Annotated in this window: 48 protein-coding genes and 1 pseudogene (2 of these 49 only partly in view); 30 read left to right on the top strand and 19 right to left on the bottom strand. The window is 68.9% G+C overall.

Going from position 1 to position 57,671, the window contains the following annotated elements:
• On the bottom strand, positions 1 to 2,517 hold the 5' portion of the coding sequence (locus B9Y95_RS16560) for a glutamate synthase-related protein (protein WP_234994146.1). Its footprint begins 3,072 nt before the window's first position; the window shows 2,517 of its 5,589 coding nt (coding positions 1–2,517); it begins with the start codon at positions 2,515 to 2,517; its stop codon lies beyond the left edge, outside the window.
• Between the two features lie 390 nt (positions 2,518 to 2,907).
• Between B9Y95_RS16560 and mvk the strand changes: the two genes are divergently transcribed.
• Genes mvk through B9Y95_RS16535 form a run of 5 tightly spaced genes read left to right on the top strand, consistent with a single transcriptional unit; the run spans position 2,908 to position 8,432 of the window.
• Positions 2,908 to 3,846: a mevalonate kinase gene (gene mvk / locus B9Y95_RS16555; protein WP_085513469.1), complete on the top strand. Its 939-nt coding sequence runs from the start codon at positions 2,908 to 2,910 to the stop codon at positions 3,844 to 3,846.
• Positions 3,843 to 4,901, top strand: a complete 1,059-nt coding sequence (gene mvaD / locus B9Y95_RS16550) for a diphosphomevalonate decarboxylase (protein WP_234994145.1) — start codon at positions 3,843 to 3,845, stop codon at positions 4,899 to 4,901. Before mvk ends, mvaD begins: the two co-directional genes overlap by 4 nt.
• Entirely contained in the window at positions 4,898 to 6,115 is a 1,218-nt protein-coding gene (locus B9Y95_RS16545; RefSeq protein ID WP_071262515.1) for a phosphomevalonate kinase, read from the top strand. The genes mvaD and B9Y95_RS16545 overlap by 4 nt, the downstream gene beginning before the upstream one ends.
• The gene (locus B9Y95_RS16540) at positions 6,112 to 7,179 is read left to right on the top strand and encodes a hydroxymethylglutaryl-CoA reductase (protein WP_079002857.1); all 1,068 of its coding nucleotides are present in this window, start codon (positions 6,112 to 6,114) and stop codon (positions 7,177 to 7,179) included. Before B9Y95_RS16545 ends, B9Y95_RS16540 begins: the two co-directional genes overlap by 4 nt.
• 59 nt (positions 7,180 to 7,238) lie before the next feature.
• The gene (locus tag B9Y95_RS16535; protein WP_085513465.1) at positions 7,239 to 8,432 is read left to right on the top strand and encodes a hydroxymethylglutaryl-CoA synthase; all 1,194 of its coding nucleotides are present in this window, start codon (positions 7,239 to 7,241) and stop codon (positions 8,430 to 8,432) included.
• A 221-nt stretch (positions 8,433 to 8,653) separates the two neighbouring features.
• Here B9Y95_RS16535 and B9Y95_RS16530 read toward each other — a convergent pair whose 3' ends face one another.
• Together B9Y95_RS16530 and B9Y95_RS16525 are read right to left on the bottom strand one after the other, a co-directional pair.
• Positions 8,654 to 10,747: an acyltransferase family protein gene (locus tag B9Y95_RS16530; RefSeq protein WP_085513463.1), complete on the bottom strand. Its 2,094-nt coding sequence runs from the start codon at positions 10,745 to 10,747 to the stop codon at positions 8,654 to 8,656.
• Between the two features lie 131 nt (positions 10,748 to 10,878).
• Positions 10,879 to 11,982, bottom strand: a complete 1,104-nt coding sequence (locus B9Y95_RS16525; protein ID WP_085513461.1) for a VIT1/CCC1 transporter family protein — start codon at positions 11,980 to 11,982, stop codon at positions 10,879 to 10,881.
• A gap of 145 nt (positions 11,983 to 12,127) precedes the next feature.
• Here B9Y95_RS16525 and purE point away from each other — a divergent pair, with 145 nt between their 5' ends.
• Positions 12,128 to 12,649, top strand: coding sequence for a 5-(carboxyamino)imidazole ribonucleotide mutase (purE, locus tag B9Y95_RS16520; protein WP_085513536.1), 522 nt, complete (start codon positions 12,128 to 12,130; stop codon positions 12,647 to 12,649).
• Entirely contained in the window at positions 12,646 to 14,025 is a 1,380-nt protein-coding gene (locus tag B9Y95_RS16515) for an LCP family protein (RefSeq protein WP_234994144.1), read from the top strand. Before purE ends, B9Y95_RS16515 begins: the two co-directional genes overlap by 4 nt.
• 11 nt (positions 14,026 to 14,036) lie before the next feature.
• On the opposite strand, the gene B9Y95_RS16510 is transcribed toward B9Y95_RS16515, so the two are convergent.
• The 3 genes from B9Y95_RS16510 to B9Y95_RS16500 all read right to left on the bottom strand — a co-directional run bounded on the left by B9Y95_RS16510 (position 14,037) and on the right by B9Y95_RS16500 (position 16,702).
• Positions 14,037 to 15,173: a glycosyltransferase family 4 protein gene (locus B9Y95_RS16510; RefSeq protein WP_085513459.1), complete on the bottom strand. Its 1,137-nt coding sequence runs from the start codon at positions 15,171 to 15,173 to the stop codon at positions 14,037 to 14,039.
• Positions 15,170 to 16,021, bottom strand: a complete 852-nt coding sequence (rfbD, locus tag B9Y95_RS16505; RefSeq protein ID WP_123539734.1) for a dTDP-4-dehydrorhamnose reductase — start codon at positions 16,019 to 16,021, stop codon at positions 15,170 to 15,172. The genes B9Y95_RS16510 and rfbD overlap by 4 nt, the downstream gene beginning before the upstream one ends.
• Positions 16,022 to 16,129: 108 nt before the next feature.
• Positions 16,130 to 16,702: a GtrA family protein gene (locus B9Y95_RS16500; protein WP_064295185.1), complete on the bottom strand. Its 573-nt coding sequence runs from the start codon at positions 16,700 to 16,702 to the stop codon at positions 16,130 to 16,132.
• 114 nt (positions 16,703 to 16,816) lie between these two features.
• Here B9Y95_RS16500 and B9Y95_RS16495 point away from each other — a divergent pair, with 114 nt between their 5' ends.
• The 3 genes from B9Y95_RS16495 (at position 16,817) to rfbA (ending at position 19,332) form a co-directional block, all read left to right on the top strand.
• Positions 16,817 to 17,422 carry a dTDP-4-dehydrorhamnose 3,5-epimerase family protein gene (locus B9Y95_RS16495; RefSeq protein ID WP_064295186.1) on the top strand — a complete coding sequence of 202 codons (606 nt, stop codon included), beginning with the start codon at positions 16,817 to 16,819 and terminating at the stop codon, positions 17,420 to 17,422.
• A gap of 4 nt (positions 17,423 to 17,426) precedes the next feature.
• On the top strand, positions 17,427 to 18,395 hold the full coding sequence (locus tag B9Y95_RS16490; RefSeq protein ID WP_064295187.1) for a class I SAM-dependent methyltransferase: 969 nt from the start codon (positions 17,427 to 17,429) through the stop codon (positions 18,393 to 18,395).
• A 70-nt stretch (positions 18,396 to 18,465) separates the two neighbouring features.
• Complete coding sequence (gene rfbA / locus B9Y95_RS16485) at positions 18,466 to 19,332, top strand: glucose-1-phosphate thymidylyltransferase RfbA (RefSeq protein ID WP_064295188.1); 867 nt, start codon at positions 18,466 to 18,468, stop codon at positions 19,330 to 19,332.
• A gap of 32 nt (positions 19,333 to 19,364) precedes the next feature.
• On the opposite strand, the gene B9Y95_RS16480 is transcribed toward rfbA, so the two are convergent.
• Entirely contained in the window at positions 19,365 to 20,318 is a 954-nt protein-coding gene (locus tag B9Y95_RS16480) for a lysylphosphatidylglycerol synthase domain-containing protein (protein WP_064295189.1), read from the bottom strand.
• 93 nt (positions 20,319 to 20,411) lie between these two features.
• Here B9Y95_RS16480 and B9Y95_RS16475 point away from each other — a divergent pair, with 93 nt between their 5' ends.
• A complete protein-coding gene (locus B9Y95_RS16475) occupies positions 20,412 to 21,626 on the top strand; it encodes a glycosyltransferase (RefSeq protein WP_158596608.1) in 1,215 nt (404 codons plus the stop codon).
• Positions 21,627 to 21,630: 4 nt separating this feature from the next.
• Here the strand turns inward: B9Y95_RS16475 and B9Y95_RS16470 are convergent, their stop codons facing one another.
• Both B9Y95_RS16470 and B9Y95_RS16465 read right to left on the bottom strand, forming a co-directional pair.
• Positions 21,631 to 22,548 carry an NAD-dependent epimerase/dehydratase family protein gene (locus B9Y95_RS16470; RefSeq protein WP_085513453.1) on the bottom strand — a complete coding sequence of 306 codons (918 nt, stop codon included), beginning with the start codon at positions 22,546 to 22,548 and terminating at the stop codon, positions 21,631 to 21,633.
• A 3-nt stretch (positions 22,549 to 22,551) separates the two neighbouring features.
• A complete protein-coding gene (locus B9Y95_RS16465) occupies positions 22,552 to 23,493 on the bottom strand; it encodes a glycosyltransferase family 2 protein (RefSeq protein ID WP_064295192.1) in 942 nt (313 codons plus the stop codon).
• A gap of 172 nt (positions 23,494 to 23,665) precedes the next feature.
• Between B9Y95_RS16465 and B9Y95_RS16460 the strand changes: the two genes are divergently transcribed.
• The 8 genes from B9Y95_RS16460 to B9Y95_RS16425 all read left to right on the top strand — a co-directional run bounded on the left by B9Y95_RS16460 (position 23,666) and on the right by B9Y95_RS16425 (position 35,622).
• The gene (locus B9Y95_RS16460; RefSeq protein WP_143736530.1) at positions 23,666 to 26,536 is read left to right on the top strand and encodes a YfhO family protein; all 2,871 of its coding nucleotides are present in this window, start codon (positions 23,666 to 23,668) and stop codon (positions 26,534 to 26,536) included.
• Between the two features lie 39 nt (positions 26,537 to 26,575).
• Positions 26,576 to 27,412, top strand: a complete 837-nt coding sequence (locus B9Y95_RS16455) for an ABC transporter permease (RefSeq protein ID WP_064295194.1) — start codon at positions 26,576 to 26,578, stop codon at positions 27,410 to 27,412.
• The gene (locus tag B9Y95_RS16450) at positions 27,409 to 28,152 is read left to right on the top strand and encodes an ABC transporter ATP-binding protein (RefSeq protein ID WP_229939008.1); all 744 of its coding nucleotides are present in this window, start codon (positions 27,409 to 27,411) and stop codon (positions 28,150 to 28,152) included. The genes B9Y95_RS16455 and B9Y95_RS16450 overlap by 4 nt, the downstream gene beginning before the upstream one ends.
• Before the next feature lie 90 nt (positions 28,153 to 28,242).
• The gene (locus B9Y95_RS16445; RefSeq protein ID WP_085513449.1) at positions 28,243 to 30,762 is read left to right on the top strand and encodes a glycosyltransferase; all 2,520 of its coding nucleotides are present in this window, start codon (positions 28,243 to 28,245) and stop codon (positions 30,760 to 30,762) included.
• A gap of 43 nt (positions 30,763 to 30,805) precedes the next feature.
• Positions 30,806 to 31,234, top strand: a complete 429-nt coding sequence (locus tag B9Y95_RS16440; RefSeq protein ID WP_085513447.1) for a hypothetical protein — start codon at positions 30,806 to 30,808, stop codon at positions 31,232 to 31,234.
• Positions 31,231 to 32,856 (top strand): glycosyltransferase family 2 protein, encoded by a 1,626-nt coding sequence (locus B9Y95_RS16435; RefSeq protein WP_234994143.1) that lies wholly within the window; start codon positions 31,231 to 31,233, stop codon positions 32,854 to 32,856. Before B9Y95_RS16440 ends, B9Y95_RS16435 begins: the two co-directional genes overlap by 4 nt.
• 91 nt (positions 32,857 to 32,947) lie before the next feature.
• Positions 32,948 to 33,424 (top strand): hypothetical protein, encoded by a 477-nt coding sequence (locus tag B9Y95_RS16430; RefSeq protein WP_143736528.1) that lies wholly within the window; start codon positions 32,948 to 32,950, stop codon positions 33,422 to 33,424.
• The gene (locus tag B9Y95_RS16425; RefSeq protein WP_064295199.1) at positions 33,421 to 35,622 is read left to right on the top strand and encodes a hypothetical protein; all 2,202 of its coding nucleotides are present in this window, start codon (positions 33,421 to 33,423) and stop codon (positions 35,620 to 35,622) included. The genes B9Y95_RS16430 and B9Y95_RS16425 overlap by 4 nt, the downstream gene beginning before the upstream one ends.
• 78 nt (positions 35,623 to 35,700) lie before the next feature.
• Here B9Y95_RS16425 and B9Y95_RS16420 read toward each other — a convergent pair whose 3' ends face one another.
• Complete coding sequence (locus B9Y95_RS16420) at positions 35,701 to 37,281, bottom strand: DUF2142 domain-containing protein (RefSeq protein WP_085513443.1); 1,581 nt, start codon at positions 37,279 to 37,281, stop codon at positions 35,701 to 35,703.
• A 184-nt stretch (positions 37,282 to 37,465) separates the two neighbouring features.
• Between B9Y95_RS16420 and B9Y95_RS16415 the strand changes: the two genes are divergently transcribed.
• Positions 37,466 to 38,731, top strand: coding sequence for a hypothetical protein (locus B9Y95_RS16415; RefSeq protein ID WP_085513441.1), 1,266 nt, complete (start codon positions 37,466 to 37,468; stop codon positions 38,729 to 38,731).
• Between the two features lie 23 nt (positions 38,732 to 38,754).
• Here the strand turns inward: B9Y95_RS16415 and B9Y95_RS16410 are convergent, their stop codons facing one another.
• From B9Y95_RS16410 to B9Y95_RS16400, 3 genes are read right to left on the bottom strand one after another with little or no spacing between them, the layout of a single operon-like run.
• On the bottom strand, positions 38,755 to 39,147 hold the full coding sequence (locus tag B9Y95_RS16410; protein ID WP_234994142.1) for a DUF2304 domain-containing protein: 393 nt from the start codon (positions 39,145 to 39,147) through the stop codon (positions 38,755 to 38,757).
• Positions 39,144 to 39,881: a glycosyltransferase family 2 protein gene (locus B9Y95_RS16405; RefSeq protein WP_085513436.1), complete on the bottom strand. Its 738-nt coding sequence runs from the start codon at positions 39,879 to 39,881 to the stop codon at positions 39,144 to 39,146. Before B9Y95_RS16405 ends, B9Y95_RS16410 begins: the two co-directional genes overlap by 4 nt.
• A 49-nt stretch (positions 39,882 to 39,930) precedes the next feature.
• Positions 39,931 to 40,812, bottom strand: a complete 882-nt coding sequence (locus B9Y95_RS16400) for a glycosyltransferase family 2 protein (RefSeq protein ID WP_085513434.1) — start codon at positions 40,810 to 40,812, stop codon at positions 39,931 to 39,933.
• A gap of 74 nt (positions 40,813 to 40,886) precedes the next feature.
• On the opposite strand from B9Y95_RS16400, the gene gmd reads away from it, so the two are divergent.
• The 5 genes from gmd to B9Y95_RS16375 all read left to right on the top strand — a co-directional run bounded on the left by gmd (position 40,887) and on the right by B9Y95_RS16375 (position 47,544).
• Complete coding sequence (gene gmd / locus B9Y95_RS16395; protein ID WP_085513432.1) at positions 40,887 to 41,951, top strand: GDP-mannose 4,6-dehydratase; 1,065 nt, start codon at positions 40,887 to 40,889, stop codon at positions 41,949 to 41,951.
• Between the two features lie 5 nt (positions 41,952 to 41,956).
• On the top strand, positions 41,957 to 42,892 hold the full coding sequence (locus B9Y95_RS16390) for an NAD-dependent epimerase/dehydratase family protein (RefSeq protein WP_079707283.1): 936 nt from the start codon (positions 41,957 to 41,959) through the stop codon (positions 42,890 to 42,892).
• On the top strand, positions 42,889 to 44,076 hold the full coding sequence (locus B9Y95_RS16385) for a DegT/DnrJ/EryC1/StrS family aminotransferase (RefSeq protein WP_085513430.1): 1,188 nt from the start codon (positions 42,889 to 42,891) through the stop codon (positions 44,074 to 44,076). Before B9Y95_RS16390 ends, B9Y95_RS16385 begins: the two co-directional genes overlap by 4 nt.
• 124 nt (positions 44,077 to 44,200) lie before the next feature.
• On the top strand, positions 44,201 to 45,028 hold the full coding sequence (locus B9Y95_RS16380) for an HAD family hydrolase (RefSeq protein WP_085513532.1): 828 nt from the start codon (positions 44,201 to 44,203) through the stop codon (positions 45,026 to 45,028).
• Positions 45,025 to 47,544 (top strand): glycoside hydrolase family 65 protein, encoded by a 2,520-nt coding sequence (locus B9Y95_RS16375; RefSeq protein WP_085513428.1) that lies wholly within the window; start codon positions 45,025 to 45,027, stop codon positions 47,542 to 47,544. Before B9Y95_RS16380 ends, B9Y95_RS16375 begins: the two co-directional genes overlap by 4 nt.
• 47 nt (positions 47,545 to 47,591) lie before the next feature.
• On the opposite strand, the gene B9Y95_RS16370 is transcribed toward B9Y95_RS16375, so the two are convergent.
• Complete coding sequence (locus tag B9Y95_RS16370; RefSeq protein ID WP_159453438.1) at positions 47,592 to 48,680, bottom strand: glycosyltransferase family 4 protein; 1,089 nt, start codon at positions 48,678 to 48,680, stop codon at positions 47,592 to 47,594.
• A gap of 73 nt (positions 48,681 to 48,753) precedes the next feature.
• Here B9Y95_RS16370 and B9Y95_RS16365 point away from each other — a divergent pair, with 73 nt between their 5' ends.
• Positions 48,754 to 49,746: a glycosyltransferase family 2 protein gene (locus tag B9Y95_RS16365; RefSeq protein WP_085513423.1), complete on the top strand. Its 993-nt coding sequence runs from the start codon at positions 48,754 to 48,756 to the stop codon at positions 49,744 to 49,746.
• Here B9Y95_RS16365 and B9Y95_RS16360 read toward each other — a convergent pair.
• Both B9Y95_RS16360 and B9Y95_RS20750 read right to left on the bottom strand, forming a co-directional pair.
• On the bottom strand, positions 49,743 to 51,023 hold the full coding sequence (locus B9Y95_RS16360) for a lipopolysaccharide biosynthesis protein (protein ID WP_085513421.1): 1,281 nt from the start codon (positions 51,021 to 51,023) through the stop codon (positions 49,743 to 49,745). The genes B9Y95_RS16365 and B9Y95_RS16360 overlap by 4 nt on opposite strands.
• A 52-nt stretch (positions 51,024 to 51,075) precedes the next feature.
• Entirely contained in the window at positions 51,076 to 51,354 is a 279-nt protein-coding gene (locus B9Y95_RS20750; protein WP_159453437.1) for a hypothetical protein, read from the bottom strand.
• Between B9Y95_RS20750 and B9Y95_RS21200 the strand changes: the two are divergent.
• A pseudogene (locus B9Y95_RS21200) lies at positions 51,289 to 51,528 on the top strand (acyltransferase); the annotation flags it as partial. The gene B9Y95_RS20750 and the pseudogene B9Y95_RS21200 overlap by 66 nt on opposite strands.
• A 166-nt stretch (positions 51,529 to 51,694) precedes the next feature.
• On the opposite strand, the gene B9Y95_RS16350 reads toward B9Y95_RS21200, so the two are convergent.
• A complete protein-coding gene (locus B9Y95_RS16350; protein ID WP_085513419.1) occupies positions 51,695 to 52,540 on the bottom strand; it encodes a glycosyltransferase in 846 nt (281 codons plus the stop codon).
• A gap of 63 nt (positions 52,541 to 52,603) precedes the next feature.
• Between B9Y95_RS16350 and B9Y95_RS16345 the strand changes: the two genes are divergently transcribed.
• Together B9Y95_RS16345 and B9Y95_RS16340 are read left to right on the top strand one after the other, a co-directional pair.
• Positions 52,604 to 53,725 carry a glycosyltransferase family 4 protein gene (locus B9Y95_RS16345; protein WP_085513416.1) on the top strand — a complete coding sequence of 374 codons (1,122 nt, stop codon included), beginning with the start codon at positions 52,604 to 52,606 and terminating at the stop codon, positions 53,723 to 53,725.
• A complete protein-coding gene (locus B9Y95_RS16340; RefSeq protein ID WP_085513414.1) occupies positions 53,725 to 54,837 on the top strand; it encodes a glycosyltransferase family 4 protein in 1,113 nt (370 codons plus the stop codon). The genes B9Y95_RS16345 and B9Y95_RS16340 overlap by 1 nt, the downstream gene beginning before the upstream one ends.
• On the opposite strand, the gene B9Y95_RS20450 is transcribed toward B9Y95_RS16340, so the two are convergent.
• On the bottom strand, positions 54,723 to 56,063 hold the full coding sequence (locus tag B9Y95_RS20450; protein ID WP_123539733.1) for a hypothetical protein: 1,341 nt from the start codon (positions 56,061 to 56,063) through the stop codon (positions 54,723 to 54,725). The genes B9Y95_RS16340 and B9Y95_RS20450 overlap by 115 nt on opposite strands.
• Positions 56,060 to 56,980, bottom strand: a complete 921-nt coding sequence (locus B9Y95_RS16335; protein ID WP_085513411.1) for a polysaccharide pyruvyl transferase family protein — start codon at positions 56,978 to 56,980, stop codon at positions 56,060 to 56,062. The genes B9Y95_RS20450 and B9Y95_RS16335 overlap by 4 nt, the downstream gene beginning before the upstream one ends.
• A gap of 184 nt (positions 56,981 to 57,164) precedes the next feature.
• Between B9Y95_RS16335 and B9Y95_RS16330 the strand changes: the two genes are divergently transcribed.
• Positions 57,165 to 57,671, top strand: partial view of a sugar transferase gene (locus tag B9Y95_RS16330; protein WP_159453435.1) — the start only. Its footprint extends 939 nt past the window's final position; the window shows 507 of its 1,446 coding nt (coding positions 1–507); it begins with the start codon at positions 57,165 to 57,167; the stop codon falls past the right edge of the window.

The following is a 57,671-nucleotide window of genomic DNA, read 5'->3' as shown; positions in this document are numbered from 1 at the left end:
CGTCGTGTCCGCTCGCGGCAGCTGGACGGGCTCCTCGGTGAGGTCGACGAAGCCGCGGACCGCGGTCGTCCCGTAGGAGTGGCCCGCGCCCTCGGCCCGTTCCTTGAACAGGCCGAGGAGCGGGACGTCCGCATCGCTCGACGTCGTCAGGGCGCGCTGGTGCCAGGCGCTCGCCGTCCGGGCGATCCCGGCGAAGCCGACGCCGCCGACGGGGGCGCGGAGGTGTGGGAAGGCGCGCGCGAGCACGGGGTCGCTCGTGTCGAGGTAGTTCGGCTCGAAGAACTCGCCGCCGATGTAGCTCTCGACGGTGCAGAGGCCGACCCGGCCCATGGTCTTCAGGAGCGACTTCTCGGCGGCGTAGGCGAACCGGCGGAACGCTGCTTCCACCTCGTCGGGGTGCTGCTGCTCGGCGCGGAGGCGGACCGCGAGCGGGTGGACGGCCGACGCACCGAAGCCGAGGGCGGAGGCGACGTGGTGCGAGGACGGCAGCTGGCCGCTGTCGACCACGAGCGACACGCGGAGCCGGAGGCCGTCGTCGATGAGTCGCTGGTTGACTGCCGCCACGACGAGGATGAGCGGCAGGGCGGCACCCTCCGCGTGGACGCCGCGGTCACTGAGGATCGCGATGCCGCCGTTCTCTGCGGCGAACCCGGCGACCTCCACGGCAACGCGCTCGACGGCGGCCTCGAGCGCGTCGGCGTTCGCCTGCGCGTCCACCTCGGGCCGGTAGAGGATGTCGAACCACGCGGCCGGCGACTCGTGCTGAGCGCTGAGGCGGCGCAGTTCGTCCTCGCTGATGATGGGGGATCGGAGGACGAGCTGCTTCGTGCCGACCGTGCCGCTGCCGGGCTTCGGGCCGAGTGCGACCCGGAGGGTCATGCCGTCAGCCTCGCGGATGCTGTCGAGCGGCGGGTTGGTCACCTGGGCGAAGCGCTGGGAGAAGTACTTCGCCAGGCCGCCCTCCTGGTCGGACAGGGCGTTGATGGCGTTGCCGTAGCCCATCGCCGAGATCCGCTCCTTGCCCGAGGCGAGCATCGGGTCCGTCATGAACCGGAAGCTCTCCTGGTTGAGGGAGTACGCGACGTAGCGCTGCACCTGGCTCAGCCCACCGCGGTAGGCGAACGCGTCGTCCGCCGAGGCCGTCGGTGCCGACACCGGGACGCCCCGGTCCTCGAGCGCATCGAGGTCGGTGGCCGATGCGGCGAGCATCGCCGGGTAGTCCTTGCGCGCAGCGAGGAGCTCGAGCGCCTCACCCGTGCGGAGGCGAGTGCCCGTGCGGTGGTCGTAGGCGAGCATGCCGCCGGCCTCGATGCGACCGCGGTGGACCACCTCGTCGTCCGGGAACGGCAGCTGCCCTGCCTCGGAGGTGACGGAGAGGTAGTCGGCCGTCTCGACGCTGCGCAGCGGGCGCAGGCCGAGCCGGTCGAGCCGGGCGCCGACGGTCGTGCCGTCGTTGAAGATGAGCGCGGCCGGGCCGTCGTTCTTCTCCTCGACGAGCGAGAAGTACTCGAGCATCGCCCGAACCTCGCGGCTCAGGGTGCGATCGTTCTCCCAGGCCGGGGGCATGACGGACACGACCGCCTCGAGCAGTTCGAGTCCGTCCTCGACCACGCGGCTGTGCAGCGTCTGGTCGAGGCGCGAGCTGTCCGACTGGCCCCTGGCCCGGATGATCTTCCGGCCTCGCGATGCAGCCAGCGCCGTCTCGGACAGACGGTTCTTGCGGTCGGTGTTGAGCTCGCCGTTGTGCGCCATGAGGCGGAAGGGCTGCGCCATCGACGGGTGGGGAGCGGTGTTCGTCGAGAACCTGGTGTGGAAGGCCAGGGTCCTGACCCGGTGCAGGGGGTCGGCCAGGTCGGCGAAGTAGGGGATGACCTCGCCGGAGTTGAGGCGTCCCTTGAGGACCTGGGTGCGCGTGCTGAGCGACAGCGGGTACAGGCCGTCGAGGGTGAGGTCCGTGTAGGCGGTCGCCTCGATCGCGAGCAGGGCCGCGTGCGCGCGCTGGTCGAGGTCCTCCGTGGAGGCGTCGTCCGAGGGCTCGAAGATCCACTGCCGGATCGGCAGTTGGTACTGCACGGCCTTCGGGCGCAGGACGGCGTCGACCGTCGGCACGGCACGGGCGAGCAGCACGGTGAAGCCGGCCTCGCCGAGCGAACGTTCGATGAGCGCCTCGGCGTCGCTGATCCGACCGTGGTCGACCGGGAGGAAGACGTTCGCCAGGCCGAACCGTCCGGCGACGAGCGGCTTGCCGACGAGGGAGCTGAAGAAGTCGACCGAGAGGTCGATCTGCACGCCCGCTCCGTCGCCGACGCCCTCGGAGGACATGCCGCCGCGGTGGGGGATGGCGCACAGGGCGGTGTCGCCGAGTGCGATGACGTCGTGGCTCTGCACGCCGTCCTTGCGGGTGATGAAGCCGACGCCGCAGTCGCTCTTGTCGGTCTGGCGATCGACGAGGTCGGGCAGGGGCGATGGTGCGGCGGTGCGCGGGCGCGGGCGCGGTGGAACGGAAGACGAGATCACGACGGGGTACCCCTCGGAATGCGGGCGCTGGACGGCCCGGAGACGGTGAGATGACGGGACCGGATCTACGTCGCTGGAGGGTGGGTCCGTGTCGACGCGGGCGCTGGGTGCGGCGGCCGTCGTCTGCATGAATGGAGGTGTTCCGATCCTAACCGGGCCGTCCCGCCCACTCAACCGTAACGAGCCGAACCGGGCCGTTCGGCGTAGGCTGGGTGTTTCCGGTACGCATGGGACACGCCGTGAGCGCTCCGGCGGCTCCCGTCGACGGCCCATCGTGCAGCGCCCGGATGCGCTGCGGGACGACTCACGGGCCGGCCCCGTGGTGGATCGGATCGCGACCGGACGACCGATGTGCAGCCAGCTGCATGTTTTTCGGACCAGAATGGTGAGATGACGACAGAGCACACGGCTGCGACCGGTCGCGGCTTCGCGCACGCCAAGGCGATCCTGCTGGGCGAGCACGCCGTCGTCTACGGGTCTCCAGCCGTCGCCCTGCCCATCCCGTCGCTCCGGGTCGAGGCGACCGCCCGACGCATCGACGGGGCCTCGGTCCTCGACACCGAGATCTCGCTCGGCCCGCTCGACGCCTCCGATCCGCTCGGGACCACCGTCCTCGAGACCCTCGCGCACGTCGGTGCGGCACCGGCCGGCGTCGAGGTCGTCGTCCGCGGGACCCTGCCGATCGGCAGAGGCCTCGGTTCGAGTGCCGCGGCCGCCAACGCGATCGTCGACGCCGTCGCCGACCTGCACGGCGTGGCGCTCGACGACGCCGACCGGTTCGAGCTCGTGCAGCGCGGCGAACGCGTCGCCCACGGGACGCCCAGTGGTCTCGACGCCCGGGCCACGAGCTCCTCGACACCCATCCTCTTCACCGCCGGCCGGGTCGAGCATCCGCCGATCCGCTTCGGCGGTAGCTTCGTCGTGGCCGACACCGGTGCGCGCGGGTCGACCCGGAAGGCGGTCGCCGACGTCCGCGCCTTCGTCGAGGTGCACCCCGAGCGTGGTCGCGCGCTCCTGGCCGAGCTCGAACGCCTGACCGTGGCGGGCGTCGCCGACCTCGCCGCGGACCGCCGCGACGACCTCGGGACCCGCATGAACGCGGCGCAGGTCGTCCTCGACGAACTCGGCGCCGGCCACCCGGCCATCACCGCGCTCATCGCGGTCGCCGCGGCGAACGGCGCCCTCGGCGCGAAGCTCACGGGCGGCGGGCAGGGCGGATGCATCATCACCCTCGCCGCAGACCCCGCGTCAGCCCGACGCATCTCGCAAGCCCTCCTCGAGGCCGGAGCACTCGGCACCTGGACGATCGACGCGGAGGACTACGCGTGACCCTGACCCCGCAACAGCTCGCGACGACCGCCTCGGAGGAGGGCAGCGCGACCGCGCTGGCCAACCCCAACATCGCCCTCGTCAAGTACTGGGGCAAGCGGGACGAGGCGCTCATCCTCCCGTGGACCGGAAGCCTCTCACTGACCCTCGACGCAGCGCCCACGACGACGACGGTGCGGCTGACGGACACACCCGACGACGTCGTGCTCCTCGGCGGACGCCCCCTGGAGGGCACCGCCCGCTCCCGCGTCACGCGCTTCATCGACCTCGTGCGCGCGCTCGCCGACCGAGACGAGCGCGTCAGCGTCGACTCCCACAACGAGATCCCCACGGGGGCCGGACTCGCCTCCTCCGCCTCGGGCTTCGCAGCGCTGGCGCTCGCCGCATCGACCGCGTTCGGACTCGACCTCGATCGGCGTGCCCTCTCCCGGCTGGCTCGCCGTGGCTCGGGGTCGGCCTCCCGCTCGATCTTCGACGGGATCGCCGTCTGGCACGCCGGGCACGACGACGAGAGCTCCTTCGCCGAGGCGGTGCCCGCGCCCGGACTCGAGCTCGGCATGGTCCTCACCGTCCTCGACGCCCGGGCCAAGTCGGTCTCCAGTCGCGACGGCATGCGGCGCACGGTCGACACCTCCCCGTACTACCCCGCCTGGGTCGAACGCACCCCCGTCGAACTCGAGGAGATGCTCGCCGCGATCACCCGCGCCGACTTCACCGCGGTGGGCACGATCGCCGAGCGGAACGCGATGCGGATGCACGCCACGATGCTCGGCGCCGAGCCGCCGGTCCGGTACTGGGGACCGGCGAGCGTGGAACTACTCGACCTCGTCGCAAACCTCAGAGGCGACGGCCTCGAATGCTATGCGACGATGGACGCCGGCCCGAACGTGAAGATCCTGTGTCGAGCCGACGCGGTCGACGAGCTCGCGGCTCGGATCCTCGAGGCGCAGCCCCACATCGGCGTCATCCCCGCCAGAGCCGGACGGGGCGCGAGGCTCATCACCTCGGAGCCCGGCGGATCGGCGGGCGAGCAGACAACGGAAGGAGCGCGATGATCGAGATCAAGGCGCCCGGCAAACTCTTCGTGGCCGGCGAGTACGCCGTCGTCGAACCAGGGCATCCCTCCATCCTCGTCGCGGTCGACCGGTGCGTCACCGTCCGACTCGAGGCGAGCGAGCACGAGGGCCGCATCTTCTCCGACCAGTACGGCCGAGCGCCCATCATCTGGCGTCGCAACCGCAACGGGGTCGTCGTCGAGCACGAGGAACGCCCGCTCGACCACGTCCTCTCCGCCGTGAGCACGATGGAGACCCTCGTCGCCGAGCTCGGCGTGGCGCAGCGGTTCTCCGCCCTGTCCATCACGAGCGAGCTCGACGACGCGAGCGGCCGGAAGTTCGGCCTCGGTTCGAGTGCCGCCGTGACGACCGCCACCATTCGCGCCCTCGACGAGTTCTACCAGCTCGACCTCACCCGGACGCAGATGCTCAAGCTCGCGATCCTCGCCACCATCGACGTCGCACCGGCAGCCTCCGGGGGCGACCTCGCGGCGAGCATGTTCGGCGGCTGGCTCCGCTACACCTCGCCCGACCGGGCCCGGCTGCGTGAGGTGCGCCACCGTGAAGGGGTGCTCGCAGCCCTCCGCGACCCCTGGGCCGAGCTGGGGCTCGAGCGCCTGTCGCCGCCGACCTCGCTCCGGCTCCTCGTCGGCTGGACCGGCGAGCCCGCCTCGACCACGCGTCTCGTCGACGAACTGCAGTCCCGGAAGTGGGCGGAGACGGCCCACTACACCTCCTTCCTCGCAGCCAGCCGCGCCGCCGTCGACGCTCTCACGATCGGGCTGAACGACGAGGACCCGGCCCTCGTGCTCGGTGCCGTCCGCTCCGCGCGCGCGACGCTCGCCGGTCTCGGCCGCGACGCCGGTGTCGACATCGAGACCGCCGCGCTCGCGCAGCTCTGCGACGCCGCCGAGCGCCTCGGCGGGGCGGCCAAGTCCTCCGGTGCAGGTGGTGGCGACTGCGGCATCGCGTTCATCGGCCAGTCCGTCTCCACCGCCGCCCTCGAAGACGACTGGTCGGCGCACGGCATCGAGCGGCTCCCGCTCACGGTGCACCCACCGACCGGACTCATCGACGCCGCCCACAGCCCGTGGGGGCCGTCGGAGATCAGCCGGACCGACGACGACGCGGTCGAATCCATCAGATCCACCTACGCTCGTGCCTTCGCCGAGCAGCACGACGTCCTCCGGGGCGGAACGGAACCCCACGCATGAGCAACGAACCCGACGGCGTCGCACCGGTCCCCCTCAAGTGGATCGGCCCGCTCCACTTGAGCGGCAACGTCATGGAGGGCGAGCAGGAGGTCCCGCTCGCCACGTACGAGAGCCCGCTCTGGCCGTCGGTGCGCCGGGGCGCCCGCATCTCCTCCATGGTCCCCGGCGGCATTCGCGCGACGCTCGTCGACGAGCGGATGAGCCGCTCCGTCCTGTTCGAGGTCGACTCCGCCGGCGACGCCCTGCAGGCGCTCCGCGAGATCGAGCGCAGCCTGCCCGAGCTGCAGGCCGTCGTCGCCCAGTCGAGCCACTTCGCCGAACTCATCGAGATCAACTCGCAGATCGCCGGCAACCTGCTCTTCCTGCGCCTCGAGTTCCGCACCGGTGACGCGTCCGGGCACAACATGGTCACGCTCGCGGCGGACCGTCTCATGCCGTACATCATGGAGCGTTGGCCGATGCTCCGGTACGGCTCGATCTCCGGCAACTTCTGCTCCGACAAGAAGGCGACCGCGGTCAACGGCATCCTGGGTCGCGGCAAGAACGTCGTCACCGAGATGACGATCCCGCGGGCGATCGTCGAGCGGTTCCTGCACACGACGCCCGAGCAGATCGTGCAGCTGAACGTGCGCAAGAACCTCGTCGGGACGATCCTCGCCGGTGGCCTGCGCAGCGCGAACGCCCACTACGCCAACATGCTGCTCGCGTTCTACCTGGCGACCGGCCAGGACGCGGCGAACATCGTCGAGGGCTCGCAGGGCGTCACGCACGCCGAGGTGCACGACGGCGACCTCTACTTCTCCTGCACCCTGCCGAACCTCATCGTCGGCACGGTCGGCAACGGCAAGGGGCTCGGCTTCGTCGAGGAGAACCTCACCCGCCTCGGGTGCCGCGAGGACCGTGAACCCGGTGCGAACGCCCGGCGACTCGCCGTCCTGTGTGCTGCCGCCGTCTGGTGTGGCGAACTGTCACTCCTCGCCGCGCAGACCAACCCCGGTGAGCTCATGGCCGCCCACCTGAAGCTCGAACGCAGCGCGCAGACCGCAGCCGGCGCGCCCGCCTGACCCTCCCACCGCACCGGGGGACCGGTGCATCGTCGACGCTCGAACGGAGCACCCCGCACGTGAACACCTACCAGACCAGCAGCCCCGCCGTCGGCATCGACGACATCGCCTTCGCGACCGGGGCGAACCGTATCGACCTCGCCGAGCTCGCCGGGCGCTTCGGTGTCGAACCCGCCAAGTACTACGTCGGTCTCGGCCAGAGCGAGATGAGCGTCCCGGCCGCCGACGAGGACATCGTGACGATGGCCGCCGCCGCTGCCGCGCCCATCATCGAACGGCACGGCAGTGGCCGCCTGCGGACCGTCCTGTTCGCCACCGAGTCCGGGATCGACCAGTCGAAGTCCGCGGGCGTCTACGTGCACCGGCTGCTCGGCCTGCCGCAGGCGGTCCGCGTGGTCGAGCTCAAGCAGGCCTGCTACTCGGCCACCGCGGCGCTGCAGTTCGCTGCTGCGCTCGTGGCGCGGAACCCCGAGGAGACCGTCCTCGTGATCGCGAGCGACGTCGCGCGGTACGAACTGCACTCCAATGCCGAGCCGACGCAGGGTGCCGGGGCCGTCGCCATGCTCGTGGCCGCCGATCCCGCCATCCTCGAGCTCGAGACCGCGACCGGCGTCTACACGCAGGACGTCATGGACTTCTGGCGTCCGAACCACAGCGCGACGGCGATCGTCGACGGCAAGCTGTCCATCTCCGCCTACCAGGACGCGATCGAGGGTGCCTGGGCGGACTACCGGTCACGCGGCGGAGCGGACTTCTCCGAGGTCGACCACTTCTGCTACCACCAGCCGTTCACGAAGATGGCGATCAAGGCGCACCGGCACCTGGCCAAGTCGCTCGGCTCCGAGCGCACCCAGGAGGAGTTGGACGCACAGATCGAGCCGACGACCGGGTACAACCGCCGGATCGGGAACAGCTACACGGCCTCCGTGTACCTCGCGCTGCTCGCGCTGCTCGACGGCGACGAGGACCTCACCGGTCGGCGCATCGCGTTCCTCAGCTACGGCTCGGGTGCGGTCGCGGAGTGCTTCAGCGGCATCGTGCGTCCGGGCTACCGCTCGGCTCTGCGGAGCGACGCGAACCGTGCGCAGCTCGATGCGCGGACGGTCGTCGACGACGCCCGCTACCTGCAGCTCCTCGAGGACGCGGCGTCGGCCGACGTCCACGACTCCGACCGCCCTCGCGAGACCGGCGCGCCGTTCCGTTTCGCGGGCGTCGTCGGCGACCGTCGGCAGTACGAGCCCACCTCCGCCTGACCGCGCCCACGCCCGAGCTCTCCTGGGTTGTCGCCAGCGCGGTGCGCTGACGTCACCGCGGGTCGGGGACGTGAGCGCGGGTCTCTGGAGGGGCGCGCTCACGCGTGTGCCACGCGGTCGAGCCGGTTCCGCCGCGCTCGCGTCAGCGCAACGCGCCGACGCCGGGTTCGACACCCTCGCGTCGGCGCACCGCGCTGGCACTCCACCCGATCGGGGACTGGTCATCCTCGGGAGGTGGCGGCTCGGATCCGGTCGACGAGGAACGGTCCCAGGGTCCGCGACCAGGTGGCCGTGATGTGGTGCAGATCGCGATAGACGAGCACGTTCCCGACGGCGAGCGGACAGGTCCCGGCCGCGCAGTACAGCTCGCCGAGATCCACGACCGGCACGGCGCCGTCGGTCATCGCCGCGGTCGCGGTGTTCAGGTCGAACGTCGGGTACGCCTCGGCCACGGGGAAGGCGCACGCCCCAGCGATGAGCTCGGCGGCGCTCGTGCGGTCGACGCACGCCGCCGCTTCGGTCGGCACGCGGGGATTGTCCCGCAGCACCACGATCGACGTCCCCTGCTCGAGCACCGGTCTCCACGCCGCGAGCGTCGCGCCTCGGATCGCGGCCCGTTCGGCCACCGAGGTCTCGTCCGGACTCTTCGAGGTCACCAGGATGATGTCGTACGGCCGCTCACCGGTGAACGCCTGCTGCATGAGCGTCCGCCGGGCGGCGCAGGCCACCGAGTCGTCCGGTCCCGGGGTCCGCCACTCGCAGCCCTTGCCGACGTACACGTCGAGTCGCCAGTTGCGTGCCTCGAGTTGGTCGACGAGGCCGGGGATGAGCATCGTGGCGTGCGAGTTCCCGGTGAGCGCGACCCGCGTGGCGTCCGGGCGCTCGGAGCCGAAGGTGCAGCCGGGGAAGTCCGGCGCATCGGCCGCCGCGGAACACCGGAAGGTGTCGCCCGTGTCCTCGGTCCGCACCGAAAGCGGCGGCAGGAGTTCGTCCGCCAACGCCGGATTGGTGCAGCCCGACACGGCCGCATCGGCACCGAAACACGGCTCGCCGTCCGCGAGGTAGGTGTCCACGGTGCTCGCGAGGGTGCGTTCCTCGGCGGCGACGGTCAGCAACCCCGCCGTCGGGATGCAGAGCACGAGGGCGGTCGCCGCGCCCGCCAGCAGGACGGTCCGCGCGGAGCGTGCGTGCGTGAGGATGGGAGCTCGTCGGACGGGGTCCTCGACGAACCGTTTCGTCAGCGCGGCGAGGATCACGGCGAGGACCAGGAGTGCGGCGGCGATCGCCGGGCCGAGCGGGTCGCCGAGCGGGACGGGCACGCCGAGCACCCACGGCGCGACCACGATGAGCGGCCAGTGCCACAGGTACAGCGAATAGGAGAGATCGCCGAGCAGGAGCGACGCCCGGGTGCGCGCAATGGTCGTCACGGACCACCGGTGGGTCGACGACCCGCCGACGATCACGAGGAGCGTCCCGAGGACCGGGAAGGCGGCTGCGATCCCGGGGAACGGCGTCCGCTCGGTGAACGCGACCAGCGCGACCGCCAGGAGGACGACGCCGAGGACGCCGGAGGCCGTCCGCCACCGAGTGCGGTGCACGACCACGACCGGCCCGAGGAGTGCGAGCAGACCGCCGGCCGCGAACTCCCAGGCACGGGTCGGCGTGGCGAAGTACGCCGGCGCCGGATCCGCCGCCGTGTACAGGATCGAGCACAGGAGTGAGGCGGCACCGATGATCCCGAGCGCCACACCGAGGGTGCGGCGGAGGTCCGACGCTCGCCGCCGGGTGAGCCACACGCACAACACGACGACGAGTGGCCAGGCGAGGTAGAACTGCTCTTCGACGGACAGCGACCAGAAGTGCTGGACCGGCGACGCGGCGCTTCCCTGCGCGAGGTAGTCGACGGAGCTCCCGGCCAGGAACCAGTTCTCCCAGGAGGTCCCGGCCGCCACGGTCTCGGTGAAGAACTGCGTCCAGGCGCTCGGCGGAGCGAACCGCCAGACGAGGATCGCGGTGACGGCGAGGACGAGCAGCGCGGCCGGCAGGAGTCGCCGGATGCGGCGGGCCCAGAACGCCGGGAGGTCGATGCGGCCCGTCTCGGTGGCCTGGCGTGCGAGGTGGCTCGTGATCAGATAGCCGCTGACGACGAAGAACACGTCGACGCCGACGTACCCACCGGGCAGGAGGCTCGACGACAGGTGGAAGACCACGACGGACAGGACGGCGATCGCGCGGAGCAGCTGGATGTCGGGTTGTGTGCGCGGAATCGCTCCGAGGAGGGGAGACGCGCCGGTCCGCTCCTGCACCTGCCTCACGCGGTCTCCTCCGCCGTCCGGGTCGACGGACGGCGGGCTCAGCGTAGGGAACGCCGGTGACGCACTCGTGGACGGCAGATGACCGGTTCGCTTCGGCTTCGGGTGTCGACGGCGGACGGCCGACGATCGGGTCAGCCGACGTTCGCGCCGAAGAGCAGGCCGAGCACGTAGGTCGCCGCGGCCGCCCCGTATCCGATCGCGAGTTGTCGCAGTGCCCGGCGGAGCGGTGGACCGCCGGAGAGGAGCCCGACGACGGCGCCGGTTCCGAGCAGGGCCACCCCGACCAGGAGTGCGGCGACGAGCAGTGCGGCGACACCCTGCAGCCCGAACAGGTAGGGCAGGACCGGGATGACGGCGCCCGATGCGAAGAAGCAGAAGCTCGAGAGCGCGGCTCCGAGCCCGGTCCCGATGGCCTCGTGCTCCATCGCCGCACGGGCCTCGCGCTCGTAGGTCCCCGCACCGACGCGGGCCAGGACGTCCGCAGCGTGTGCCTCGGCCTCGCCGACCTCCATGCCACGGGCCCGGTAGACGAGCGCGAGTTCGTTCGCGTCGACGTCGAGGTGGGGGAGGGCGTCGTCGGCCGCCGGGTTAGGGCTGGACGCCTCGAGCAGCTCGCGCTGCGACCGGACCGAGACGTACTCACCGGCACCCATCGACAGCGCACCCGCCAGGAGGCCCGCGAGCCCGGCGGCGAGGACGACGCCGTTGCCGACCCCGGTGGCGCTCATGCCGATGACGAGAGCGAGGTTCGAGACGAGTCCGTCGTTCGCTCCGAACACGGCCGCCCGGAAGGTTCCGGACAGGCGGTTGCGTCCACGGGCGGCCAGGCCCCGGACGACCTCCTCGTGGATCTGCTCGTCGGCGGCCATCCGCTCGGTGGCCGCCCGTTCGGTCGCATAGGGCGAGCGCGACTCGGCTCGCTGGACGAGCGCCAGGACGAAGACGGATCCGAACCGCCTCGCGAGCCAGCCGAGCAGTCGGGTCCGCAGGTCACCGTGTTGCGGCTTGCCGGCGTCGTCGCCGAGCAGGGCGATCCAGTGCGACTCGTGGCGTTTCTCGGCCTCGGCGAGCGCGAGCAGGATGTCGCGCTCCTCACCGCTCCGCCGGCCAGCGAGATCCCGGTAGACGGCGGCCTCGGCGCGTTCGTCGGCGAGGTACCCGCGCCAGCGCCGCAGCTCGCGCTGGCTGGGTGGTTCCTGGCGGGACGCGGATCCGTTCGTGGTCGACTCGCTCATCCGCCGATTGTCCCAGACGCCCGTCGACCGGTGCGCCGCGCGCCGCGGAGACGTCCCCGGACTGGGGTCGCCGGGCGAGGGCTTGTCCAGCAGCTGCGGTGCGTCCTGAGCCGATCTTCAGACACTGCGATCTACGATGGTGCTCATGCCCGAGAACTCCGCCCCGTCCCCTGACGCCCCGCCGCTCGTCGGCGTCGTGATGGGCTCGGACTCCGACTGGAACGTCATGAGCGATGCGGCGCAGGTGCTCCGCGACTTCGGCGTGCCGTTCGAGGTCGAGGTGCTGTCGGCCCACCGCACGCCCGAGAAGATGATCGCCTACGGCAAGGCCGCCCACGGTCGCGGGGTGAAGGTGGTCATCGCCGGTGCCGGTGGTGCAGCCCACCTGCCCGGGATGCTCGCCTCCGTCACCACCCTCCCGGTGGTCGGTGTCCCGGTCCCGCTCTCCCGCCTCGACGGCCTCGATTCGCTCCTGTCGATCGTGCAGATGCCCGCGGGCGTGCCGGTCGCGACCGTGTCGATCGGCGGCGCGAAGAACGCCGCGCTGATCGCCGTCAAGATCCTCGCCACGGCCGACGACGCCCTGCACCAGGCGCTCGTCGCCTACGCTGAGGCCCTCGCCGACTCGGTCGAGGAGAAGAACCGGAACCTCAAAGCGCAGCTATGACGAGTGCAGCCACCGCCGCAAAGCCGATGCGGTATCCCGACACCCGTTCACGCGAGGTGATGACCAAGCGTGCCTGGTGGCTCGTCGTCCTCAACCTCCTGATCCCCGGCTCCGCGCAGGTGCTCGCCGGCAACCGGAAGTTCGGGCGGTTCGGACTCTTCTGCACCCTGTCGCTCTGGGTGGTGGCGATCGTGGCCGTCGTCGCCTACCTGCTCTGGCCCGCCCCGGTCATCACCATCGCGACGAACTGGTTCACCCTGACCGCCGTGCAGGTGCTCCTCGCTCTCTACGCCGTCCTGTGGGTCGTCCTCACCCTCGACACGCTGCGCCTCGTCCGCCTCGTGCGGGCCTCTCCGAACGCGCGGCTCGGCGTCGCGCTCTTCGCCACGTTGGCACTCGTCGCGGTCGCCGGGACAGCGGGCTATGGTGCGGTCGTGGCGGGCTCCGCACGTGGCACGATCGGCTCGATCTTCGCCCAGACCGCACCGGTCGAACCGGTCGACGGGTACTACACCTTCCTCCTCCTCGGGGGTGACGCCGGCGCCGACCGCGAGGGACTGCGACCCGACAGCACCTCGGTCGTCGCCGTCAACGCCGAAACGGGCAAAGCGACCGCATTCGGGCTCCCGCGCGACCTCGACCCCGTCCCGTTCCCGGAGGGCTCCGAGATGGCCTCGCTGTATCCGAACGGCTACGGCTACGAGGACGACTGCGACGTCGACGTCTGCCAGCTGAACTCCATCTATACCGAGATCCAGCTCAAGAACCCCGAGCTGTTCCCGAAGGCCGAGGCCGCAGGAAGTGAGCCGGGCATCGAGGCCATGAAGCAGGCGGCCGAGGGCGCGACCGGTCTGAAGATCCAGTACTACGTGCTCGTGGACATGCAGGGCTTCGCGACGCTCATCGACGCGCTCGGCGGCATCACCATGACGCCGACGCAGCGGCTCCCGATGGACGGCGATGAGGACCTCAACGACGTCACCGAGTGGATCGAGCCCGGTAAGCAGGTCATGGACGGTCGGACCGCACTCATGTACGCGCGCTCCAGGCACTCGACGAGCGACTATGACCGGATCGCCCGCCAGCGCGAACTCCAGGACGCGATGCTCAAGCAGTTCAACCCGACGAACGTCTTGTTGCGCTTCCAGGAGATCGCCGCGGCGAGCCCGGACGTCGTGAAGACGGATGTCCCGCAGTCGATGCTCGGGTACTTCGTGAACCTCGCCGGGAAGACGAAGGCCGCCGGCCTCGCGAGCGTGGAGTTCGTGCCGCCGCTGATCGACCCCACCGAGCCCGACTACGGGCTCATCAAGCAGACCGTCCAGGACACGCTCTGGCCGCCAACGCCGACCGCTGACCCGACCGACGCGGGTTGAGCCGGGACCGGTCAGATCTCGGCGTGCAGCTGCCAGACGCGCTCTGCGGAGTCGCGCCAGCTGAACGCCTGCTCGCGGTCCATGCCGAGGATCCGCAGTCGAGCGAGTCGTTCGCTGTCCCCGATGACGTCGTTGATGGTGGCGATCAGACGGTCGGCGTAGCCCTTCGCGCCGGACTCGACGACGACACCGGCTCCGCCGCCGACCTCGACGAGCGCGGGCACGTCGGAGTGGATGACGGGCGTGCCGAAGCGGAAGGCCTCGACGAGCGGTAGGCCGAAACCCTCGGCCAGACTCGGGTACACGAGTGCGGTGGCGCGGTCGAGGACGACGGCCAGATCGGCGTCGTCGAGGAATCCGAGTGCTCGTACGCGGCCCTCCGGAAGACCCGCTTCGTCGGCGACCTGCGCGAGCGTGACGTCTCCCCAACTGTCGGTGCCGACGATGAGGAGTGGCAGGTCGGGCGCTCCCGGACGACCGAGCCCGGTGATGAGCTCGGTGATGCCGCGACGCGGATCGAGCGAGCCGACCGAGACGAGGTACTCGGAGGGGAGGTCGAGCGTCCGTGCTCGGCCGTCGGCATCCGTGGGGAGGGCGAGGGTGGATGCGGCGGCGCCTCCGATGACGCGGACCCGGTCGCCGAGGTCGATGATCTGACGCAGTTCGTCTGCCACGGCGTGGGTCGGGACGACGATGGCGTCGGCGTGTTTTCGGGCGCGTTTCACCATGGCCTTCTGCCAGCTGACCGACAACGGTGTCAGCGAGGACGGGTGCGACCAGGCGAGTGTGTCGTGAACGGTGACGACGATCTGATTGCCGTCGTTGATGCGATCGTGCCTGCTGAGTGGAGCGAGGAGACCCGGCGCGTGCACCATGCCGGTGCCGGCGCCGGGCGTGACGATACCGAGCTGCCAGGCGGCGCTGAGTTCACGCCGAGGCAGCGTCGTGCGGTGCAGGGCTGCGAGGCCCGGCAGCTTCGACTCGAGGAGGTCGACCTTCTCCTTCGACACCGCGGAGACGATGCCTTCGACGTCGCAGCCGGGAGGGGCGCTCGCGATGATCTCGCGGGTGAGCTCCTCGGAGTACCGGCCGACACCGCCGGCCACCGGAGCGACGATCTGGTCGACGACGACCCGGAGCGTCGTCACGGTGCCGTCACGACGCCGTGCTGCGTCGCTGCGTCGAAGGCCTCACGCCAGTCGCGCATCGGCGCCAGACCTGCGACGGCCCAGGCGTCGTGGCCCAGCACCGAGTAGGCGGGGCGCGGCGCAGGACGGACGAAGGCGGAGCTGTCGGTGGGGGAGACGCGGGCAGGGTCCGCGCCGACCGCCGCGAAGACGGCCTGTGCGAACTCGTACCAGGAGGCCTGCCCGCCGTTCGTGCCGTGGTACACCCCAGCCGGCGCGTCAGCATCGAGCAGCGCGACGATCTGCGCAGCCAGGTCCGCCGTCCAGGTCGGCTGTCCCAGCTGGTCGGTCACGACGCCCGGATCGACGCCGTTCGCCGCCAGCTTCGCCATCGTCGCGGCGAAGTTCGGTCCGTTCTTCCCGTACAGCCAGGCCGTACGGACGATGTACGACCCGTCCGGGTGTTCCGCGAGGACGGCACGCTCACCGTCGGCCTTCGTCCGGCCGTAAGCGCTGATCGGCGCGAGCGGGTGGTCCTCCTGGTATGGCGAGGTGGCGGAACCGTCGAAGACGTAGTCGGTGGACACCTGGACCAGCTTCGCCCCGGCCTCACGCGCGGCCACCGCGAGATTGCGGGCTCCGATGGCGTTCACCGCGGCCGCGTCGGCCTCGTTCGTTTCGGCGTCGTCGACCTTCGTGTAGGCGGCGGCGTTGATGACCGCCGAGTGGCCTGCGACAGCGGCGCGGACGGCCTCGAGATCCGTCACGTCGAGCTCGGCGCGGCCGAGGGCGGTGACCGGACGGCCCACGAGGGCCTCCTGCAGGTCATGGCCGAGCATGCCGGAGGCTCCGGTGATGAGATAAGACAAGGTGTGGTTCCTCTCCGATGGGGCGAAGTCATCGTAACGTGTGGGGCTTCGGGAGGTCTGGACGGTCGGGACCGGACACCCCGAGCCGCCGCGGAACCGGTGTCCGCCTCAGCCGAGGGAAGGGCGGTCTGTCGGCTCCCTGACCGTGCCGGTCCGCGATGGGGGTTCTTCGAAGATCGTCCGCTGTGCTTCCTCGACGCGGGCTGCCGATGCGAGACCGTCCTTACGATGGTGCCCGTAGACCCAGTAGCGGTACAAGGCGAACCGGAACAGCGTGCCGAGGCCCAGCCCGATGACGTTGCTCGCGATGTTGTCGGCGAGGAGCGTGTCGTACCCGAGAACGTAGTGGCTGATGTAGAGGCAGAGGAGCGCGATCCCCATGCCGCCGAGCGACACGACCACGTACTCGACGAGCTCGAGGACGAAGTTCTTGCGACGGTGCTCACGGAACGTCCAGTAGCGATTGCCGATCCAGTTGAAGACGATGGCGACCGAGACGCTGACGGCCTTCGCCCCGATGGGCGACTGCAGGGCGTGATCGTGTCCGAACACGCCGAGCCGCAGCAGGTTGAACAGGGCGATGTCGATGCCGAACCCGATGAGCCCGACGACGCCGAACTTGAGCGCGTACTGCGCGATGCCGAACCAGACGCGCTCTGCGAGCCTCTTGAGGCGCTCCATGTTGCTCCCAAACGACGAAACCGATCGTTCGAGTATCACAGGGGACGCCGCTCCGTGCGCTGTGAGCGTTGTCACAGAGTGCCGCGGCAGTCGACGGATTGGTAGGATCGCCGGGTGCAGATCCGAGAACTGAACGTCCCAGACAGCTACGAGATCACGCCGAAGCAGTTCGGCGACGACCGAGGTGTCTTCCTGGAGTGGTACCGCTTCGACAAGCTCGAGGAGGCGAGCGGTCGCTCGATCAAGCTCGCCCAGTCGAACACGTCCGTGTCCAAGCGCGGCTCCGTCCGTGGCATCCACTTCGCCGACATCCCGATCGGGCAGGCGAAGTACGTCACGGCGACGCGTGGCGCGGTCCTCGACTACGTCATCGACATCCGCGTCGGTTCGCCGACGTTCGGCCAGGTCGACTCGGTGCTGCTCGACGACACCGACCGCAAGGCGATCTTCATCTCCGAGGGGCTCGGGCACTGCTTCGTGGCGCTGACCGACGATGCGACCGTCAGCTACCTCGTCACCGACGTGTACCGTCCTGACCGCGAGCATGGCATCAACCCGCTCGACCCGGAGATCGGACTCGTCATCCCGGACGCGGCAGGAACACCGCTCCTGTCGCCGAAGGACACCGAGGCTCCCGGCCTGTCGGAGGCGGCAGCGGCCGGCCTGCTGCCGACGTGGGACGACGCCCGCGCGTTCTACGCGTCGCTCCGGTCGAGCTGATCGCATGAGCGAGCCCGCCAACCGGTCGCTCGTCGGCTCGGCACCCGTGGTGATCGAGCCCGACTGGCTCGGTCCCACGGCCTTCTGGCAGCCGAGGTTCTTCCCGCTCTCGGCGTGGGTCGAGCACGCGCCATTCGCCTTCTGGATCGCCGATGCCGTCCGACCACGTGTCTTCGCCGAACTCGGCACGCACTACGGTTACTCCTACTTCACCTTCTGCGAGGCGTTCCGTCGCCTCGGCTTGGAGACGAAATCCTTCGCGCTCGACACCTGGCAGGGCGACGACCACGCGGGTGCTTACGGTGAAGAGGTCTACGAGTACGTCACGGGCGTGAACGACCGGGAGTTCGGATCCTCATCGACCCTGCTGCGAGGGTACTTCGACGACTCCGTCGACCAGTTCGCCGACGGCACCATCGACCTCCTCCACATCGACGGGCGTCACGGCTACGAGGACGTCCTGCACGACTACGAGTCCTGGCGGCCCAAGCTCTCCGAGCGCGCCGTGGTCCTCTTCCACGACATCGCGGAGCACCAGGAGGGGTTCGGCGTCTGGCGGTTCTGGGACGAGATCAAGACCCGCCACCCCTCGTTCACCTTCGAGCACAATCACGGCCTCGGTGTCCTGGGCGTCGGTTCCGAGCTGCCCGAGACGATGGTCCGGTTCTTCGAGGTCGCGGCTCGGGAACCTGAACGCGTCCGCGACGCCTACGCGCGGCTCGGTGCGGACTTGTCCGCCATCGTCGCGGGGCGGGACGACGATGCCGCTGTGCGGGTGGCTCTCGAGGAACGAGGGGCTGCCCTCGAGGAACGAGGGGCCGAACTCGAGCATGCCGAACAGCTCGTCGCGGCCGCTGAAGCCGAAAACCTCGGCCTCCGCCAGCAGCTCGAAGCGGTGCGAGCAAGTACCAGCTGGAAGCTCACGGCTCCCGTGCGAAAGGTCAGCGGAGTGGTGAGGCGTCGCGCGGACTGAATCGCGCCGACCACGACCGTCTCGGCGGCGTCGGATCGCCGTGGCGAACTCCGACTAGACTGCATGAGTTATGCGAGGAATCATTCTGGCCGGAGGATCCGGCACGCGACTGTGGCCGATCACCAAGGGCATCTCGAAGCAGTTGATGCCCATCTACGACAAACCGATGATCTACTACCCCCTGTCGACGCTGATGATGGCCGGGATCGACGAGATCCTCATCATCACCACGCCGGAGTACAACGAGCAGTTCCGCGCGCTCCTCGGGACCGGGGCCGAGCTCGGCATCCGCATCGAGTACGCGGTCCAGCCCTCGCCCGACGGCCTCGCCCAGGCGTTCATCATCGGTGAGGAGTTCATCGGCGACGAGAGCGTCGCGCTCGTCCTCGGCGACAACATCTTCCACGGCACGGGACTCGGCTCCGCCCTCCGCAATCACAACAGCATCGACGGTGCGCTGATCTTCGCCTATCAGGTCGCCGACCCGACCGCCTACGGCGTCGTCGAGTTCGACGACGACTTCACCGCGATCTCGATCGAGGAGAAGCCGGCGAAGCCGAAGAGCAACTACGCCGTCCCCGGTCTGTACTTCTACGACAACTCGGTCGTCGAGATCGCGAAGACGATCGAGCCATCCGCTCGCGGCGAGCTCGAGATCTCGACCGTCAACGAGCGCTACCTCGAGCAGGGATCGCTGCAGGTCCAGGTCCTCGATCGTGGCACCGCCTGGCTCGACACCGGCACCTTCGAGTCGATGATGCAGGCATCCGAGTACGTCCGGGTCATCGAGGACCGTCAGGGGTTCAAGGTCGGGTGCATCGAGGAGATCGCATGGCGCGCCGGGTGGATCGACGACAAGCAGCTGGCCGTCCTCGCCGCTCCTCTGGTCAAGAGCGGATACGGACGTTACCTGCAGACCCTGCTCGCGCAGGCATGACGCTCGTCACCTCGCGCTGAGCGCACTGATCGTCACTCCGGGCCCGGTGCCGCAGTAGGTCGTCCGACCGCTGGGGTGCCGGGCCTGATCCGTGCGACGGCGAGCGCGTACAGGCACACGGCGACGTCGATGACGATGAGTCCGAACCGGCTCACGAGCACGATACCGAGGACCGAGCCGACCGGGACGACACTGGTGAGCACGAGGGCGAGGATCGCCTCCCGGACGCCAGCGCCGGCGGGCGCGATGATCGCGAGGAACCCCGCGACCCAGGCCAGGGCGTAGCCCGAGGTCGCGAGCGGCAGCAGACCCGGATCGAATGTGCCCAGCGACGTGACGATGGTCCAGAGATGGACGCCGAAGCACACCCAGCTGATGAGCGACCATCCGATGGCTGCGGTCAACGGGAGGGCCCGGATGGGCGGTAGAGGGTCCTTCCGGCGGAGGAGTCGGAAGGCGAACCCGATGATCCTCGTGAGGACCGGTGGCAGGAGGGCGATGACGCCGACGGCGATCGCGAGGACGACGAGCCAGCCGTAGGAAGCGGCCAGTGCCGGAAACGCCAGGAACGTGCCGGCGGCGACGGTTGAGCCGGCGATGAGGCTCACCAACAGCTGGGCTGTGAGGGTGATCGCCGTGACCCCCGTCGGGATGCCCGCGCGCGCGCCGAGCTGGCTGCCGGCGACGATGGGCCAGACACCTCCCGGCAGGTACTTGCCGATCTGGGACACGAACACGACGTGCGAGGCGTCCCGCACCGAGATGCGGTAGCCGAAGGCGATGACGACGGCCCGCCAGGCGAGCATCGAGAAGAAGACGCCGAGGAAGCCGGCCACGAGAGAACCGAGCAGCCAGACCGGTTGCATCGTGAGCACGCTCGAGACGAAGTCGTCCCAGCTGCGGATGACGGTCCACGTGATGAAGCCGATGACGACCACCGCGAAGGCGATCTGGAGGGGCCGTTTGACCTGGGTAAGCTTGTTCATGGCAGATGCCCATTATCTCCCACGGCGTCCACAGCCGGTGCGTGCGGCGATCGCCGCACGTCGATGGGAGCACCCGCCCGATCCGGAGGTCCCGTGCCACGTCCCCGTCTCCTCGTCCTCGCCTCCACGTTCCCCGCCCGTGCGGGCGACGGCGTGCCGGCGTTCGTGAGGGACCTGGCTCTGCAGGAATCCCTCGACTTCGACACCAGGGTCCTCGTACCACGGGTGCCAGGGGCCGCATCGGATGAGCAGGACGGTGACCTGCACATCACGCGATACCCGTATTTTCCGAAGCATTGGGAGGACCTCGCAGACGGCGCCATCATCGAGAACCTGCGTGCGAAGCCGATTCGCTGGCTGCAGGTTCCAGGGCTGTTCCTGGCCCAACTGATTGCGCTCCGACGTGTTCTCCGTGAGTTCCGTCCCGACGTCCTCCATGTGCATTGGATCATCCCCCAGGGGGTCGTGGCCCTGCTCGGCGGCCGACGCGTCCCGCAGCTCGTGACGACCCTCGGCGGCGACCTGTACGCGCTGAACGCCGCTCCGCTGCGTGCGCTGAAGGCGCGGATCGTGCGTCGGGCGGGCGCGGTGACCGTCATGAACGCCGACATGCGTGACCGTGTGATCGCGTTGGGCGCAGCGCCTGCAAGCGTCCAGGTCATCCCGATGGGTGCCGATCTGCCCCCGGTCCCTGCGTCGGAGCCGGCAGGGGTGGACGAGGCCGTACCGGCTCCAGGCGTGGTGCCCGCCCGCTTGATGTTCGTCGGGCGACTCGTCGAGAAGAAGGGTCTGTCCTACCTCATCGAGGCCGTCCGCCGGGCCCCGGCCGGGTCGCTGGAGCTCGAGATCGTGGGCGACGGACCGCTGCGGACCGCCCTCGAGACGGAGGCATCCGGCCTACCCGTGGTCTTCATCGGTCAGCAGGGGCGCACCGAGCTGTTCGCTGCGTACCGCCGTGCCGACGTGGTCGTCTTCCCCTCGGTCGCGTCCACCTCCGGCGATCAGGACGGTCTTCCGGTCGCTCTGCTCGAGGCGATGCGTGCCGGCCGGGCCATCATCGCGACGGATCTGCCGGGGTTGAACGAGGTCGTGCTCGACGACGCGACCGGCTTGGTCGTACCCGATCGGGATACTGCTGCCCTGCTCCGAGCGATCCAGCGGCTCGCTGACGATCCAGACCTCCGGGAACGACTCGGCGCGGCAGCCGCGACGCACGCCGAGCAGTTCTCGATCGAGGCGATCGGCTCCCGATACCGCACGCTGCTGCACGACGTGCTGGGTGCCGTCGGTCGTCGTTCGTCCGACTGATCGGTCAGCGTCGTCCGAGCTGTTCCCAGGTCGAGGCGATGCCGCGCTCCAGGGGGGTCGTCGGAGGGGCGCCGAACTCGGAGCGGTAGCGTGCGGTCTCGAGCACGACGGTCTCGACGAACGTGCTCGGGACAGGTCGCGGAGCGACGTCCAGCGGTCGGCCGACGACCCGTGCGATGGCGTCCAGGACCTCCGAGACCGTGTGTCCGACGCCACTCCCGATGTTGTAGACCGAGTGTGCCGGGTCACCGGCGACGATCCGGGCGATCATCTCGATCGCGTCGTCGATGTAGAGGTAGTCGCGCACCATGCTGCCGTCGCCGTAGCGGACGATGGCGTCGCCCGCGGCGATGTTCGCGAGCGCGATGGGGATGAGCCCCTGGCGGCGGCCGGGGTGCTGACCGGGCCCGTACGGATTCGAGATGCGGAGTGACACCGCGTCGAGCCCACGCTTGACACGGAAGTACCGGAGGTAGTGCTCGATCGTGAGCTTCCCGATGGCGTACGGGGAGCGGGGGAGGGCCGGGTCGGTCTCCCGGTATCGTTCGAGACCCTGATCGCCGTAGATCGCGCCACCGGTGGAGGCGAAGTAGAACCGTTCGATCTCGGCGTCGGCACACAGACCCAGGAGCTCGACGGTCTGTCCCACGTTGGTGCGGAGATCGAGCGAAGGGTCGTTCTCAGAGGTCGCCGGCGCGGTCGTGGAGAGGAAGTGGAACACGAGGTCCTGACCGCGGACCGCGGCTGCGAGGTCGCTGCGGTCGAAGAAGTCTCCGGCCAGGATCGTCGCGTCGCGCGTGTCGAAGTTCCGCGGGGATCGGAACCGGTCGAACACCGTCACGTCATGACCGCGTCCGACGAGGGCGTCCACGAGTGGTCCGCCGAGGAACCCGTTGCCGCCGATGACGAGGCTGCGCACCATGGCTCAGCCGCCGTACCGCTGCAGCTTGAGGTAGTCGAGCATCTCCTCGTTGAGCGTGCGGTTGATTCTGGTGAGGTCGGCGACCACACCGATGGCGAAGGACAGGAGCGCGCCCATCAGCAGCGTCGCCCCGACGAGCAGGCTCTGGAGGTGGTTCCCCTCGTCCTGGACGATCGTGAGGATGAGGTACCTGACGAACGGGGTGAGCCCCGCGATCAGCAGCAGGAGTCCGAGCCCGGCGAACACGACATATGGCCGGTACATCAGGAAGGCCCGCACGATCGCGACGCCCGACTGGTACATGTGCTCGCCGATGGATCGGAACAGTCGTGACTCGCGCGTCTTCGGGTTCGTCGTGACCGGGATGCTCGTGATCGCCAGGCGTTTGTTGCCCGCCTGGATGATCGTCTCCATGCAGTAGCTGAACTTCGTGACCACGTTGAGCCGGATGAGGGAGTACTTCGAGTACGCGCGGAACCCGCTGGCCGCATCCGGGAGCGTCGTCTTCGCCGCCTTGTTGACGATGAAGCTCCCGAAGCGCTGCATCGCCTTCTTGAACGGGGAGAAGTGCTCGATGAGTGCCGTCTGCCGGTCCGCCACGACGATCTCGGCCTCACCCGCGAGGATGGGCTGGACCAGGTCGCCGATGCGCTCCTGCGGGTACTGGTTGTCGCCGTCCGTGTTCACCACGATGTCGGCGCCGTGGAGCAGGGCGTAGTCGACGCCGTCGCGGAACGACCGGGCCAGTCCCATGTTCGTCGAGTGCTTCACGAAGTGCTTCACGCCGTAGGACTTGGCGACCTCGATCGTGCGGTCGGTCGACCCGTCGTCGATGATGAGGATCTCGATCTCGTCGATGCCCGGGATCGAGGTCGGAATCGACTCGAGGACGAGCGGGAGGGTCTCCTCTTCGTTCAGGCACGGGATCTGGACAAAGAGCTTCATAGGCGACTTCCGGAACTGTAGGCGATACGACCGGTCCCAGAGTACCGTCGGATCCGTCGGGTCGCTGCTCGGAGCCGACCCGAGCAGGTCCGTCGGGCCATGCGGTCACCGGTTGCAGCACGAGGGTTGAGGCATACTGGGGGCTTTGACCCTGACGAGCCCGAGGAGTGCCGTGCAACGATCGCGACCTCGCGACGGCGTGTCCGCGCCTCGGAATCCCTCGATGCTCGGCCCGAGTCACGGGTCGTCGGCGGTGTCCGTGATCGCGTGGGCTGCACTGGTGGCCTTCGTCGTGTGCACGATCGGGCCCGCGCTCGTCGGTGTCACGAGTTTCCTCGGCACCGACCTGCTGGTCTCCTTCGCCCCGTGGCAGTCGTCGATCGGGTTGCCGCAGGATCCGACGAACCGCTTCATCGGCGACACCATCGACACCGTGGTACCGCAGACCGCCTTGATCGTCGAGGCCGCACGGGAGGGCTCGTTCGCGGCGTGGAATCCGTACGCGGCGGGTGGTGCCGAGCTTGCCGGCCTGCCGAACTCGGGCGTGTACTCCCCGCTGTCGCTGCCGTGGTGGTTCCTCCCGGTGAGCGCCGCACCCGGCTACGTGAAGCTCCTCGAGATCATCGTCATCACCCTCGGCATGTCCTTGCTCCTGCGGCGCTGGAGGCTGCCGAACGCGAGCTGGGCGGTCGCGAGCCTCATCTTCGCGTCGTCCGGATTCATGATCTCCTGGACGAACTGGCCGCAGACCCGTGTGGCGGCCCTGCTGCCGTTGTTGTTCTGGGCGCTCGACCGCGTTGCGATCCGTCCCCGACCGGTCGACGTGGCCATCCTCGGGCTCGTGGTCGCCTCGCTCCTCCTCGGTGGCTTCCCGGCGGTCGCCGGCTACGCGCTCTATGCGGGAGGCGCCTACCTGCTCGTGAGGTCGATCGTCGTCCGGCGGCGATGGCAGGGGGTGCTGTCAGCAGTCGGCACCGGTGCCGCCGGTGTCGTGCTCGGTGTCGGGCTCTCCGCTTGGCAGCTCGTCCCGTTCGCGGTGAACGCGTCGAGTGTCCTCGATCTGTCTGCCCGCGCGGCAACATCCGGCGCGTCACTGCACTGGGGCGACCTCGCGTCGCTCCTCGTACCGGAGGTTGTCGGAGATGTCGACGCCGGGCTCACCTGGGGAGCCGGGAATCCGATCGAGCGCTTGTCCTACATCGGCGTCGGAGCACTGGCCCTGGTCGCCGCCGCCGGTCTCATCGTCCCCCGGAGCCGGCGACTCCGCCCGAGTTTGACCTTCGTCGTCGTCGCGCTCGCGCTCAGTGTCGTCCTCACCTTCGTGGGCGGTCCGATCCTCGCGGCGTTCCAGGAGCTTCCGGTCTTCTCCAACAACCCGATCGCGCGGCTGCGGGTCCTCGTCGGGTTCTTCCTGGCGCTGCTCGCGGCGGCCGGCTTCGCCGCGGTGATCGATCCGACCTCGCTGCGAGCGGAGGTGCGTCTCCTGCGGCGCGCTCGGACGAGACGTCATCTCTGGTGGCGGATCCTGGCGCTCGTCGTCGTGATCGCCATCGGGTGCGTCGCGGCGTTCACCGTTCGCGACACGCTCTGGACGCTGCCCGCCGACGTCATCCCCGCGATGCGCGAGCACATCGGCGTGGTCGGAGCCTTCGCGGCCTTCGCCGTCCTCATCGTCGTCGCCGCCTGGGTCGGTGGTCGACGTGTCGGCATTCTGGCGGGCTGCATCCTCCCGGTCATGCTCGTCGTGCCGGCGATCGTGGTCGCGAACGAGTGGTGGCCGCAGTCGCCCCCGGAGACGGTCTACCCGACCACGGCGACACATCGGTTCCTGGAGCGCGGACTCGGGGAGAGCCGGTACGCGTCCGTAGACCAGACGATGCTCCCGGGGACGAACACGATCGACCGGCTCCGCTCCGTCGGCGGGCACGCGTTCCACACGAGCGAGTGGCAGGATCTCCTGGAGGCGGTCGAGCCGGACGCGTTCTTCAGCCGGACGTACTCCGCTCTGCGTTCCGGGGATCTCGCGACCTCGATCCGCTCACCGATCCTGGACCGGCTCGCCGTCAAATACGTCGTCGACAATCCGGAGGCCACGGTACTCGGCCAACCGGAAGGCACGATCGACCGCACCGGCCGGGTGCAGGTCGCCGACGGGGACCGAGTCCGTTCCGCGGTGCAGTCCGGCCCGGTGCGAGGCGTCGTGTTCGCGTTGCCGGACAGCGTCGTGGGGCAGGACGACCCCGACGGAGTGACCGTCACCCTCGACATCCGCGACGCGGTGACCGATGAACGGATCGCGACGACGTCGACCTGGTTTCCCGCGCTGACCGCCGACCAGTCGGTCGCGGTGGAAGGCGAGGACATTCCAGCCGACCGAGCCTGGGTGGCAGAGCTGCGGTTCGACGGCATCGGCATTCCGGCTCCGGTCGCAGCCGATCCCTCCGGTCGATTGGGGATCTCGCTCGTCCGTCCCGCCGACGACGGGCTCCGCGTCGCGCACACGGGCGACGCCACCGTCTATGAACGGACGACGGCACTCGATCGGATCAGATGGGCGTCGACCGCGGTGACGGAGACTGACCCTGCCGAGCAGGTGGCGACGATGGCGGACGGCTCCCTTCCGAGCACGGCCGTCCTGCTGGAGCGTCCGGAGGATGCTCGGGAGGTCGCGAGCGACCGAGCGGCCTCGACCGCCGCGGTCACGGTCCTTCCCAGCGACACCAGTCGCATGGAGGTCGAGGTGGTCGCAGATGGAGCAGGCTGGGTCGTGGTCGCGGACTCGCTTCGCCGACCGGGCTGGGCGGCGACGGTCGACGGGAAGCCCGTCGAGCTGCTGCCGGCCGAGCATGCCGGCGCGGCCATCGCGGTCCCGACCGGCGAGCACCGTGTCGTCCTGCAGTACACGGTCCCCGGGCAGCAAGTCGGTCTGGGGGTGACCGCGGCGTCGTCGCTCGTCGTCGTGGTCCTCGTCGTCGTGGACGCGTTCCTCGTCCGCCGCCGCCGGCGATCGCTCCTGAGTGGTGACCCAGGACTTCTAGGTTAGATTGGTCAGCATGTCTTCACGCCCGACCCCCGGGGTGCGATGAGCTACGTCAAGGAGATCCTCGGATCCCGCGAGCTCCTCGCGAACCTCACCCTCCGCGACATCCGCGGCCAGTACAAGCGAACCATCTTCGGCCAGCTGTGGTCCTTGGCGAACCCGCTGGCGCAGATGCTCATCTACACCTTCGTGTTCTCGTTCATCTTCCAGGTTCCGCTGCAGACGGGCGACCCGAGTGGGCTGCACATCTTCGCGCTCTGGCTCCTCTGCGGGCTCCTGCCCTGGATGTTCTTCTCGAACGTGGTGAACACCGGCATGGGCTCGCTCATCGCGAACACCGGACTGATCCAGAAGGTGTACTTCTCGCGCATCGTGCTCCCGATCTCCGCGGTCGGTGCCATCGGCTTCAACTGGTTGTTCGAGATGGCCGTGCTCTGCATCGCGCTGAGCCTGCTCGGTGCGTTCGTCCTGCCGTGGCTGCCGCTCGTCGTGCTCACCATGGTCCTCCTGGCGATCTTCGCCGCGGGCCTCGCACTGATGCTGTCCATCGCCAACGTCTACTTCCGCGACACGCAGTACTTCATGGGCATCATCATGCAGATCTGGATGTACGCGACGCCGATCATCTACCCGATCTCGCTCGTGCAAGCGCAGTCCGACAAGTACGGCCCGCTGTTCGGGACGCCGATCACGATCATCGACATCTACCGCATCAACCCGCTCGAGCACTTCGTGGCCGTGTTCCGGAACCTCCTTTACGACAACCGGTTCCCCGACCCCGCCGACCTGCTCACCATCGCCGCCTGGGCGCTCGTGTCCTTCACCGTGGGCCTGCTCGTCTTCCGCCGGCACGAGAAGAGATTGGCGGAGGCCCTGTGAGCACCGCAGCAGTCGTCGTGGACGACGTCAGCAAGAAGTTCCGGCTCTACCACGAGCGCAACCAGAGCATCAAGTCGGCCATCATGCGCCGACGTCGTTCCGTCCACGAGGACTTCTGGGCCCTCAAGAACGTCGGGTTCGAGGTGCCTGAAGGATCGACCTTCGGTCTCATCGGGTCGAACGGCTCGGGCAAGTCGACGCTGCTCAAGTGCCTCGCCAAGATCTACTATCCCGAGCAGGGGTCGATCACCGCGCGCGGCAAGCTCGCCGCGCTGCTCGAGGTCGGCTCGGGATTCCACCCGGAACTCTCCGGGCGGGACAACATCTTCCTGAACGGGTCGATCCTCGGGATGTCGCGGAAGGAGATCGAGCGCAAACTCGACACGATCATCGACTTCTCCGGCGTCGAGCAGTTCATCGACCAGCCGGTGAAGAACTACTCGTCCGGCATGTACGTGCGTCTGGGCTTCTCCGTCGCGATCAACGTCGACCCCGACGTCCTCGTCGTCGACGAGGTCCTCGCGGTCGGTGACGCGGAGTTCCAAGAGAAGTGCCGTCAGAAGTTCGTCGAGTACAAGCAGCAGGGCAAGACGGTGATCCTGGTGAGCCACTCGATGGACACGGTGCAGCAGATGTGCGATCACGCGGCCTGGTTGCGGCACGGCGAACTCGTGGAGAGCGGTGAGGCCGCTCCGACGATCGCCGCCTACCTCAACAGCCTCGGTGAGAACGCCGGCTGAGTGGAGCGAGCGGCGGTTCGAACCGCCGCTCAGGTGCGGAACGATACACTCGGCAGGTCTGTCGAGGACAGGATATGTCGAGGAGCAAGAGTGAAGAACACACGTAAGAGACGTCCGGGCGTCGTATCCGTCATCCTGGTGAACTACCGCGGATCCGCGGACACGATTCAGTGCGTGCGGACGCTCCGCGAAATCGACTTCCCGCAGGACCGCCTCGAGATCATCGTGGTCGAGAACGGCTCCGGCGACGACAGCCTCGAGCAGCTCGCCACCCTGGGGGACCTCGCGACGATCGTGCCCTCCAAGGTCAACGGCGGCTTCACCGGTGGTTGCAACCTCGGCGTCTCGAAGTCGAGCGGTGAATTCGTCGCCTTCCTCAACAACGATGCACGCCCCGACGACCAGTGGATCAACGCGGCGATGGACACCTTCGCCGAGAGCAAGGACATCGGCGCCGTCGCGAGCAAGGTGCTCGACTGGGAAGGTGAACGCGTCGACTATGTCGGCTCGGCGCTCACGTGGTACGGCATGGGGTACAAACCGCACGCCGGTGAACACGACCGACCCGAATGGAGCGTCGAGAAGGACGTCCTGTTCGGCACCGGCGCGGCGATGTTCGTCCGGGCCGAGCTCTTCGAACAACTCGGAGGGTTCGACGACCGCTACTTCATGTTCTACGAGGACGTCGACCTCGGCTGGCGATTGAACCTCCTCGGCTACCGGTTCCGGTTCCAGCCGAAATCGCTGGCGTTCCACAAACACCACGCGTCGATGGAGAAGTTCGGCAACTACTTCGAGACCTACCTGCTCGAGCGCAACGCCCTCTACACGCTCTACAAGAACCTCGACGACGAGGCCCTCAGCCGCTCGTTCGCGGCAGCCCTACTGCTCGCGACGCGTCGCGCCACCGGTCGAGCGAAGATGGACACGACGGCCCTGGATCTGCGCAAGTCGAAGGACGACGACGGCAGCCCGGCCTCGATGCTCTCCAAGCAGCTCCTCGCCGGTGTCAACGCCATCGACCAGGTCGTGGAGAACCTGCCGGAGCTCGCGAAGGACCGCGCGCTGGTGCAGGCGACCCGTACCCGTTCCGACCGCCAGTTGCGGCTCCTGCTCGGCAACATCGACGAGCCCGCGTACCCGATCGAGAGCTACCTCGAGGGGTACGACAAGATCGTCTCCTCGCTGAACGTCCTCGACGAGCCGCTTCGACGCCGCGTGCTCATCATCACCGGCGACCCGATCGGTGCCAAGATGGCCGGTCCGGCGATCCGCGCCTGGAACATGGCCGACACACTCGCCGACGAGCACGACGTCCGTCTCGTTAGCATGACCGGTGTCTCCGTCGAGAGCGAGCGCTTCGAACTCGACGTGGTTTCGCACCACCGCCCGGCGAGCATGAAGCCGCACGAGAAGTGGGCCGACGTCATCATCCTGCAGGGGCACGCACTCGCACTGTTCCCGGCGCTCGAGACCACCTCCAAGGTGCTCGTCATCGATGTGTACGACCCGCTCCACCTCGAGCAGCTGGAGCAGGGGAAGAGCGACAACCTCGTCACCTGGGGCGACCAGGTCTCCGACGCCACGGACGTCCTCAACCATCAGCTGGCCCGCGGCGACTTCTTCCTCTGCGCGAGCGAGCGTCAGCGGCACTTCTGGCTGGGACAGATGGCGGCGCTCGGGCGTATCAACCCGTACACGTACACCCGCGACGAGGATCTCGAGACCCTCATCGCGGTCGCTCCGTTCGGCATTCCGGCCGGCCGTCCCGAGCACACCCGTCCCGCGTTGCGCGGTGTCGTCCCGGGCATCGGTGTCGACGACAAGGTCATCATCTGGGGCGGCGGCATTTACGACTGGTTCGACCCGGGAATCGTGATCCGTGCGGTCGGCGAGCTCGCCAAGCAGCACCCGGACCTGCGGTTGTTCTTCATGGGTACGAAGCACCCGAACCCCTCCGTCCCCGAGATGCCCGCGGTGGTCGCGGCCCGTGCGTTGAGCGACGAACTGGGCCTGACCGGCACCCACGTGTTCTTCAACGACTCGTGGGTCGCATACGACGACCGCCACAACTACCTCCTCGAAGCCGACCTCGGGATCTCGACCCACTTCCAGCACGTCGAGACCACGTTCTCCTTCCGTACCCGCATCCTCGACTACCTGTGGGCCGGACTGCCGATCGTGACGACCGAGGGTGACTCGTTCGGTGATCTCGTCCGCGAGCAGACGCTCGGGGTGGCGGTGCCCGAGCGTGACCAGGGAGCGCTCATGGCCGCGATCGAGCACGTGCTCTTCGACGACGCGTCCCGCGAGGCTGCGAGGGCGAACGTGCAGCTCGTCCGCGAGCGGTTCGTCTGGTCGAGCGCGCTCGCCCCGCTCGTCGAGTTCGTCCGGAACCCCCGGCTCGCTGCAGACAAGGCCCCCGCCGAGCCCGGCGCGAAGCCGGTCGTCCTGTCGTCCTCCCGTCAGCAGCAGACGCCACCGCGGCGCACCGGCGTGCGGCGTGACGTCGATCGAGTGGCGTACTACCTCAAGAACGGCGGCCCGAAGGTCGTCGTCGAGCGGTTCGCCGCGCGTCAGCAGCGCAAGCGCGACGCCGACAACGTTTAGACATCCGGCGCTGTGAGGGCGCCCGTCAGGAAGGTGCACGGACATGATTGACGAGCAGGCAGCACACGAGGGGACGACACCCGACGACGGGGCGATGTGGGTGCAGCCGTCGGGACGGAGCGTCGACGACCTCGTGGCCCAGGTCAAGGCACTGCAGCATCGAGTGCTGCTCGATGCCGATCGGATCATCGGTCTCGCGGCCGAGCGCGACACGCTCCGAGCGGAGGTGGAGCGCATGGCCGACACCGAGCTCGCTGTCGCCTTCGCGCGGGTCGACCAGCTCGAGGATGAGCGCGAAGGGCTCGTGCACGAGGTGCACAAACTCTTGCGCGACCACCGCCTCGCGCTCGAACTGCGCGATGCTCGAACGCGCACCGAGGTCGATCAGATCCTCGCTTCGACCACCTGGAAGCTCGGCTCAGCCGTCATTAAGCCCATCAGTGGGATCCGCTCGGTGGTGCGTCGCTCGTGACAACTCCACTGTTCAGCGTCGTCACTCCGGTCTACAACCCCCCGATCGACATGCTGCGGCAGATGGTCGACTCGGTTCGGAGGCAGGCGTTCCGCGACTGGGAACTCATCCTCGTCGACGACGTGTCCCCCGATCCCGCGGTGCTCGTCACCCTGCGCGAGCTGGCGGCCGAGGACGATCGGATCATCGTCGTCGCCCGTGAGATGAACGGCGGCATCTCGGCGGCCTCGAACGACGGCATCGCAGCGGCCACGGGCCGGTTCCTCGTGCTCGTCGACCACGACGACCTGCTCGGCCACGGCGCGCTCGCCCAGGTCGCGCAGGCGATCGCCGCGGACGACCGCATCGACTACGTCTACACCGATGAGGACAAGGTCGACCTCGAGGGCTACCACTACGACGTCTTCAAGAAGCCCGACTGGTCTCCAGAGCGTCTCCGTTCCCACATGTATCTCGGACACCTGTCGGTCATGCGTCTGGACATCGTGCGGGCGGTGGGCGGTTTCGACAGCGCCAACGACGGTTCGCAAGACCATGACCTCGCCCTGAAGGTCACGGAACGCGCCCGCGTCGTGCACCACATCCCCGAAGTCCTGTACCACTGGCGTGCGCTTCCGGAGTCGACGGCGTCCTCGAGCGGAGCGAAGCCGTACACCTGGGACGCCGGCGTCCGAGCGGTCGGCGCGCACCTCGAGCGGGTCGGCATCGACGCCACCGCCGAACGGGGTGACTGGCCGAACACGTATCGCGTCCGTCGCGCGCTCGACCCGGCCACGTCGGTCAGCGTAATCATCCCCACGCGGGGAAGCTCGGGTGTCATCCACGGCGTCGAGCGGGTCTTCGTCGTCGGCGCCGTCCGTTCGGTGATCGAACACGCCGGTGATGTCGACCTGGAGATCGTCGTGGTCTACGACCTGACGACACCCGAGACGGTCCTCGACCTCCTGCGGAAGATCGCCGGCGATCGGCTCACCCTGGTCCCGTTCGACCGCCCGTTCAACTACGGGGAGAAGTGCAACGTCGGTTTCGTCGAGAGCCGGGGCGACATGATCGTCCTGCTCAACGACGACGTCGAGGTCATCTCGGACGGGTTCCTCGTCGAGCTCGTCGCTCCGCTCCGTCAGCAGGATGTCGGGATGACCGGCGCGCAGCTCGTGTACGAGGACGGCCTCATCCAGCACGCCGGCCACCGCTACGCCAACCGTGGGTTCTCCCACCCCATGGCCGGGTACCGGTTCGGCGAGCCCGGGCCGTCGGCGGCGCTCAAAGTCGACCGCGAGGTTTCCGGGGTCACCGCCGCCTGTGCGGCACTCCGTCGGGACACCTATGCCAGCATCGGTGGGGTCACCGAGGCGTTGCCGCTGAACTTCAACGACGTCGACCTCTCGCTCAAGGTGAGCAACGCCGGATTGCGCATCCTCTACCTCGCTCGAGTGCAGCTCTTCCACTACGAGTCGAAGACCCGTCTCGCCGTCGTGCACGAGTGGGAGCTCAACACCGTCCGAGCTCGCTGGGGTGTCATCTACCGTGACCCCTTCCTTCCGGAGCACCCAGACGACGCGTACCATCCGTACGCCTCCATGCGCACTCGATCCTCATCCAGTACACCCGATTGGGTCTGATCTCGGTCGACGCGCCGTCGATCAGGTCATCGACAGCCGATTCGGACCCGGTACCCTGAAAGGGGCACATCCGGCGTGCCGAGGAGGACTGATGACCGAGTGGCGTATACGCCCAACGGCCTGCGTGGTGACGGCTCTGCTCGTCGGCGTCGGTCTGACCGGCTGCTTCGGCGGTGATCCGGCGCAGTCGAGCGCAAGTCCGACGACGAGCCCGACCCTCCTTCCAGGCGTCGAACCCACCTTCAAGACGGAGGATCCGGAACCGATCCCGCTCGACGCCGTCATGGTCTTCGCCGGGGTCGACCCCGACGGTACGACGGTCTCGGCATCCGGCTACATCGCCGGCGTCATCGAGAACGGAGGGACCTGCACGTTCACGTTCTCCGGCTCGGGCCCGGACGTGATCGTCACGAGCGAGGGACTCGCCGACTCGAAGACGACGTCGTGCGGTACCGTTCAAACCCAGATCAGCGACTTCACCAGCGGGACGTGGACGGCCGTCCTCTCCTACCAATCGGACAAGACCGGAGCGCTCACCTCGGAGCCGCTGACGGTGGAGGTACCATGACGCGCCGCAGCCCACTCATCGTCATCGCGACGGTCTTCGCTCTCCTCGTCGGCGTGTTGACGGTCGCCCCGGCCGTCGCCCCGAGCGCCGAGGCCGCCAACGGGTCCGACTTCCGAGCCGGTTCGATCATCAGCGACCAGCTCTTCTACGACGGCGGCGCCATGAGCGCGCCTGCGGTCCAGGACTTCCTGAATCGAGCTGTGCCGAGCTGTCGTGCCGGTTACACCTGCCTCAAGGACTACGCTCAGGCGACTCCTTCCCGGGCCGCTGTCTCCGGTCGCTGTGCCGCCTATGCGGGTTCCGGTCGGGAATCGGCGGCGAGCATCATCTCCAAGGTGGGAGCGGCCTGCGGGATCAGCCAGAAGGCCATGATCGTCCTCATCGAGAAGGAACAGGGACTCATCACCGACACCTGGCCGAGCGATCGGCAGTACCGCAGCGCGACCGGCTACGGGTGCCCGGACACGGCCGACTGCGATACGACCTACTACGGGTTCTTCAACCAGGTGTACGCGGCTGCACTGCAGTTCAAGAACTACCAGGCGAACCCGACCCGGTGGAACCATGTTCCTGGGCGCGTCAACGCCGTCCGGTTCTCGCCGACCGCCTCGTGCGGGTCCAGCAACGTCTTCATCGAGAACGCCGCGACCGCAGGGTTGTACAACTACACGCCGTACCAGCCGAACGCCGCGGCGCTCGCGAACCTCTACGGCACGGGCGACGGCTGCAGTGCGTACGGCAACCGGAACTTCTTCCGCATCTACACCGACTGGTTCGGACCGACCAACGGGGTGTTGAACCCTGCTGGCGCCTACGACGCGTTGAGCGTCAACGTCGGGGCGAATGATGCGACCATCTCCCTGTCGGGCTGGACCCTGGACCTCAACCGCACCTCCGCATCGCTCGAGGCGCATGTGTACTTGACCTACCCTGACGGCTCGACCAAGGGGTCGGTCATGCAGGCGAACAAGTCCAGACCGGATGTCGCGCGCGCGTACCCGGGCGCCGGTGAGGCCCACGGCTACAGCACCAACATCACCGTCACCCGTGGGGGGACCTACACCGCTTGCGTATACGGGATCGGTTTGAGCGCCAACCGGTTGCTCGGATGCAAGTCGGTGAGCGTGCCGCAGGATGCGCCGATCGGTTCACTCGACGCGGTCCGGGTTACCGGAAGCGGTTCGACGACGGCGCTCTACGTCGCGGGGTGGGCGATGGATCCTGACGCCAAGTCGGTTTCGAACGACGTGCACATCTACGTGAGGCAACCCGACGGGCAACGTCCGGGAACCGCCATGACGGCGTCCGCATCACGCCCCGATGTCGCCAATGTGTACCCTGGGGCGGGCGCTGCCCACGGGTTCAGCCAGAGCTTCCCGGTGTCTGCAGGCGGGCGGTATGAGGTCTGTGCTTACAGCATCGCCAAGTTCTGGCAGAACGTCGGAGTGAACACGGAGCTCGGCTGTGTGGCGGTCGACCTCGTGAAGGACTTCCCGGCCGGCAGCTTGGATCTCGTCGACGTCAGTCAGTCAGCCACAGGCGCGTCGATCAACGTGGGTGGATGGACGCTTGATCGTGGCGCACTCGGAACAGCGATCCCGGTACACGTCTACATCACCGATCCGACCGGGAAGCGCTCCGGCTATGTGCGCGGGTCCGGCGGCCAGCGTGATGACGTGAACCGTGTCTACGGGGCCACGGGACCGCATGGTTTCTCCGAGTCCTTCCCCGTCACGGCTCCCGGCGACTACCAGGTGTGCGCCTACGGCATCGCGGTGTCGCCGCTCAGCGTCGGGATGAACTCCACGATCGGGTGCCGCACCGTGACCGTGGGGACGAGTTACCCGGTCGGGTCGTTCGACGGAGCCCAGGTGTCCGGTTCGACGACGGCCGGGAACGCCTCGCTGTCCGTCTCCGGGTGGACGGTCGACGCACAGCTTCCGAAGACGCCGATCCAGATGCACGTCTATGTCACGGCGCCCGACGGGACGGTGAAGGGGTACGCGTTCCAGGCTGACAAGGTGCGTTCGGACATTGCACGGATCTATCCCGCCTACGGCGGTGCGCACGGGCTCAGCGAGTCCATACCGGTGACGGCCGCTGGTGATTACAAGGTCTGTGGCTACGGGATCGGGACCGCGGTGTTCAACACCGGCAAGAACGTGCTCTTCGGTTGCACCACGGTCCGCGTGAACTGACCACGCCGATGCGACGACGAAGGCGCCGACACTCTCCAGGGTGTCGGCGCCTTCGTCGTCCGCAGCGGGGGAGGGGTGTCAGCGAACGGTCACGAGCTCGTCCTCGGCCCGCGCGCGCAAGGCGAGTCGTGCAGCTCCGAAGCAGGCCGCGCCGATCGTGAGGACGCCGACGGCGAGCCAGAGCGTCATGCCGCCCGGCGGCGTCCACTCCGGCCGGGTGATCATCGCGAGCCAGCTCCCACCGGTGTCGCCGATGCTGTAGCGGCGGAGCGCCCCGATGTAGCTGAGGAACTGCGCGAACCCGAGCGCGGCGATCAAGATCACGACGAGTCGCCGCTGGATCGAGCGGCCGAGCGCCGAGCCGTGCTCGGCGAGCAGTGCGCCGATGGTGAGGAGCATGAGCGCGAACAACGGCAACGTGTACCGGCCCTGCCAGATGATCCCACCCGAGGTCACCCACACGCCCTGGAGGAGCGCGGGGACGAAGACGACGGCGGCCATGAGGAGGACGGCGACGACCAGTCGACGCCCGCGGAGGAGGACACCGGCACCGAGGAGCAGCAGGCCGATGACGGCCGGCCAGATGAAGAACACCGCGTCAGGGGCGGGCGTGTCGAGCCAGCCGAACTCGCCGATCATCTGCGCACCGTAGTAGAAGGTGAGGTCGAGGATGACCGCGACCCCGACGATGGGCGCGTCACCGACGTGCGGGTACGGGGGAGGCGGCGCATTGGGGTCGACCGCCATGGCGAGCGAGTTCGAGCCGAGCAACCATGCGGCGGCGGCGGCGGTGCCGAGCGCGACGAGGACGATCGTCACCTGCACCGAACGGCGCTTCAACAGCGCGAGGAGGTCCCGACCGGGTAGCAGCACGAGTGCCGCAGCGATGGCCATCGCGAGCCACAAGGGAGACAGACCACGCGTGTTGGCTGCAAAGACGCCGCCGACCACGAGAGCGCTCAAGGGGAGCCACAGCGGGGCCGCGGACTGTCTCGTCGTGATCGTCAGCAGTCCGACGACGGCCGCCATCATCGCGGTGACCTCGAGGCCGTTCGGGTTGATCGTGCCCGCCAGGAACAGGGTGACCGGTGTCGCCGCGGTCAGGAAGGCGATGACGGGCAGGGCACGGTGGCGCCAGGTGGCGATGAGCGCGAAGCCGACGGCGAGGAAGAACGAGCAGACCAGTGCGCTCATGAGCCGCATGGCGAAGATGCCCGTGGAGTCGTCGAAGACGAGCGACGGCCACCCCACGAGGACGTAGTACAGCGGGTTGTAGAGTCCGGCCGTGGTGGTGATGTCGACGAGGGTGGTCGGGTCGCCCGGCACCTGCGTGACACAGTCGGCCGTGACCGTCTCGGTGAAGGCGGTGCAGGTCTGATTGTTGGTCCAGGCGATGTACGACGGCACCTGCACCACGTTGCCCTTCGGCGTCGAGGGTCCGACGAGCTGCCCGCGAGCCACCGAAGCGGCCTTGACGATGTGCGCCGGCTCGTCGGGTGCTGCCGCGAGCGGGGTCGTCAGCGCCCAGGCGCTCGTGATCGCCGTGCAGACGATCCACGCGAACGCGAACACGATGAGGAAGCGGCGGACGAGGCCATGAGCCTGGCGTGCCCCCCGTTCCCGGTCGTCGATCGGTGGGACGGATGGGGCTGAGGCCATGGGCGGCTGGTCCAATCAGGGAGCACACGCTGCATGTGGCCGCGCGTTCGGTCTGGTCTGCTGCGTCAGTCTACCCGCCGACCTGGGCGGCGGCCGGTGCGGCGGTACCATCGAATGTCGTCCGTCCCAAGCGAAGGATCCCGCTCCGTGCCTCTCGTTCTGCACCCTCCCGTCGAGGACCGGCGTGTCGGCTCCCGGTAGCGCCACGCCCGCCGACGCCGCGCGTCGCGGACCCAACGGCGCCGTCCTCATCCTCGTGGCTACGGCTGTCGGAGGTGGCGCGGGCTACCTGTTGCAGATCGTGACCGGGGCGGCGCTCGGAACGGCGGCGTACGCGCCGTTCTCCGTCTTCTGGTCCGCGCTCTACCTCCTGGTCAGCGCCCTCTCCGGGGTGCAGCAGGAGGTGGCCCGCGCGACGCACCCGGATCCCGTCACGGTCGAGACGTCGACGCGCGCGCCGGTCGTGCGGAACTTCGCCCTCGCCGCGTCCGCGATCGCTGCCGCACTCGTCGCCGCGACCGCGTGGCTGTGGGTCGGGGCGGTCTTCCCGGACGCGGGGTGGGCGCTGGTCCCGCAGCTCGTCATCGGACTCGCCGCCTACGTGATCGTGGCTGCGACGGCCGGCGTCCTGTACGGTCTCTCGCTCTGGACCTCGGTTGCTGCACTGACGATCGTCGACGGGCTCCTGCGGTTCGCGATCGTCGGTGGACTCCTCCTGGTGACCGACGACACGACGCTGCTCGCCTGGGGCGTCGCCGCGCCGTTCGTGCTGACGCCGCTCATCCTCTGGCCGTTCGTCCGTCGCGGGGTGGTCGGCCGGTTCGGCATCGACGTCGGTCCGACGGCCCTCAGTTGGAACGTGCTGCGGACGGTGGTCGCCTCCGCCGCGACGGGCGTGATGGTGAGCGGGCTTCCCCTCGTCATCCAGGCCACGGGTGACACCGTCTCGGCGAACGCCTTCGGATCGCTCACCTACGCCATCACCCTGACCCGGGCGCCGATCGTGATCGTCGTCCTGGCGCTGCAGAGTTACCTCGTCATCGTGTTCCGTTCGCACGCGGACGCCGTGCTCGGGTGGGTCCTCCGGATGGTCGTCCTCGTCGTCGTGGCGGCGGGGGTGCTGGGGTTGCTCGCGTGGTGGCTCGGTCCGTGGGCGCTCTCCGTCGTGTTCGGACGCTCCGACGTCCTCGCGGGTGGGACGATCGGGTTGCTCGTCGCGACGGCCGGGCTCGTCGGCGCACTGTGCGTGACCGGGTCCGCGACGCTCTCGCGGTCGCGGCACACCGCTTTCGCGGCGGGATGGATCGTCGCCGCGCTCGCGATGGTCGCCACGCTCCTGCTTCCGCTCGGGCTCCACGAGCGGACGCTCCTGGCGCTCACGGTCGGACCGGTCGCCGGGCTCGTCGTGCACGTGATCGCACTCCTGCGCAGACGCCCGATCACTTCCTGAGGGGCGCTCAGGCACTTCCGGCGTCAGGCGGTGCCGTGGCTCTCGCCGTGTGAGCCGTCGGCGAGTCGGCGTTCCAGCTCGGTGATGCGCAGATCCTGCAGGGCGCTCTCCTCGGCGAGCGTCCGACTCCGCTGCTCGAGCGTGGTCAGTTCCGAACTGTGTTGGATGCTCACGAGGAACAGCACCAGGATGCTGACGAAGAACACGAGGTTCGTCGGGATCTCCACGCCGATCGCGACGGCGACACCGGCGAGGACCTGGGGGAACACGCCGATGATGAGCGCGAGGCAGCCGGCGACGAGCCACCACACGGCGTGGCGTTCGCGCATCCTGCGGCGTCGGAGCATCTCGATGACGACCCCGAGCGTGAACAGGGCGGCGACGATTCCGAGGATGTAGGTGCCGAGGGGCATCATGCGGTCACCACCTCTCCGTGGAGCGCGACCGGCGGTCGGATGAGCGCGAACACGAGCGCGAGACCGGCACGGGCCAGGTAGGTCGCGGCCTTGAACGGGTTGTGCGACGGGGTGCCGCCAGCGCGGGGCCGCATGGCCACAGGTACCTGGCGGATGACGCAACCGGCGCGCGCGGCGATCACGAGCGATTCGATCGTGTCACCGAGGTATTCGGCCGGGTAGTGCTCGGCGAAGAGTCGGACCGCCCGGGGGCCCGTCGCGCGGAAGCCGCTCGTCGTGTCGGTGAGCTTCGTCCGGGCGACGCGGCTGAGGGCGCCCGACAGCACGACCATCGCCCACTTCCGAGGTCCTCGCACCTCATAGTTCCCCGCGCCCGCGAAGCGTGCGCCGAGGACGAGGTCGGCGGTCGCCAGTTCGTCCAGGAGCTGCAGGACACCTGCCGGGTCGTGCTGCCCGTCCGAATCGACCTGCACGACGTTGCGGTACCCATGCTCGAGGGCGTACTTGAACCCGACCCGCATCGCACCGCCGACGCCGAGGTTGAACGGGAGCTCGGCTACGACGGCGCCCGCGGACCTCGCCTGGACGGTCGTGTCGTCGGTCGAGCCGTCATTGACGACGAGGATCGCGACACCCGGCAGCTTGTCCTGGACCTCGCGCACCACGGCGGCGACGGACGCCTCCTCATTGAGCGCCGGCATGACGATGAGCGTGCGTTCGAGCTGGTGCGGCATGAGGCAATCCTACCCAGGGAGGGCCCGATCGATCCGTGCGACGGGCTGATCAGGCGAAGGTGTGCCGGAGCAGGATGCGCAGTCCTGCTGTGTCGCGGGCGAGCGCTGCCTTCGGGAGCTGCAGGGCCGCGTTGAGCCGTGAGGTGACGTGCGCGCGGGCGACTCGAGCGGCTCGGTTCCAGCCGAGGGCCGCCTGTCGGGCGGCCTCCTCGGCGAACACCGTGCGCTCCTGTTGGAAGCGCTTACCGTCGACGGCGGTGTACGAGGACACACTCCCTCCGTGTCGGCGATACCGGAAGACCGTGGTGTCGTCGAGCACGAGCGTGCCACCGGCGCGGAAGATCTCCATCATCAGGGCGAGATCCTGGACCACGTGCAGGTCGGCCCGGAACCCGAAGCGCCGCACCGAATCGACGCGCCAGCACACGGACGGGAAGTACGCCCAGTTGCCGCGGAGCAGGCTGGCCGTGAGTCGCTCGCCGGCGAGCCGGACCGGCTCGGGTGCGGCCGGTCGGAGGATCGCCTTGATCCGGTCGCCCAGTGGTCGGACGACCTGCCCGGCCTCGTCGATCACTTCCACACCGGGCTGGATGAGGTCGACGTCGGGGAAACGCGCCGCGATGGTCGCCATCAGCGCAACGTACTCCGGGAGGAGCTCGTCGTCGCACCCGATGAGGACACATCGTTCCGCCGTCACGAGTTCGATGCAGCGGTCGAAGTTGCCGCTCACCCCGAGGTTCCGTTCGTTGCGGAGGTACACGATGCGATCGTCGCCGAGCGACTGCAGCCATTCGCCCGGTGCCGTGTCCGGATAGACGTCGTCGACCACGACCAACCGCCAGTCCGGATCGGTCTGCGCGAGCACGCTCAGCACCGCCGTGCGGAAGTGGTCGAAGCGGCCGTAGAAAGGCATCATGATGTCGAGCGTCACCCCGGTACGGTAGCAAGCTTCCGGAGCGGGAGGGCCGCCCGAACGGGACCACGGCCCGGGTAGAGTGGTCTTCCATGACTGAGACATCAGCCCCGGCGGCCCCGGCCACGACAGGCGTCACCACCAAGAAGGCCGTCATCACCGGTATCACCGGCCAGGACGGCAGCTACCTCGCAGAACTCCTGCTGTCGAAGGGGTACGAGGTGCACGGTTTCGTGCGTCGCGCGTCGACCTTCAACACCGGGCGGATCGACCACATCTACGACCCCGAGGCGACCCACGACGGTTCGCCCAGGCTCCAGTTGCACTTCGCCGACCTGGCCGACGGCTCGCGCCTGGCGACACTGCTCGCGGAGATCCAGCCCGACGAGGTGTACAACCTCGCCGCGCAGTCGCACGTGCGCGTCAGCTTCGACGAGCCCGAGTACACGGGTGACACGACCGGCATCGGGACCGTCCGGCTCCTCGAGGCCATCCGCCAGATCGGTCTGCACTGCCGCTTCTACCAGGCGTCGAGCTCCGAGATGTTCGGGGCGACGCCGCCGCCGCAGAACGAGGAGACCCCCTTCTACCCGCGTTCGCCCTACGGCGTCGCGAAGGTCTACTCCTACTGGATCACCCGGAACTACCGTGAGGCCTACGGCATGTTCGCGGTCAACGGCATCCTGTTCAACCACGAGTCGCCGCGACGCGGTGGCACCTTCGTGACCCGCAAGATCACCCGAGCCGCCGCCCGCATCGCCGCCGGCCAGCAGGACTTCCTGTACATGGGCAACCTCGACGCCGTCCGTGACTGGGGCTACGCGCCCGACTACGTCGAGGGCATGTGGCGGATGCTGCAGGCCGAGGAACCGACTGACTTCGTCCTGGCCACCAACACCGCGTACACGGTCAAGGACTTCCTGCAGTTCTCCTTCGAGCGGCTCGACCTCGACTGGGAGAAGTACGTCAAGTTCGACGAGCGCTACCTTCGTCCCACCGAGGTCGACGCGCTGATCGGCGACTACGCGAAGGCCGAGTCGGTCCTCGGCTGGACCCCGAAGGTGCTGCCACCGCGCCTCGCGCAGATCATGGTCGACTCCGACGTCGCCGAGCTCGAGGCGTCGGGCAAGCCCTACATCGACACCGCGGAGGTCTAGGCGCGGTGCGCGTCCTCCTCACCGGTGGTGCCGGCATGCTCGGTTCGAGCATCGCCGAAGTCTGGCCCACGCTCCGCGCCGCCGACGAACTGATCGTGGCGACGCGCGCGGACGCCGACCTCACCGATCGTGCCGCCGTCGCCGCCCTCATCGGGCGCACGTCGCCGGACGCGATCGTGCACGCCGCCGCGAAGGTCGCCGGCATCCAGGCGAAGCTGCAGCGTCCCACCGACTTCCTGCTCGACAACCTCCTGATCGACACCTCGGTCATCCGAGGCGCGATCGATGCCGGTGTCCCCGAGCTGCTCTACGTGTCGAGTGCGGCGATCTACCCCGAGGGGCTCCCACAGCCGATCGGCGAGGGCGCGCTCCTCAGCGGCACGCTGGAGGGCGCGAACGAGGGATATGCGCTCGCGAAGATCGCCGGGACGAAGCTCTGCGAGTACGCGAGTCGGCAGTACGGGTTCGCCTATCGCGCAGCAGTGCCGTCGAACCTCTACGGCCCGGGCGACGACTACACCCACGGTCAGGCGCACCTCATCGCCGCCGCCCTCGGCAAGGTGCACGCCGCCGTGACGAGCGGCTCCGACGAGGTCGAGGTCTGGGGCGACGGCACCGCCCGACGCGAATTCACCTACACGCCCGACCTCGCGGCGTGGCTCGTCACGCAGCTCGGCTCACTCGACGCATGGCCCGTCACGCTCAACCTCGGGCCGGGTGTCGACCACAGCATCACCGAGTACTACGAAGCAGCCGGTCGCGCCGCCGGCTTCACCGGTCACTTCCGGTACGACGCCACCAAGCCTTCCGGCGTGCACCAGCGCCTGCTCGACTCAGCCGCCGCCCGTGCGCTCGGCTGGAACCCCACCACCCCGCTCGCGGCCGGCGTCGCCGCGAGCTACCACGCCTACCTCGCAGCTCAGGAGCCACAGACAGCATGACCGACGACACCTTCGACTCCGGTTTCCCCCTCGCCACCTCCTCCTGGGATGCCGCGGAGTACGCCGCCATCCAGCGCGTCGTCGACAGCGGCCGCTTCACCATGGGTCCGCTCGTCGCGCAGTTCGAGCGCGATTTCGCCAGTGCGTTCGGCGCCGGATTCGGCGTCATGGTCAACTCCGGGTCGAGCGCGAACCTCCTCGCGATCGCCGCTGCCGTCCTCGACGACCGGGTCGACCTGCAGGCGGGCGACGAGGTCCTGGTGCCCGCCGTGTCGTGGGCCACCACCTACTACCCGCTCCAGCAGTACGGCCTCATCCCGAGCTTCGTCGACATCGACGTCGACACCCTCAACCTGGACCTGTCGCTCGCCGAGGCCGCCATCACCCCGCGCACCAAGGCGATCTTCGCGGTCAACCTCCTCGGCAACCCGAACGACTTCGCGGCGCTCACGGCACTCGCCGAACGTCACGGCCTCCTCCTGCTGGAGGACAACTGCGAGTCGCTCGGCGCGAAGGACGACGGGCGGTTCGCCGGAACGGTCGGAGCGATGGGCACGTTCAGCGCCTTCTTCTCCCACCACATCTCGACGATGGAGGGCGGGATGATCCTGACGGACGACGAGGCCACGGCGCAGATGCTCATCTCGCTGCGGGCCCACGGCTGGACCCGTGGACTCCCCGAGAAGAACGCCGTTCACGACAAGTCGGGCGACGAGTGGGACGACCTCTTCCGCTTCGTCCTTCCCGGTTACAACGTCCGTCCGCTCGAGATGTCCGGCGCGATCGGCATCGAGCAGATCCAGAAGGTCCCACAGCTCATCGCAGGTCGTCGGGAGAACGCCGTGTACTGGACGGAACGCTTCGCCGACCTCGACTCCGTGCGCATCCAGCGCGAGCAGGGCGAGAGCAGCTGGTTCGGCTTCTCCCTCGTGCTCGAGGGCGCACTCGCCGGCCGACGCAAGGAGGTCGTGCAGGCGTTCGCCGCCGAGGGGATCGAGTCACGGCCCATCGTGGCGGGCAACTTCACGAAGAACCCGGTCATGAAGTACCTCGACGCGAAGGTCCCGGCAGAACTCCCCGCCGCCGACAAGATCCACGAGGACGGGCTGTTCGTCGGCAACCACCACTTCCCGGTCCACGCCGGTATCGACCGCGTGTACGACGTGGTGGCCAAACTCTCCTAGGCTGGGTCTGCGCGGCCGCCCCACCGGTCCGCAGCAGCTTCCGTTCCACTGTCCACCTCTTCCCCCAAACCGACGAGGACCGTGCACCGTGACCCAGCCGATCAACGCGCCATCGAACGACGTCCTGACCCTCGACGAGGCGGCCTCTCGGCTCCTCGGCTGCCGGGCGGTGCTGTTCGACCTCGACGGCGTCATCACCCCGACCGCCGAGATCCACATGCACGCCTGGGCGAAGCTCTTCACCGACGAGCTCGTCGCCCACGGGATCACCGAGCCGTACACCGACGCCGACTACTTCCAGTACATCGACGGCAAGCCGCGGTACGACGGGGTGCGCGCGATGCTCGCGTCACGCGGCATCACGCTTCCCGAGGGCTCGCCGTCCGACGCCCCGGAGCTCGAGACCGTGTGCGGCCTCGGTAACCGGAAGAACTCGGTGTTCACGGCCGTCCTGGAAGCGGACGGCATCGCCGCGTACCCGGGATCGTTGACCTTCCTCGACACGGTCGAGCAGGCAGGGCTCGCGGTCGCCGTGGTGTCGAGTTCCAAGAACGCCGAAGTCGTCCTCCGAGCGGGAGGACTCCGTGAGCGGTTCCCGGTCGTGATGGACGGCGTCGTCGCCGCGCGCGAGGGGATCGCCGGCAAGCCCGCGCCGGACACCTACGTCGAGGCCGGTCGTCTGCTCGGTTACGCGCCGTCTGAATGCGTCGTCGTCGAGGACGCGCACTCCGGGGTCGAGGCCGGTCGACGTGGCGACTTCGGTCTCGTGCTCGGCGTCGACCGCGGCATCGGGCACCAGGCGCTCATCGAGGCAGGAGCCGACGTCGTGGTCGACGACCTCGACGAGCTCGTCGACCCACTGCGGTCGGCTTCGCGAACAGCGGGGCCGGACGATCCGGCCGACTCCGAGACCTTCACGGCACCCCACGACTCCTCCGAGGACCAGGCATGAACCACATCACCAGCGACCCGCTCGACCGTCACCGGTTCCCGCTCGACGACTGGGCGCTCGTCGAGACCCATGTCGACGCGGACGACGAGGGCACGACCGAGACCCTGTTCGCGCTCGGCAACGGCTACCTCGGCTTCCGCGGCAACGTCGAGGAGGGCCGCGACGGCCACGTCCACGGCACGTTCATCAACGGGTTCCACGAGACCTGGCCGATCCGTCACGCCGAGGAGGCGTTCGGCTTCGCCCGCGTCGGTCAGACGATCGTCAACGCACCCGACACGAAGGTCGTCCGCCTCTACGTCGACGACGAGCCGCTGATCCTCAACGACGCCGACCTCCTGAGCTTCGAGCGTCGCCTCGACTTCAAGACCGGTGTCCTCAGCCGTGAACTCGAATGGCGGACGCCCTCGGGCAAGCGGGTCCACATCCGCTCCCGTCGCATGGTGTCCTTCACCGACCGCCATCTCGCGGTCCTCGACTACGAGGTCACGTTGCTCGACGCGGACGCGTCGCTCGTGCTCTCCAGCCAGATCATCAACCGGCAGGACCGTCAGGACGACTACCTCACGAACGCACCCGAGCCGGGGATGGGTGACCCGCGCAAGGCGGAGTCACTCACCGAGCGGGTGCTGCAGCCGCGGTACAAGCTCATCGACGGTCCGCGCGCGATGCTCGGCTACCAGACGACGAACTCCGGCATGACGATCGTGGCCGGAGCCGACCACACGATCGAGACCGAGAACGAGTACGAGGTCTCGACGCACATCGAGGCCGACCTCGCGAAGCACGTGTACACGATCCGCGGCCGCGCGGGCGTGCCCACGAAGCTCACCAAGATCATCAGCTACCACACCTCCAACGCCGTCCCTCCGAAGGAGCTCGCCGACCGCTGTGCCCGCACGCTCGACCGTTCCGCTGAGAACGGCATCGAATCGGCGATCCGCAACCAGGAGCTGTGGCTCGAGGACTTCTGGGCGCGCTCCGACGTCGAGGTCCACGGACAGCCGGCCATCCAGCAGGCGACGCGTTGGAACCTCTTCCAGCTGGCGCAGGCGTCTGCACGCACGGACGGCGGCGGTGTCGCGGCGAAGGGCGTGTCCGGCTCCGGGTACGGCGGCCACTACTTCTGGGACACCGAGGTCTACGTCCTCCCGTTCCTCAGCTACACGGCACCGCTCGTCGCGCGGAACGCCCTCCGGTTCCGTCAGAACATGCTCGACGCCGCCCGCTCCCGCGCGACCGAGCTCAACCAGCACGGCGCCCTGTTCCCGTGGCGCACGATCAACGGGCTCGAGTCGTCCGCGTACTACGCGGCCGGCACGGCGCAGTACCACATCGACGCCGACATCTCCTATGCGCTGCGGCAGTACGTCGCGGCGACGGGGGATGAGGACTTCCTCGCCCGCGGAGCCGTCGACATCTTCGTCGAGACGGCGCGCATGTGGGCCGACCTGGGCTTCTGGCGCGCGAACGGCAAGGACTCGTTCCACATCTACGGGGTCACGGGGCCCGACGAGTACACGACCGTCGTGAACGACAACCTCTACACCAACGTCATGGCCCGGTCGAACCTGCTGTCGGCCGTCGAGGCCGTGGAGCGCCTCCGCGAAGACGATCCGGCCTCCTTCGAGCGCCTGGTCACGCGGCTGTCGCTCGACGACGCCGAGGTCCGCGAGTGGCAGCGCGCCGCCGAGCACATGCACATCCCCTTCGACAAGCGGCTCGGCATCCACCCGCAGGACGCCCAGTTCCTCGAGAAGGAGCTGTGGGACCTCGATCACACCCCTCCCGAGCACCTCCCGCTGCTCCTGCACTTCCACCCGCTCGTCATCTACCGGTTCCAGGTGCTCAAGCAGGCGGACGTCGTGCTGGCGTTGCTCCTGCAGGGCGACCACTTCACCGACGAGGAGAAGCTCGCCGACTTCGACTACTACGACCCGCTGACGACGGGCGACTCGACCCTGTCGGCGGTCGTGCAATCGATCATCGCAGCCGAGGTCGGGTACCAGCGGCTCGCGCTCAAGTACTTCTGGTCGGCGCTGTTCGTCGACCTCGCGAACCTGCACCGCAACACCCCTGACGGTGTGCACGTCGCCTCCACCGGCGGCGTGTGGAGCGCGCTCGTGCTCGGTTTCGCCGGGATGCGCGACCACGGCGGCGTGATCTCCTTCTCCCCGCGCCTGCCGGTCGACTGGCAGGGCATCACCTTCCGGCTCACGGTCAAGGGCACGCGGGTACGCATCTCCGTCCGGCGCACCGAGATGCGGTTCACCGTCGAAGAGGGGGATTCCGCCTCCTTCGTCGTCGGCGGCGGCAACGTCATCGTCGAGGCCGGTACCACGGTCACCGTTCCACTCGACAACCAGGGTCCGCACCTCGTCGGCGAGCCGAGCGCGAGCGACATCGAGGGCAGCCGCCGTGCCGACGGCTCACTCATCACCGTGTCGATGCCGACCATCGCGCTCGGGCCGGCCGACACCGAGTCGATCCCGATCATCCAGCCGCAGTCGGAGTAAGGCGACGCGGCTGGATGGCGGATGCCCGTCGTCCAGCCGCGGCCGTGTCAGGCGAGTGTGGTCCGGAAGGTCTCGAGCGTGCGTGTCGCAACCCGTTCCCAGGAGAACTGCTTGGCGCGTTCCCTGCCCTGATCGGCGAGTTCGGCCATCCGTGCGGGGTCACTGACCGCCGTCGTCATCGCAGTGGCGATCGACTCGAGCGAATGGGGATCGAAGTACTCGGCCGCATCGCCGGCGACCTCCCGGTACACGGGGATGTCGGAGATGAGCACGGGGAGCCCGGCCATCATGGCCTCGAGCGCGGGCAGACTGAAGCCGTCGTGGAACGACGGCATGGCGAGCGCGGTGGCGGTCTCATACAGGTGACCGAGTTCCTCGCTGGTCAACCAGGATCGCAGCTCGACCCAGTCGTGCATGCCGACCTCGTCGACGACGGCGCGCAAGGGGTCCTCACCGTGGCTGCCGGTGATGACCACTCGAGGGCGGATCGCCTCGTCCACGAGCGGCAACGCCCTGATGAGGCCAGCCCAGTTCTTGTGCGGGCGCCGGTTGCCCGTCGCCAGGATGAAGGGGTGCTCCTTGTCCGGTCGTCGTTCGCCCATCGGCAGGGCGGTGCCGGCGAGGGGGATGAGGACGATGCGGTCGGCGGGGAAGCCGAGGTAGGTGATGATCTCGCGCCGGGACACCTCGCTGATGGTGATCATCCGGCTGGCGTTCCGTGCACCGAGGCGCTCCATGAACTTCACGGGTTCCGTGAACGCCGGGGTGCTCATCATCTGCGGCTGGCTCCAGTAGAGCATGTCGTGCATGGAGATCACGGTGGGCATGCTGCTCCGGGCGGGACCGAGTAGAGCCGGGCAGTGCAACAGATCCGCACGGTGACGCTTCGCGATGCGACCGATCGACCAGAGCTCGCCGACCGCCCACCGGAAGCGGTTCTCGCCGCTGATGCCGGTGTCGATCATGTTCCCGGGGAACCAGGAACGGTCGAGCTGGTACCCCTCTTTGCTGGCGAGTCCGACGAACTCGAATTCACTGCCCAGTCGGCCTATCTCGCGGTACAGCTCGCGAGCATATGTCTCCATACCGCCTTTCGTTCCGGTGTAGGAGAGGAGGTCGACGGCTACGCGGGGCATAAGGCACGAGGATACCAGTGGGGCGGTCGGGATAGGCTGGTCCGCGGTCCGATGAGCGGTGAGGGGCGGGTCCATGCCAGCAACAGCAGCAGTCGACGGACGTGTCTCCGTCGCCCTGTGCACCTACAACGGCGCCGTGTTCCTCGAAGAGCAGTTGGACAGCATGCTCGCGCAGACCGTGCTCCCGGGCGAGATCGTGGTGAGCGACGACGGTTCGACTGACGGGACATCCGCCATCGTCGAGCGCTTCGCCACGGAGTCGCCCGTACCGGTACGCGTCCTGCGGAATCCGAGTCCACTCGGCGTGACGAAGAACTTCGAGGGGGCGATCCGCGCGACCACGGGGAGCCTGATCGTCCTCTCCGATCAGGACGACGTGTGGCGGCTCGACCGCGTCGAGCGTGCCTTGGCCGCCTTCGACGCGCGTCCGGAGCTGCAGATGGTGTGCTCGGACGCCCGGCTCGTCGGAGCCGACGGGGTGTCCCTCGGCACCACGCTCTTCGCGTCGCTGTCGATCGGCCCGCACGAACGCGACGGGATCCGAGCTGGTGACGCCTTCGGCGTGCTGCTGCGCCGCAACCTGGTCACCGGTGCGACCGCGATGCTCCGGCGTGAGGTCTTCGACGCGGGCGCGCCGTTCCCATCGCCGTGGGTGCACGACGAGTGGTTGGCGATCGTGGCCGCATCGCGCGGCCCGATCGAGCTGCTGGACGAGCCGCTCGTCGACTACCGGCAGCACGGTGCGAATCAGATCGGGATCGTCGAGCCGACACTGGCGTACAAGATCTCCAGGCTGATGCAGCCGGGGCGCCAGCGCAACCGCGACATCGCGGATCGCGTCGCCGGTCTCGCGTCCTGGCTCGACGATGCCCGTGAGCCCGCGCCGCGCGCCGATCCCTCGGCCGTCGTCGCCAAAGCGGCCTTCGAGCGGTTCCGGGCCGATCTCCCTCGTACCCGGTGGCGACGGATCCTCCCCGTCCTGCTGCGTGCTCCCCGCGGCGAGTACCAGCGGTATGCGAGCCAGGGGGCGCTGGACATCGTGAGGGATCTGCTGCAGCCGGCCTAGCCTCGGGTCAGATACCAGACGGCCGCGCCGACCAGGACGACGCAGAGGGCGAGGAGGCCACCCCGCCACGGGGCTCGGTGGCGAGCGGCGAGGAGGAGCAGCGCCATCACGATGAGTTCCCGGGCGTTCACGAGCCAAGCCGCGAGCTGCAGGTCGGTGAGGGCGACGACGCCGACCGGGAGGGACAGCAGCACGCCGACCGCCTTGATCGGACTCGCCCAGCGCATCCGGCTCTCAGCTTGGAGGACCGCCGTGACCGACCACGCGACGACCGAGGGGGCGACCGACAGGGCGAGGACGGGGACGAGCGCGAGGGCGGGATTCCAGTCGTCCGCGAGGAACGGAGCCACGAACAGGTGCACCCCGATGGTCGTCGCAACGGCGGCCACGACCGTCAGGGCCAGTGACCGTCGGAGCGAAGCCTCCGTGACCGCGACGATCTCGGACCCCCGGCCGTCACGCGCCGCTTCGGCGAGGACCGGCCGGAGGACGTTGATCGCAGCCAGGGCCGCAGCGTCGCCGATGCTCCGTGACAGCGACATGGCGAACGAATATTGACCCAGGCGTGCCCCGCCGGCGAGAGCCCCGATCGAGAGGCGGTCGGTCTGCCCCTGTCCCCAACCGAGGAGCGAGAACAGCGCCGTGTGCAGGTAGTCGCGGAACACGCCTCCGGTCAGCTCTGGGCGTCGCGTCCCGGTGTCTGCTGGACGTTCCAGTCGCGCCGCGCGTCGACGGTTGAGGATGGCGAACCCCGCTTCGGCGAGCAGCGCCTGCAGCGCACTCGCGAGGAGCGACTCCGTCACGAGCAATGTCGGCACGCTGCACAGGAGCGAGCAGGTCGACGACCATGCCTGATTCGAGGCGATGTCCTTCCAGCGCGCCGATCGCTGCAGTCTGACCAGGGCATCGATGCCGGCGGCCGACGCGGCGGGGACGAAGACGAACGGTGCGAGGGCGAGTACCTGCCACCGGTCCTGCGCCGCCTGTGTGAGGAGGAGCGCCACGACGACGACCGCGAGCAGGGCACCTCCGATGACGGCGGACCACACCCGGAAGCGGCCGATGAAGAGCGCTCCGGAGGCGGTCCCGGCGTGGACGACGGCGGTCTGCCGAGCTGCTGTGTCGCCGATGGTCTGGACGAGGGTGAGCGCCAGGACCATCCAGGCGTAGATGCCGACGACGGACGGCGCGAGCCTCGCGGCCAAGACGAGCATGATGAGCGCCGACGCCGCGCGCGGCAGGACCCGCTCGAGCACCGACCACGCGAGGCGGATCACGGCACGACCCGTTCGTGTGGGTCCTGCGACCGTCGGTGATATGTCAGTATCTTCATTGGACGTGTGAGTGGGGACGAAACATGATGCGCAAACGACTGGGTCTCATCGTCGGGTCGATCGAGGCGGTCGTGCTGCGGTTGGCCTCGATGGTGCCGAGCAACTGGCTGTGCATCATCGCGCTGCGCGTCTGGGCGCGGCGATCGGTGCTGGGTGTGCGATCCACCACGGACTCCAGGTCCGTGTCGCCCGTCGACTCGTCCTCAGAGTGGACTGCTTCAACGCCGAAGATGTGACCCTGGATGCGCGCGGTGGGCTCTCGGTCGGATCCCATGTGAGCATCAAGAGTGGCGCACAGATCTGGACCGCCCAACACGACATCCGCTCGCCTGACTTCGCGTACGTGTCGGCTCCGGTGCGGATCGGCGACCGCGCCTGGATCAGCGCCAGGTCGATCATCCGCCCGGGGGTGTCTGTCGGGGAGGGGGCGGTCGTCGCGGCCGGGGCGGTCGTCACGAAGGATGTGGCCGCCATGGACCATGGTGAGTGGGGTTCCGGCCCGCATCATCGCCGAACGCCCGAAGGTCGACGCCTACCGCCTCGACGCGAGGCGGAACAAGGTCTGGTGGTGGTGACGCCCGGAGCCGACCGCTGCATGCTGCGGACGCAGCTCGTCACAGGTACCACGTCCTCGAACGCACGCTCTCGACCAGGCGCCCGGCTCGCGACGCCAGTCGTTCGACGCCTCGGCGGCGCCGGATGCTTCCTGGGCGCGCCGACACGATCTGCAGGACTCCGACGGCGATGACCGCCGGCAGATCCCAGCCGACGGATCGTGGCATGCCTCGCGAACGGTGTCGGCGGAACAGTCGGACCGTCCCTCGGCCGTAGGCGAAGAACTGCCGTGACACCGCCCGGAGGTTCTCGCGCAAGCGATACTCGACCAGGGCTTCGGGGACCGCGGTCGTCGGGTGGCCCGCTTCCGCGGCGCGCCAGAAGAAGTCGGTCTCATCGCCTCCTCCCCGGAGTGATTCGTCGAATCCGCCGATCCGGTCGAAGACGTCGCGTCTGACGCCGCAGTTCGCGCCCGGCGGCCACGGATGGAATCGGTGCAGCGTGCTGACCGCCTCCTGCGTACCGTCGGTCGTGCCGTTCGGGAGGACCCGTCGGAGCGGCCCGCCCACACAGTCCGCGCCCAGCTCGAACGCGCGCACGTGCGCCTCGACCCACCCTGGTCGGACGACGTCGTCGGCGTCGCAGAGCAGCACAGCGGTCCCTCGAGAGGCCAGGATGCCGACGTTGCGTGCGTGGTTGATGCCTGGCCTGCCTCCGGCGTCGACGAGTCGGATGCGCTCGTCCCGCTCGATGAATCGGCGCACCAGCTCGGCCGTCCCGTCGGTCGAACCGTTGTCGGCGACGATGATCTCGACGTCCGCGGCGTGCTGTTGCGCGAGGAGCGCTTCGAGCTGGTCCGCGAGGGTGGCCGAGCCGTTCCGGCACGGGATGACGATCGAATACACAGGCCTCCAGGGGTGGGAACGGGTGGTGACAACCTATCGAACCGACCGACTAATATTCAACATATGAGATACGACGATCCCGCTGATTCGTCGCGCACGCCGCTCGTCACCTCGGCGGCGACCGCGACCGTTCTCCACGTCACCGACTGCTACGCGGGAGGTATTCCGGTCGCCATCGACGCATACGTCCGGAACGCCCCGGCGGGAGTCGAGCACCATCTGCTCGCCCAGGTCCCGGATGGGGCCACGCTCGACGAGGCGCTCGTCGAGCGCTTCGCGTCCGTCGACCGGCTCGGACGAAGCCGGGTGGGGGCGGTGCTCGCGATCCGGAGGGCGCGGCGTCGTATCGGGGCCGACATCGTGCACGCCCACTCGAGTTTCGCCGGTGCGTACGCGCGGGTCGCCCTGCGCAGCTCGCCACGGACCCGCATCGTCTACACCCCGCACTGTTACGCGTTCGAGCGTGCCGACCTCTCCGTCTGGAGCCGCCGCACGTTCCGCGCCGTCGAATGGTTGCTGTCCTTCAACGTCGAGACGATCGCCGCCTGTTCCGAGGGCGAAGCAGCAGCGGCGGAACGGCGCGGACCGTTGCGGCCACGGGTGGTCCACGTGCCGAACGTGGTCGCGGTTCCGCCTCCCGGTGCTCGTCGGAACGACCTGGATCTGCATCGGCCGCTGCGGGTCGCGAGTCTCGGACGGATCGCTCCACAGAAGGATCCGATGCGGTTCGCCGAAGCCATCGCGTCGATCCGGGCGAGTGGGGTCGAGGTGGCTCCCGTGTGGATGGGCGGCGGCCGCGTCGAGGACGCCACCCGGCTGGAGGCGGCTGGCGTCGACGTCACCGGTTGGATCCCGCACGCCGAGGTGGGCTCGCGCCTCGTCCAGAGTGACGTCTACCTCCACACCGCCGCGTGGGAGGGCTTTCCCCTCGCCGTTCTGGAAGCCGTGCAGGCCGGCGTGCCGACGCTCGTCCGGCCGATCGCCGCGTTCGGAGTGGTCCCGGACGCCCTCACACTCGAGGGCGGGCTCGAGGCGATGGTCGCCAGTCGGCTGGCCGGACCGAAGGCGTTCGCCGCCTGGGCGGAGCGGAACGTCTCCCGCTGGTCGGAACGCCTCAAGGATCACACCCCGGCCCGCCAACGGGCGGCCCTCGCCGAGGCGTACCGGATACCGCAGGTGGCCTGATGCGCGTCGCGGTCGTGCAGTGGGGTCGGACCGGGGGAGGCCCGCTCTTCGCCCAGGAACTGGCTCAGGCGCTTCAGGAGGACGGCTGCGATGTCGTCGTGTCCTATTCCCTCGACGCCGAGGTGGCGGAGCGGTTCGTCGCCCTCGGTGTGCCGTCCTTCACGATCCGCACGTATCGCGACAAGCGCGGCGCGGTGCTCGGCCTCCCACGCCTCCTCTGGGCGGCGCTCCGGCTGGACCGGTTCCTCCGGCGACATCGCATCGACGTCGTCGTCATCGCCATGGAGCAGCTCTGGCAGGGAGTGGTCGCGCCCGTGTTCCGCTTCGGCGGTCGTCGGAGTCTGCTCTGCGTCCATGACGCGACCATGCACCCCGGGGACTTCTCGCGGCTCGAGCACCTCCTGCGTCGTGCCGAGCGTCGGGCGGCGGACGGAGCGATCGTCTTCTCCGCGCCGGTCGCCGAAGCACTCACGTCCCGTGGTGAGTTCCGCGCGGACCGCGTCCACGAGACCGTCCATGCCGCGTACCGTGTCGACGCGGGCCGTGCCGTGGTCCGGTCGACGCACCGGGAGGGTGTTCCGGTCGTCGGATGCTTCGGTCGCCTGTCCGCGTACAAGGGACTCGGTTTGGGCGTGGATGCGATCGCTGAACTGCGCCGCCGCGGGATCCGGGTCCGGTTGCGGGTCGTCGGGTCCGGGACCGACGACGCTCTCTCGCTCCTGCGACACGAGGACGACGAACTCGAGAACCGATGGGTCGGCCAGGAGGAGATCGGGCAGGTGGTCGGCGGATTCGATGTCGCCCTGTTGCCGTACACCGAGGCCAGTCAGTCGGGTGTGCTCGCCTACGCGATGGCGCTCGGGGTGCCCTCCGTCGTGACCCCGGTCGGTGGGCTGGCCGAGCAGGCGATCGCGTCAGGTTCGGGCATCGTGGCCACGGCGGTGACGTCGACCGCACTCGCCGATGCGCTGGAGCAGATCCTCACCGATGCCGTTCGTTACCGGGCGCTCTCCGCGGCGGGGATCCTCGCTGCGGCGGGTCCGTTCTCGTGGGCGCGCGTCGCGGCAGACGTGCGCGTCGCGGCAGCATCCGTCGTGCTCGTCCGTCGCTGACCCGTGCGGGACGCCGCGGGGGTCGGCCCCCGCCGGGTCGAGGCCGCCGTCGCCCGAGGCCGCAGGCTCAGGATGAGGCACACGGCGACGATCAGCATCGGTGTGAGATGCCGCAGGAACGACCCGTAGTCCGGCTCGAAGATCGACTGCACGATCAAGAACGCGATGATCGCCGCGAACAACCGGTTCTGGAACGGTGTCAGGACCGACGCGCCGCGGGGTGCTCGGAGCCTCGCCGACCGGATCAGGGCGATGAGCGTTCCCCAGACGCTGAGGAGGACGAGCGCCACGACGAGGTAGATGGCCCCGCCGCGGAGCATCAGCGGAATCGGGATGATGAACGAGCCGAAGGTGAGGACACTGTTGACGAACCCGGACACGGGGCCGGCGCCGGGGAAGAACTGCACGATCAGCGTGTTGACCGATTCCGCACTGCGGTATTCGTTCACCGTGAGGCGGAAGTGGTCGAGGTCGACGCCGACGATCAGCGGGAAGACCACGGACAGCCCGGCGTAGAGCACGATGACGACCGCCAGGGTGGCTGTCCAGCCGCGCCGCGCCCGCAGCGCGAGGCGGAGTGCCAGGTAGAGTCCTGCCACGAGGAACCAGTAGGTGCGGAAGCCCTCGGCGTAGAGCAGCATCGCGGCCACCGGCACCAGCTCGGCCAGCAGACCTCGTCCACGGTGGGCGATGATGGCGAGCACTGCGCCGACGGTCAGGAGGTCCTTCGTGTAACCGCCGTGGTAGACGGCGGCGAGCGCGACGCAGCAGATGATGATGGCCCAGTCCAGCCACTCGGCCGCTGCCAGCCTGGCGTGCGAGAGCGCAGCGGTCAGGACGAGCAGGTAACTCGTGACGCCGATGAGGGCGGCGAGCGTCGGTCGTTCGGCCAGGCCCATCCAGCGGTAGACCGCGGCGATGAGCTGGAACGACGAGTCGGCCTCGGTGAACGTCCCCCGGTTCACGCTGATGATCGTGCCCTCGTCGTTCGCGAAGTGCCCGGGCAGTCCTGGTTGGTCGGCGGCGACCCAGGCGAGGGCGAGGAGCGAGACGACCACGATGAGCGGACCGCCCACGAGCAGGCGGTCACGCTCACGTCTGCCGACACCGGGCGTCCATCGGGCCAGCTGACGACGGCGCTCGGCCCGGAGGGCGCTGGCGTCCGCGCGGGCCCTGGCCGCGTCCCGTCGGGTCAGGTGTGAGGAGGCTGGCTCGTCGGACGTCACTGGCGGAGCGTGTGCTCGAAGCTCAACGTCGGCTGGAGGTCGCCGAACCAGGTCTCCGCGTAATTGGACAGCTTCCGATTGTTGTTGTCGATGGCGATCACGCGCCGGCCCATCTGCAACCCGATCAGCATGGCGTGGAGGCGATCGGTGATGACCACCTCGCCGCGCGCGATCAGTCGGACTGCTGCACCGAAGCGACGCTCGGCCCGCCGCATCCACGCTGCGTGGTCCCGCTCCATGAGGGGCTTCAGGGCTGGATGCTTCGCAGCCCGCCAGCCGAGCCACTCGTGCGCGCGGAGGTCCACGGGGTCACGGGGCCAATCGGCGCTCTCGGTGCCGACGAGTCCTCCCGTGGTCTCCTCGTCCGTCCGAGCGATGACGATGCGTCGCTGCGTCGGTTCGGGCGCGCAGATCGGGCCGAGGAGGTGCACGGCGTCCGGTGAGAGGCTGAGGTCCTCGACCTCGTCGTGGAGGAGGTCGAAGGAGGCCTGATCTCGGACGGCGACCCGCAGCCTGGGGCGGGTGGCGAAGCGTCGGGAGAACGCGCGACGGTCGGCCTCCGTCGGGAACACGACCGATTGAGGGGCTTGGATGAGCAATGTGTCGGCGGGTAGGCGTTCGGCGAGCTCGTAGCGGGCATCGCTCAACACCGGATAGAGGCCGCCGAGGTTGCCGCCGCCCTGGATGACGACCGGGATCGAGGAGTCGCGGACGCGCTCCGGCATGCTTCCGGCGCTCGACGTGGTTCGGACCGCGATGCCGTGGTCCTTCCAGAACCTGGACTGTCCGAGCGCGATGGCCGAGTCGCCCGAGTTCCGGTGATCGGGGAACTGTGTGTAGTGGAGTTCGGTCACGCCGCGATGCAGCTCGACGAAGGAGGCTTCGGCGCGCCGTCGCATGGTCTCGAGGTAGGGCATGGGTGCTCCGTTCGGATCGACACCGAGCGTTGCTCTGGAATCGGATACTTCAGTTGGTCGAATACATTATGCTCGATTGTCGCTGGGCGTCTCGCACTCCGGCGATCAACCTCGCCCACCGCGACCCGTGCGCGCCGAGGCTCGATCCGATGCACACCAGAACATCCCCAGGGAGGCCACCGTCATGCCCTTCGTCGAAGCCCGCCGCTGCTGGGAACGACGGTGCTCGCGCATGGTCCTCGTCCTCGACCTCCTGGCCGTCACGCTGGCGCTCAGCGTGACCCAGCTCCTGTGGTGGGACGCGTACTGGCGCGGGTCCGTGGAGGTCGTGGGGCCGCTCGGACGCCTCGACGTCGGCTACCCGGCGGTCACCCTCGCGCTCGCCGTCGGGTGGTGGGCGCCGCTGGCTGCGGCCCGGTCGCGACACCCTCGGGTCCTGGCGGACGGTTGGACTCCGTACCGGCGGGTCGTGGTCGTGACGACGACGGTCTTCGGCGCGATGGCGATGGCGTCGTACCTCTTCAAGCTCGAGATCGGACGCGGGTTCCTGCTCACGGCCATGCCGCTCGGGGTCGCCCTCCTGCTGGCGGTCCGCTGGGGCGCTCGCAGGCACCTGCGTGCACGGCGTCGAGGCAGCGCGCTCCTCTACCGCACGTTGCTCGTGGGCGATCGGGATCACGCGGCACACGTC

This window comes from Plantibacter flavus (assembly GCF_900177615.1).
Lineage (GTDB): Bacteria > Actinomycetota > Actinomycetes > Actinomycetales > Microbacteriaceae > Plantibacter > Plantibacter flavus.
The sequence above is the reverse complement of the archived record's forward strand: the minus strand, read 5'-3'. Positions and strand labels throughout refer to the sequence as shown.

What these genes read in the sequence shown, in the direction of transcription:
- mvk (WP_085513469.1), top strand. Translation starts at nt 2,908, where the DNA reads ATGACGACAGAGCACACGGCTGCGACCGGTCGCGGCTTCGCGCACGCC.
- B9Y95_RS16545 (WP_071262515.1), top strand. Translation starts at nt 4,898, where the DNA reads ATGATCGAGATCAAGGCGCCCGGCAAACTCTTCGTGGCCGGCGAGTAC.
- B9Y95_RS16540 (WP_079002857.1), top strand. Translation starts at nt 6,112, where the DNA reads ATGAGCAACGAACCCGACGGCGTCGCACCGGTCCCCCTCAAGTGGATC.
- B9Y95_RS16525 (WP_085513461.1), bottom strand. Translation starts at nt 11,982, where the DNA reads ATGAGCGAGTCGACCACGAACGGATCCGCGTCCCGCCAGGAACCACCC.
- purE (WP_085513536.1), top strand. Translation starts at nt 12,128, where the DNA reads ATGCCCGAGAACTCCGCCCCGTCCCCTGACGCCCCGCCGCTCGTCGGC.
- B9Y95_RS16515 (WP_234994144.1), top strand. Translation starts at nt 12,646, where the DNA reads ATGACGAGTGCAGCCACCGCCGCAAAGCCGATGCGGTATCCCGACACC.
- B9Y95_RS16500 (WP_064295185.1), bottom strand. Translation starts at nt 16,702, where the DNA reads ATGGAGCGCCTCAAGAGGCTCGCAGAGCGCGTCTGGTTCGGCATCGCG.
- B9Y95_RS16490 (WP_064295187.1), top strand. Translation starts at nt 17,427, where the DNA reads ATGAGCGAGCCCGCCAACCGGTCGCTCGTCGGCTCGGCACCCGTGGTG.
- rfbA (WP_064295188.1), top strand. Translation starts at nt 18,466, where the DNA reads ATGCGAGGAATCATTCTGGCCGGAGGATCCGGCACGCGACTGTGGCCG.
- B9Y95_RS16480 (WP_064295189.1), bottom strand. Translation starts at nt 20,318, where the DNA reads ATGAACAAGCTTACCCAGGTCAAACGGCCCCTCCAGATCGCCTTCGCG.
- B9Y95_RS16470 (WP_085513453.1), bottom strand. Translation starts at nt 22,548, where the DNA reads ATGGTGCGCAGCCTCGTCATCGGCGGCAACGGGTTCCTCGGCGGACCA.
- B9Y95_RS16465 (WP_064295192.1), bottom strand. Translation starts at nt 23,493, where the DNA reads ATGAAGCTCTTTGTCCAGATCCCGTGCCTGAACGAAGAGGAGACCCTC.
- B9Y95_RS16455 (WP_064295194.1), top strand. Translation starts at nt 26,576, where the DNA reads ATGAGCTACGTCAAGGAGATCCTCGGATCCCGCGAGCTCCTCGCGAAC.
- B9Y95_RS16440 (WP_085513447.1), top strand. Translation starts at nt 30,806, where the DNA reads ATGATTGACGAGCAGGCAGCACACGAGGGGACGACACCCGACGACGGG.
- B9Y95_RS16430 (WP_143736528.1), top strand. Translation starts at nt 32,948, where the DNA reads ATGACCGAGTGGCGTATACGCCCAACGGCCTGCGTGGTGACGGCTCTG.
- B9Y95_RS16425 (WP_064295199.1), top strand. Translation starts at nt 33,421, where the DNA reads ATGACGCGCCGCAGCCCACTCATCGTCATCGCGACGGTCTTCGCTCTC.
- B9Y95_RS16420 (WP_085513443.1), bottom strand. Translation starts at nt 37,281, where the DNA reads ATGGCCTCAGCCCCATCCGTCCCACCGATCGACGACCGGGAACGGGGG.
- B9Y95_RS16410 (WP_234994142.1), bottom strand. Translation starts at nt 39,147, where the DNA reads ATGATGCCCCTCGGCACCTACATCCTCGGAATCGTCGCCGCCCTGTTC.
- B9Y95_RS16405 (WP_085513436.1), bottom strand. Translation starts at nt 39,881, where the DNA reads ATGCCGCACCAGCTCGAACGCACGCTCATCGTCATGCCGGCGCTCAAT.
- gmd (WP_085513432.1), top strand. Translation starts at nt 40,887, where the DNA reads ATGACTGAGACATCAGCCCCGGCGGCCCCGGCCACGACAGGCGTCACC.
- B9Y95_RS16385 (WP_085513430.1), top strand. Translation starts at nt 42,889, where the DNA reads ATGACCGACGACACCTTCGACTCCGGTTTCCCCCTCGCCACCTCCTCC.
- B9Y95_RS16375 (WP_085513428.1), top strand. Translation starts at nt 45,025, where the DNA reads ATGAACCACATCACCAGCGACCCGCTCGACCGTCACCGGTTCCCGCTC.
- B9Y95_RS16370 (WP_159453438.1), bottom strand. Translation starts at nt 48,680, where the DNA reads ATGCCCCGCGTAGCCGTCGACCTCCTCTCCTACACCGGAACGAAAGGC.
- B9Y95_RS16365 (WP_085513423.1), top strand. Translation starts at nt 48,754, where the DNA reads ATGCCAGCAACAGCAGCAGTCGACGGACGTGTCTCCGTCGCCCTGTGC.
- B9Y95_RS20750 (WP_159453437.1), bottom strand. Translation starts at nt 51,354, where the DNA reads ATGGGATCCGACCGAGAGCCCACCGCGCGCATCCAGGGTCACATCTTC.
- B9Y95_RS16345 (WP_085513416.1), top strand. Translation starts at nt 52,604, where the DNA reads ATGAGATACGACGATCCCGCTGATTCGTCGCGCACGCCGCTCGTCACC.
- B9Y95_RS16340 (WP_085513414.1), top strand. Translation starts at nt 53,725, where the DNA reads ATGCGCGTCGCGGTCGTGCAGTGGGGTCGGACCGGGGGAGGCCCGCTC.
- B9Y95_RS16335 (WP_085513411.1), bottom strand. Translation starts at nt 56,980, where the DNA reads ATGCCCTACCTCGAGACCATGCGACGGCGCGCCGAAGCCTCCTTCGTC.